General features: G+C 37.9%; 55 protein-coding genes (2 of these 55 cut by a window edge). 27 read left to right on the forward strand and 28 right to left on the reverse strand.

Annotated elements, in window-relative coordinates; translation table 11 throughout:
- Nucleotides 1–1,714 carry the 5' portion of an AsmA family protein gene (locus AC1EU2_RS08800; protein WP_480298127.1) on the reverse strand. The gene continues 134 nt to the left of window position 1, outside the view, so 1,714 of the gene's 1,848 nt are visible here — the first part of the coding sequence; its start codon is at nucleotides 1,712–1,714; its stop codon lies off the left edge, out of view.
- A 506-nt stretch (nucleotides 1,715–2,220) separates the two neighbouring features.
- Here AC1EU2_RS08800 and AC1EU2_RS08805 point away from each other — a divergent pair.
- A complete protein-coding gene (locus AC1EU2_RS08805; RefSeq protein ID WP_480297857.1) occupies nucleotides 2,221–2,532 on the forward strand; it encodes a hypothetical protein in 312 nt (103 codons plus the stop codon).
- Here AC1EU2_RS08805 and AC1EU2_RS08810 read toward each other — a convergent pair.
- From AC1EU2_RS08810 to AC1EU2_RS08820, 3 genes are all read right to left on the reverse strand, one after another.
- A complete protein-coding gene (locus AC1EU2_RS08810) occupies nucleotides 2,519–3,319 on the reverse strand; it encodes a tRNA-uridine aminocarboxypropyltransferase (RefSeq protein ID WP_480297858.1) in 801 nt (266 codons plus the stop codon). The two genes, AC1EU2_RS08805 and AC1EU2_RS08810, sit on opposite strands and share 14 nt — an antisense overlap.
- A complete protein-coding gene (pssA, locus tag AC1EU2_RS08815) occupies nucleotides 3,316–4,626 on the reverse strand; it encodes a CDP-diacylglycerol--serine O-phosphatidyltransferase (RefSeq protein ID WP_480297860.1) in 1,311 nt (436 codons plus the stop codon). The genes AC1EU2_RS08810 and pssA overlap by 4 nt, the downstream gene beginning before the upstream one ends.
- A 168-nt stretch (nucleotides 4,627–4,794) precedes the next feature.
- The gene (locus tag AC1EU2_RS08820; RefSeq protein ID WP_480297862.1) at nucleotides 4,795–5,574 is read right to left on the reverse strand and encodes a helix-turn-helix domain-containing protein; all 780 of its coding nucleotides are present in this window, start codon (nucleotides 5,572–5,574) and stop codon (nucleotides 4,795–4,797) included.
- A 290-nt stretch (nucleotides 5,575–5,864) separates the two neighbouring features.
- Here AC1EU2_RS08820 and AC1EU2_RS08825 point away from each other — a divergent pair, with 290 nt between their 5' ends.
- From AC1EU2_RS08825 to AC1EU2_RS08835, 3 genes are all read left to right on the forward strand, one after another.
- Nucleotides 5,865–7,511: a sodium:solute symporter family protein gene (locus AC1EU2_RS08825; protein WP_480297864.1), complete on the forward strand. Its 1,647-nt coding sequence runs from the start codon at nucleotides 5,865–5,867 to the stop codon at nucleotides 7,509–7,511.
- Nucleotides 7,512–7,524: 13 nt separating this feature from the next.
- On the forward strand, nucleotides 7,525–9,804 hold the full coding sequence (locus AC1EU2_RS08830; protein WP_480297865.1) for an FAD-dependent oxidoreductase: 2,280 nt from the start codon (nucleotides 7,525–7,527) through the stop codon (nucleotides 9,802–9,804).
- Nucleotides 9,805–9,996: 192 nt separating this feature from the next.
- A complete protein-coding gene (locus AC1EU2_RS08835; RefSeq protein ID WP_480297866.1) occupies nucleotides 9,997–12,627 on the forward strand; it encodes a TonB-dependent receptor in 2,631 nt (876 codons plus the stop codon).
- Nucleotides 12,628–12,659: 32 nt separating this feature from the next.
- Here AC1EU2_RS08835 and AC1EU2_RS08840 read toward each other — a convergent pair whose 3' ends face one another.
- From AC1EU2_RS08840 to aroA, 11 genes are all read right to left on the reverse strand, one after another.
- Entirely contained in the window at nucleotides 12,660–13,232 is a 573-nt protein-coding gene (locus tag AC1EU2_RS08840) for a cytochrome P460 family protein (protein WP_480297867.1), read from the reverse strand.
- 120 nt (nucleotides 13,233–13,352) lie between these two features.
- Nucleotides 13,353–13,895 carry a DUF2058 domain-containing protein gene (locus tag AC1EU2_RS08845; protein WP_480297869.1) on the reverse strand — a complete coding sequence of 181 codons (543 nt, stop codon included), beginning with the start codon at nucleotides 13,893–13,895 and terminating at the stop codon, nucleotides 13,353–13,355.
- A gap of 27 nt (nucleotides 13,896–13,922) precedes the next feature.
- Nucleotides 13,923–14,741 (reverse strand): SDR family oxidoreductase, encoded by an 819-nt coding sequence (locus AC1EU2_RS08850; protein WP_480297871.1) that lies wholly within the window; start codon nucleotides 14,739–14,741, stop codon nucleotides 13,923–13,925.
- Nucleotides 14,742–14,755: 14 nt separating this feature from the next.
- Nucleotides 14,756–15,448 (reverse strand): orotidine-5'-phosphate decarboxylase, encoded by a 693-nt coding sequence (gene pyrF, locus AC1EU2_RS08855; protein ID WP_480297872.1) that lies wholly within the window; start codon nucleotides 15,446–15,448, stop codon nucleotides 14,756–14,758.
- A gap of 39 nt (nucleotides 15,449–15,487) precedes the next feature.
- Entirely contained in the window at nucleotides 15,488–16,648 is a 1,161-nt protein-coding gene (gene lapB / locus AC1EU2_RS08860; RefSeq protein WP_480297874.1) for a lipopolysaccharide assembly protein LapB, read from the reverse strand.
- Nucleotide 16,649: 1 nt separating this feature from the next.
- Entirely contained in the window at nucleotides 16,650–16,925 is a 276-nt protein-coding gene (locus AC1EU2_RS08865) for a LapA family protein (protein WP_480297875.1), read from the reverse strand.
- A gap of 291 nt (nucleotides 16,926–17,216) precedes the next feature.
- A complete protein-coding gene (gene ihfB / locus AC1EU2_RS08870; RefSeq protein WP_129947599.1) occupies nucleotides 17,217–17,504 on the reverse strand; it encodes an integration host factor subunit beta in 288 nt (95 codons plus the stop codon).
- A gap of 66 nt (nucleotides 17,505–17,570) precedes the next feature.
- Nucleotides 17,571–19,238 carry a 30S ribosomal protein S1 gene (gene rpsA, locus AC1EU2_RS08875; protein ID WP_480297876.1) on the reverse strand — a complete coding sequence of 556 codons (1,668 nt, stop codon included), beginning with the start codon at nucleotides 19,236–19,238 and terminating at the stop codon, nucleotides 17,571–17,573.
- A 108-nt stretch (nucleotides 19,239–19,346) separates the two neighbouring features.
- Entirely contained in the window at nucleotides 19,347–20,033 is a 687-nt protein-coding gene (gene cmk / locus AC1EU2_RS08880; protein WP_480297877.1) for a (d)CMP kinase, read from the reverse strand.
- Nucleotides 20,034–20,525: 492 nt separating this feature from the next.
- Nucleotides 20,526–21,413, reverse strand: a complete 888-nt coding sequence (locus tag AC1EU2_RS08885) for a hypothetical protein (protein WP_480297879.1) — start codon at nucleotides 21,411–21,413, stop codon at nucleotides 20,526–20,528.
- A gap of 78 nt (nucleotides 21,414–21,491) precedes the next feature.
- On the reverse strand, nucleotides 21,492–22,775 hold the full coding sequence (gene aroA / locus AC1EU2_RS08890) for a 3-phosphoshikimate 1-carboxyvinyltransferase (protein ID WP_480297881.1): 1,284 nt from the start codon (nucleotides 22,773–22,775) through the stop codon (nucleotides 21,492–21,494).
- Between the two features lie 216 nt (nucleotides 22,776–22,991).
- On the opposite strand from aroA, the gene AC1EU2_RS08895 reads away from it, so the two are divergent.
- From AC1EU2_RS08895 to AC1EU2_RS08920, 6 genes are all read left to right on the forward strand, one after another.
- On the forward strand, nucleotides 22,992–24,182 hold the full coding sequence (locus AC1EU2_RS08895) for an amino acid aminotransferase (RefSeq protein ID WP_480297883.1): 1,191 nt from the start codon (nucleotides 22,992–22,994) through the stop codon (nucleotides 24,180–24,182).
- 51 nt (nucleotides 24,183–24,233) lie between these two features.
- Nucleotides 24,234–24,929: a tRNA (5-methylaminomethyl-2-thiouridine)(34)-methyltransferase MnmC2 gene (mnmC2, locus tag AC1EU2_RS08900; protein ID WP_480297885.1), complete on the forward strand. Its 696-nt coding sequence runs from the start codon at nucleotides 24,234–24,236 to the stop codon at nucleotides 24,927–24,929.
- Nucleotides 24,930–25,028: 99 nt separating this feature from the next.
- Nucleotides 25,029–26,381 (forward strand): MATE family efflux transporter, encoded by a 1,353-nt coding sequence (locus AC1EU2_RS08905; RefSeq protein ID WP_480297886.1) that lies wholly within the window; start codon nucleotides 25,029–25,031, stop codon nucleotides 26,379–26,381.
- A gap of 32 nt (nucleotides 26,382–26,413) precedes the next feature.
- Entirely contained in the window at nucleotides 26,414–26,827 is a 414-nt protein-coding gene (gene speD, locus AC1EU2_RS08910) for an adenosylmethionine decarboxylase (protein ID WP_480297887.1), read from the forward strand.
- Entirely contained in the window at nucleotides 26,814–27,689 is an 876-nt protein-coding gene (locus AC1EU2_RS08915) for a spermine/spermidine synthase domain-containing protein (RefSeq protein ID WP_480297888.1), read from the forward strand. Before speD ends, AC1EU2_RS08915 begins: the two co-directional genes overlap by 14 nt.
- A gap of 7 nt (nucleotides 27,690–27,696) precedes the next feature.
- Nucleotides 27,697–28,572, forward strand: coding sequence for a spermine/spermidine synthase domain-containing protein (locus AC1EU2_RS08920; protein WP_480297890.1), 876 nt, complete (start codon nucleotides 27,697–27,699; stop codon nucleotides 28,570–28,572).
- 55 nt (nucleotides 28,573–28,627) lie between these two features.
- Here AC1EU2_RS08920 and AC1EU2_RS08925 read toward each other — a convergent pair whose 3' ends face one another.
- From AC1EU2_RS08925 to gyrA, 3 genes are all read right to left on the reverse strand, one after another.
- Complete coding sequence (locus tag AC1EU2_RS08925; RefSeq protein ID WP_480297891.1) at nucleotides 28,628–29,539, reverse strand: hypothetical protein; 912 nt, start codon at nucleotides 29,537–29,539, stop codon at nucleotides 28,628–28,630.
- A gap of 59 nt (nucleotides 29,540–29,598) precedes the next feature.
- The gene (gene serC / locus AC1EU2_RS08930; RefSeq protein WP_480297893.1) at nucleotides 29,599–30,675 is read right to left on the reverse strand and encodes a 3-phosphoserine/phosphohydroxythreonine transaminase; all 1,077 of its coding nucleotides are present in this window, start codon (nucleotides 30,673–30,675) and stop codon (nucleotides 29,599–29,601) included.
- A 72-nt stretch (nucleotides 30,676–30,747) separates the two neighbouring features.
- Entirely contained in the window at nucleotides 30,748–33,429 is a 2,682-nt protein-coding gene (gene gyrA / locus AC1EU2_RS08935) for a DNA topoisomerase (ATP-hydrolyzing) subunit A (protein WP_480297894.1), read from the reverse strand.
- 346 nt (nucleotides 33,430–33,775) lie between these two features.
- Between gyrA and ubiG the strand changes: the two genes are divergently transcribed.
- The 16 genes from ubiG (at nucleotide 33,776) to AC1EU2_RS09015 (ending at nucleotide 45,263) form a co-directional block, all read left to right on the forward strand.
- A complete protein-coding gene (gene ubiG, locus AC1EU2_RS08940; RefSeq protein ID WP_480297895.1) occupies nucleotides 33,776–34,486 on the forward strand; it encodes a bifunctional 2-polyprenyl-6-hydroxyphenol methylase/3-demethylubiquinol 3-O-methyltransferase UbiG in 711 nt (236 codons plus the stop codon).
- On the forward strand, nucleotides 34,483–35,148 hold the full coding sequence (locus AC1EU2_RS08945) for an HAD family hydrolase (RefSeq protein ID WP_480297896.1): 666 nt from the start codon (nucleotides 34,483–34,485) through the stop codon (nucleotides 35,146–35,148). Before ubiG ends, AC1EU2_RS08945 begins: the two co-directional genes overlap by 4 nt.
- 382 nt (nucleotides 35,149–35,530) lie before the next feature.
- A complete protein-coding gene (gene nrdA / locus AC1EU2_RS08950; protein WP_480297897.1) occupies nucleotides 35,531–37,819 on the forward strand; it encodes a class 1a ribonucleoside-diphosphate reductase subunit alpha in 2,289 nt (762 codons plus the stop codon).
- A 92-nt stretch (nucleotides 37,820–37,911) separates the two neighbouring features.
- Nucleotides 37,912–39,042, forward strand: coding sequence for a class Ia ribonucleoside-diphosphate reductase subunit beta (gene nrdB / locus AC1EU2_RS08955; RefSeq protein WP_480297899.1), 1,131 nt, complete (start codon nucleotides 37,912–37,914; stop codon nucleotides 39,040–39,042).
- Nucleotides 39,011–39,334, forward strand: a complete 324-nt coding sequence (yfaE, locus tag AC1EU2_RS08960; protein WP_480297900.1) for a class I ribonucleotide reductase maintenance protein YfaE — start codon at nucleotides 39,011–39,013, stop codon at nucleotides 39,332–39,334. Before nrdB ends, yfaE begins: the two co-directional genes overlap by 32 nt.
- Before the next feature lie 160 nt (nucleotides 39,335–39,494).
- Nucleotides 39,495–40,307: a hypothetical protein gene (locus tag AC1EU2_RS08965; protein WP_480297901.1), complete on the forward strand. Its 813-nt coding sequence runs from the start codon at nucleotides 39,495–39,497 to the stop codon at nucleotides 40,305–40,307.
- A gap of 48 nt (nucleotides 40,308–40,355) precedes the next feature.
- Nucleotides 40,356–41,045: a hypothetical protein gene (locus AC1EU2_RS08970; RefSeq protein ID WP_480297902.1), complete on the forward strand. Its 690-nt coding sequence runs from the start codon at nucleotides 40,356–40,358 to the stop codon at nucleotides 41,043–41,045.
- 67 nt (nucleotides 41,046–41,112) lie between these two features.
- Nucleotides 41,113–41,508, forward strand: coding sequence for a hypothetical protein (locus tag AC1EU2_RS08975; RefSeq protein ID WP_480297903.1), 396 nt, complete (start codon nucleotides 41,113–41,115; stop codon nucleotides 41,506–41,508).
- A gap of 564 nt (nucleotides 41,509–42,072) precedes the next feature.
- Nucleotides 42,073–42,474 carry a hypothetical protein gene (locus tag AC1EU2_RS08980; RefSeq protein WP_480297905.1) on the forward strand — a complete coding sequence of 134 codons (402 nt, stop codon included), beginning with the start codon at nucleotides 42,073–42,075 and terminating at the stop codon, nucleotides 42,472–42,474.
- Between the two features lie 66 nt (nucleotides 42,475–42,540).
- Nucleotides 42,541–42,987 carry an NADAR family protein gene (locus AC1EU2_RS08985; protein WP_480297907.1) on the forward strand — a complete coding sequence of 149 codons (447 nt, stop codon included), beginning with the start codon at nucleotides 42,541–42,543 and terminating at the stop codon, nucleotides 42,985–42,987.
- 139 nt (nucleotides 42,988–43,126) lie between these two features.
- Nucleotides 43,127–43,387: a hypothetical protein gene (locus AC1EU2_RS08990; RefSeq protein WP_480297908.1), complete on the forward strand. Its 261-nt coding sequence runs from the start codon at nucleotides 43,127–43,129 to the stop codon at nucleotides 43,385–43,387.
- Nucleotides 43,388–43,500: 113 nt separating this feature from the next.
- Entirely contained in the window at nucleotides 43,501–43,866 is a 366-nt protein-coding gene (locus tag AC1EU2_RS08995) for a hypothetical protein (RefSeq protein WP_480297909.1), read from the forward strand.
- A gap of 54 nt (nucleotides 43,867–43,920) precedes the next feature.
- Nucleotides 43,921–44,097, forward strand: a complete 177-nt coding sequence (locus AC1EU2_RS09000; RefSeq protein WP_480297910.1) for a hypothetical protein — start codon at nucleotides 43,921–43,923, stop codon at nucleotides 44,095–44,097.
- 107 nt (nucleotides 44,098–44,204) lie between these two features.
- Nucleotides 44,205–44,486: a hypothetical protein gene (locus AC1EU2_RS09005; protein WP_480297911.1), complete on the forward strand. Its 282-nt coding sequence runs from the start codon at nucleotides 44,205–44,207 to the stop codon at nucleotides 44,484–44,486.
- A gap of 115 nt (nucleotides 44,487–44,601) precedes the next feature.
- Nucleotides 44,602–44,970: a hypothetical protein gene (locus tag AC1EU2_RS09010; protein ID WP_480297912.1), complete on the forward strand. Its 369-nt coding sequence runs from the start codon at nucleotides 44,602–44,604 to the stop codon at nucleotides 44,968–44,970.
- A gap of 62 nt (nucleotides 44,971–45,032) precedes the next feature.
- A complete protein-coding gene (locus AC1EU2_RS09015) occupies nucleotides 45,033–45,263 on the forward strand; it encodes a DUF6429 family protein (RefSeq protein WP_480297914.1) in 231 nt (76 codons plus the stop codon).
- 126 nt (nucleotides 45,264–45,389) lie between these two features.
- On the opposite strand, the gene AC1EU2_RS09020 is transcribed toward AC1EU2_RS09015, so the two are convergent.
- From AC1EU2_RS09020 to lpxM, 9 genes are all read right to left on the reverse strand, one after another.
- Nucleotides 45,390–48,287 carry an ExeM/NucH family extracellular endonuclease gene (locus AC1EU2_RS09020; protein WP_480297915.1) on the reverse strand — a complete coding sequence of 966 codons (2,898 nt, stop codon included), beginning with the start codon at nucleotides 48,285–48,287 and terminating at the stop codon, nucleotides 45,390–45,392.
- A gap of 234 nt (nucleotides 48,288–48,521) precedes the next feature.
- On the reverse strand, nucleotides 48,522–49,292 hold the full coding sequence (locus tag AC1EU2_RS09025; RefSeq protein WP_480297916.1) for a class I SAM-dependent methyltransferase: 771 nt from the start codon (nucleotides 49,290–49,292) through the stop codon (nucleotides 48,522–48,524).
- 128 nt (nucleotides 49,293–49,420) lie between these two features.
- Nucleotides 49,421–50,515, reverse strand: coding sequence for a WD40/YVTN/BNR-like repeat-containing protein (locus tag AC1EU2_RS09030; RefSeq protein ID WP_480297918.1), 1,095 nt, complete (start codon nucleotides 50,513–50,515; stop codon nucleotides 49,421–49,423).
- Between the two features lie 216 nt (nucleotides 50,516–50,731).
- Complete coding sequence (locus AC1EU2_RS09035) at nucleotides 50,732–51,718, reverse strand: carbon-nitrogen hydrolase family protein (protein WP_480297920.1); 987 nt, start codon at nucleotides 51,716–51,718, stop codon at nucleotides 50,732–50,734.
- 9 nt (nucleotides 51,719–51,727) lie between these two features.
- Nucleotides 51,728–52,783 (reverse strand): metallophosphoesterase, encoded by a 1,056-nt coding sequence (locus AC1EU2_RS09040; protein WP_480297921.1) that lies wholly within the window; start codon nucleotides 52,781–52,783, stop codon nucleotides 51,728–51,730.
- A 9-nt stretch (nucleotides 52,784–52,792) separates the two neighbouring features.
- Nucleotides 52,793–53,341: a hypothetical protein gene (locus tag AC1EU2_RS09045; RefSeq protein ID WP_480297923.1), complete on the reverse strand. Its 549-nt coding sequence runs from the start codon at nucleotides 53,339–53,341 to the stop codon at nucleotides 52,793–52,795.
- Between the two features lie 242 nt (nucleotides 53,342–53,583).
- Nucleotides 53,584–54,276, reverse strand: coding sequence for an SDR family oxidoreductase (locus tag AC1EU2_RS09050; protein ID WP_480297924.1), 693 nt, complete (start codon nucleotides 54,274–54,276; stop codon nucleotides 53,584–53,586).
- Between the two features lie 28 nt (nucleotides 54,277–54,304).
- Nucleotides 54,305–55,081 carry a CLCA_X family protein gene (locus AC1EU2_RS09055; RefSeq protein WP_480297926.1) on the reverse strand — a complete coding sequence of 259 codons (777 nt, stop codon included), beginning with the start codon at nucleotides 55,079–55,081 and terminating at the stop codon, nucleotides 54,305–54,307.
- Between the two features lie 83 nt (nucleotides 55,082–55,164).
- Nucleotides 55,165–56,121 carry a lauroyl-Kdo(2)-lipid IV(A) myristoyltransferase gene (lpxM, locus tag AC1EU2_RS09060; RefSeq protein WP_480297927.1) on the reverse strand — a complete coding sequence of 319 codons (957 nt, stop codon included), beginning with the start codon at nucleotides 56,119–56,121 and terminating at the stop codon, nucleotides 55,165–55,167.
- Between the two features lie 254 nt (nucleotides 56,122–56,375).
- Between lpxM and AC1EU2_RS09065 the strand changes: the two genes are divergently transcribed.
- Complete coding sequence (locus tag AC1EU2_RS09065) at nucleotides 56,376–57,503, forward strand: ribosomal protein uL16 3-hydroxylase (protein ID WP_480297929.1); 1,128 nt, start codon at nucleotides 56,376–56,378, stop codon at nucleotides 57,501–57,503.
- Nucleotides 57,504–57,563: 60 nt separating this feature from the next.
- On the opposite strand, the gene AC1EU2_RS09070 is transcribed toward AC1EU2_RS09065, so the two are convergent.
- Nucleotides 57,564–57,671: the final stretch of a DUF4826 family protein gene (locus AC1EU2_RS09070; protein WP_480297930.1), read on the reverse strand. 372 nt of this gene lie beyond the right edge of the window; the window shows 108 of its 480 coding nt (coding positions 373–480); its start codon lies beyond the right edge, outside the window; it ends in the stop codon at nucleotides 57,564–57,566.

Consider the following 57,671-nt stretch of genomic DNA (forward strand, 5'->3'; position numbering starts at 1 on the left):
GTAATGGTATTTTAATACCACTTAAATCGTCTTTTTTAGATTTTTGACCTTTTAATGAAGCCACAATCTCTGTTTGCAGTAAGTAATCAACTGATTTTTTGACTAAGTTAACATCACCCTCACCTTTCAATCTCAATAACGGTGATGCCATTTCAGTTTCGTTAAGTTTAACAACGCCTTTAACTATTTTGAAATTGGTACCTAGACGAGTAAAGTCCGTTTTCTTTTGTTTGACTTCTTCAGTTGCTTCGCCTTTAAATTTTGCTTTGGCATTTCGAATCATGAGAGGGATATTCACCCCATAAACCGCACCATCAGTAAACTCTGCATTTCCTTGTGCAACAAGATTTTCAAGAATTTTATCAGGATTTAAACTGGTTCCACGACCTGATAAATTGAATAACGTAGTACCTGCAAGAACCTCAGAACTCACTGCATCTTTTAAAAGTGGCTGAACTTGAACCCCTGATAACTTAGTTTTGAATTGATAGTTAGGCTTTCCACTTTTAGCCAGTAGACTCGCTGAAGAAGCCAATTTGCCTTTATATAAATGACCAGAAAAGTCCTTAACGGTAAATACCCCACCCTTTAAACTACTTTCAAAATTCCAATCATTGGTTTTGATCTTTTTAAATTGAATAGCTTTAACTTTTAGTGAGATGTCCGCATTTACTGTGTTTAATGCACTTAAATCTGGTTCTGTGCCGGGTGCTTTTCTCACTTCTGAAGGAGTAGGTGCTTCAGGCTGTTTAGACGTGTCTTTACTTTCTTCAGGAAGATAAGGCGTTAAATTAACATCACCAACATTCAATGAAGCATTAATATAAGGGACTTTTTTACCGAAGTTGACTTGTGCCTTTCCAGAAGATTTAATCGCATCAATATCAAATGTGTCTAACTTCATGCTCGCTGTTTTGGCTTTTGTATCGACTTGTGCATCGAGTTGAACTCGGCTTTCAAATTTCCCATTAAGAATCGAAGCACCATTAATATTAGTTTCGACTTTTAGAGATTTAAGAGCAAAAGTTGAAAGTGACTGATTAATATTGATCACACCAGAGCCAGACGATGCTATTTGGTTTTTATTCACATCCGCTTGGAGTTCGAAAGCGAGTTTTGAGTCCTTGTCTAAATCAAAGTCATCTAATGTCAAGCTTTTGATATTAAATTGATTAGCAACTTGAGTGTTGTCATCACGCATATTTACAATGACATTAGTAATAGAGATGCCGTTGATGTGTAAAGCATTGAGCAATTGACCTGGAGCTTCATCCGTAGGTTTGCCTTCAACTTTGTTCTTATTTGCAGTCTTCTTTTCGGAACCATTACCACTCAAACCATCTAAGCTCGACTTACCGTCTTTTTTAGTGATCAAGTTAAATGTTATACCATCAAAATTTAAACGACTGATTTCCACTTGCTTAGAAAGCAATGGCAGAAATTTAACCTCAGCTACCGCTTTATTAACGGACAACATTTGCTGTTTAAAACCTTCTGGTGCAGACAAGCTGAGTTTTTCGATCTCAATCCCTAAGCTCGGATAAACCGTCCATTTTAAGTCTTTTTCAATCTTTAACTCTCTACCTGTTTTTTCTTTAACCAAAGAAACCAGTTCAGGCTTGTAGTCATTGAGATCAAATAGAAAAGTTAGATATAGGGCTAAGCAAACAATAAGAGCTAAAAGGGTTACTAAACCCCACTTAATGACTTTCATCACGCAATCTCCAGAACGAAAAATAAGTTATTTGCATCCATGCTCGTGTTGTCAATAAGTCCAGAGAAATTCAATCTCTTGAACTCCACAATGCAAGAAGGTTTTATTCTACAACTGATTAGTTCACATTCTCAAATAACAATTTAGATTTAGTGTATGCAAAATTCGATTTTTTACTTAATGAATGCTAAGCAAATCTTCAAATGGTTAAAACCTAAACTTATTGAATACAGTAACAGTATTGTTTCAACTTTGATTTATTACTGTTAAAGAGTGATAAATACTAAATATTTATAAGACGTACTTCTATAAGTAAATCACGTTTCATTGGTTTTATTCACCAATAAAAGATGTAAATACTGCAAATGAATATTGTTAATTTGCCGATTATCCGTATAATTCACGCTCAATTGTTGAAGGTTTGTTCAACTGAATAGACAACCAATAACAATGATATTTATTCAACAATTTCGGATACTTTCCTGACTTCAACGACAGACATCAAGATGACAAACAATTTGGATTTAGAAAAAGCGTTATCAGCATTAGACGATTATGGTTTTGAACAAAAACAGTCAGCTAGCCTCGAAGCAGCGCGTAATAAAAGTCAAATGCAAAAGTATTTAAAAACGCTCAATTACAGTTTAAAACGGTTAGAGGTATTGCAGGAAGCTGTTACTGAACTGGTTAATAAAGAAAAAGAGCAACAGAAGAAAAAAGAGTTAATTCAAACCTATAAAACAAAGGTTTTTAACTTATCAAGAGAATATAACCTTAGTTACGATGACGTTATAGAAATTATGGCTAATCAAGCTTAGCCATAATTGCATTCTCATGAGCAATTTCAAATTGCTCAATATACTCAGAAAATGGCGTTAGTGTGGATATCGGACGTTTATTCCGGCCAAGTAACGCTGATTCTTTAAAGACATTCGACCATTGCTTTAATGCTTCAGAGTTTGCCTTCTCACCAAAACATTCTAAAGCCATCGCTGCAACTTCTGCCGTTCCGAGCTGAAAATCTCTTTGCCCTTTTCTAATGGCATATTCAGAAACAAATTCAGGGCTAAATGACAACATTGGAATGCCCCTTAGATATTCAGATTTCCTGAACATCTTAATTGCTTCTCGCCACGTTCCATCGAGTAAAATAAATAGCGTTTTCTTACCCGAAAATTCAAGAGAGCTATTTTCAGAAAAAACGATTTCATTCTCAGCATATTCATCAGGAAAGATTAAGACCGGCTGATACTCGGGATTTTGAATCCAATCTAACAGCTTTTGTTCAATTTCAACTCTAGACCATAAGAAAGCATAAGTTTCGGGGATCAAATCAGCAATCAACCTGCCAGTGTTAGAAGGTTTTAAGACCTCATCGTCGTACATCAATAATAAGAATGATGCATTCGAAGCTAACTGTCTTCTGTGATCACAAATACACCACTTAACGTTCTGTAAACAAAGTTTACATCGACTGACGTTTTTTCCTCTCGCGTTAAACGTTTTAGTAGAAAGAGATTTGCGATGAGTATATAAATCGTGGATACGATGTTTTATTGGTTTCATAGGAATGTCGGACACCATGCGGTGCCCTGATTTGATCATAAAATTCTACGAAGAAAAAAGTCTGCTCGTAATCGTTTAATACGAGTGAGAATCTTTTTTACTGCTACAGGATAATCTTTCAACGATTCAATTTGACTATAGTGATACAACTGAGTTGTATGTTGAATAATGTGCTCTCTTTCTTGAGAAAATTGCTCCTGCCATACATGTTCTGGATCTTGTATTAGTAAGCCATTTTCAAGATCAAGTGACCAAGCTCTAGGATTCAAATTTGAACCTGTAATGAGATAATTTTGGTTATCTGCACTGATACCCTTAAGGTGAAAACTGTTGTTTTCATGTTTCCATAAATGAATACGAAGTAACCCTTTATCTATCGCCCATTGCTGACGTTTCACAAACTTTCTTAATGATTGCTCATAGATATATGGAACAGCACCAATGGTAGTGAAATCTTTTTCATCAGGAATAAAAAAATCATTGGCCGTTTTATCGCCAACCACAATGTCGACTTGCTTGCCTTGACGTAAATGTTTAATCAGCGCTCGGCTCAAAGCGTAAGGCGGATTAAAATATGGCGTGCAAATGAATAGTGACTCTGAAGACTCTTTAACTATATCAATAACCGCTTTATTTAATACGTTTTTCTTTCTTCCAAGACCAACCAATGGCGTAATTCTAGTACCATTTTTGGTACCTGAATATTCATACTTAGCCTGAGATAGCTTAACTTTGAAGTTTCTTATCTGTTGTTTTGAAGGAACTTTGTCATTATCTTTATCGCCAAGCGCAACAACGGCCTCATCTTCAGCGAGTTCGTGACGCATATAATTTCGCATTGAAGCAGCGAGCTCGGGAGATTCAATGACATGATATCGATCAAACCGATATCGCTCACCGACATGTAAGTAGATATTATTCAGGCTTGAACCGCTGAAAATAACAGCATCATCAATGACAAAACCTTTTAGATGAAGTACACCTAAAAATTCTTTCGTTTTAATTGGTGTGCCTAATATCTCGATAGGATAATCAGCTTCGGCATTTTTAGTGCGATACATAAAATAATTACCGCTGTCACCTTTCTGGCCAATTAAGCCTCTGCGTGCTCGATGAAAATCAACAAACACTTTTATATCTATTTCAGGATTGTTCGATTTAGCCGCTAAAAGAGCATCAAAAATCTCTCTACCTGCTTCATCGTCCTCTAAATATAATGCAGATAAGTAGATGTTATTTTTAGCATTCTGAATTCTAGATAATAGCTCATGTCTGAAACGCTCTGGTGTCAGTAACCAAGAAATAGAATCTTTTGAAACTGGAATGCCACTCAACTGGCTAAGCAAAGCCTTCTCCTTATTATCAGGCTTCTGATTTTGTTGTTTATATAGTCAGAAGCATGCACACGATAAAATGAATATAGAAATTACCGATTTGCGAATGATTCGGCAACCTTTTTAAGCCAAAAGACCCGTTATGATTGTGAGGTTGCTCTAAAAACGCTCATTAAGATGTCATTTGATAGCCGATACGATCTCATTTGCTTTTTGATTTAAGATTTCAACTAACTCATCAGTCGAACCTTCAGGTATCCATCCTGATAATGCAATTGAGCTGTATACTGGAGTACCAACATTTACGGCAATAGTATAAGTTTTACTATTTTTAAGCTTCTTATTAGTGGTCTCTACACGTGTGAATTTATTGAGTCTAATTTCGTTGATTTTATCCATTAATGACATAAAACAGTCATCAAAGCCTTCAATAGTCTTACCCTCATAAAGATGAACAATTTCATCATCAGATAACTGAGAAAGTAATGATAATCCAACACCACTTAATGTCGCAGGGTAATAACTCATTCGCCCTATTGCATCCATTGAATCCATTCCAGGTAGAGCATGATATAAATAGGTTACTTTATTCTGCCAAAGGACACCCATAGCAACAATAAGTCCAAAATCTTTTAATGATTCTAGTGGTTTAATCGCATTTTGAATGAAGCCTGCGCCATACAAGCTTTGTGCCGCAAGAACATGCATGCCTGGTCCAGATGTATATTTTCTATCGCTGGTTTGTCTGACTAAGCCAAGATAGGCAAGAGTTCGGAGCATACGGTTTACTTTAGTAATATCTAATTCGAGTAACCGCGAAAGTTCTCGACCTGCAATAGGTTCATTACTCGACGCTACACCTTGTAAAACTTCGATACCATGTATCAAGCTTTGATTAAGCTGACTACCAAAGCGGCTCAGTTTTTCATTATTAATGATTGATGGTGTTGTTTGCGTCAAAACTTTACGGCCTTAAATACAATTAAAGAAATTAATGATATCACTACAATCCCTAGATGAGTCAATAACCTCGCTAAAATATATCCATATAATCCTGTTTTAATAGCATTTAATTTTTTTATTAAAGTAAAAATCAATACAATAAGTTTTAAGCCACAAATATTAAATATCTATAATAGACACATTAATGCGTATGTGTAATACTCATCCTAAAATAGGCCTACAAGTAACTATCGTATAAAGATAATTAGGCTACTACCTCAACTCTATACTTAAAATAAGAGGTCAAAGTGAACAATTTCGACTACATAATAGCTGCGATTTTCGTAGTGTTCGTTATTTCATTAGGAATGGCACTTTCAAGAAACGGCAAGAATATGAAAGACTTTTTTGCTGGTGGCGGAAATGTACCATGGTGGATAAGCGGCCTCTCTCTCTTTATGAGTTTCTTTTCTGTAGGAACTTTTGTCGTTTGGGGGGCTATTGCCTACTCAGACGGTTTTGTTTCAATTTCTATTCAAGCAACAATGGCATTATCTGGCGCTTTCGTTGCTTTTTTAATTGGCCCAGCATGGAATAAAACCGGTTGCCTTACCGTTGCTGAATATTTGCAAAAACGCCTCAATGTCAGAGCTCAAAAGATATATTCTTTTATTTTTATCCTTGTCAGCTTATTTACTACAGGCGCTTTTCTCTACCCTGTAGGAAAAATCATTGAAATCTCTACTGGGCTACCGCTAGAAACTGCGATTTTGATACTAGGACTACTGATTATCGCCTATACCGCCGTTGGTGGTCTGTGGGCTGTGTTAGTTACAGATGTTTTGCAATTCGTTGTACTAACAGCGGCAGTCTTATTAGTCATCCCTCTGTCATTCGAATACATTGGTGGTGTCGCTCAGTTTTTTGATAAACTTCCACAAGGCTTTACAGAGTTACATAACGAAAGATACGATTTACTCTTTCTCTTTGGTTTCTTTATTTATAACACTGTTTTCATAGGCGGTAACTGGGCTTACGTTCAACGTTACACTAGTGTTCGCTCGCCTTCTTCAGCTAAAAAAGTCGGCTTGACCTTCTGCTCATTATATTTAATTGCGCCAATAATTTGGATGCTACCTCCTATGATTTACAGAATCGTAAATCCTGACATCGCAGGTACAAATCCAGAAGATGCCTACTTGTTAATGAGTAAAGAAGTATTACCTAATGGTTTACTTGGACTTATTTTAGGTGCAATGGTATTCGCAACCGCAAGCTCTGTTAATACCACAATAAATATTGTCGCTGGCGTACTGACTAATGATATTTTTAAAAGTTTTAGACCAAATACCTCCCAAAAGAGTCTGGTGAAAATTGCTCGACTTTCAACAGTGTTATTCGGTCTTGTGTCAATTATTGTCGCACTTTCAATTAAAAGTTTTGGCGGAATCGTTGAAACGGTTCTTAGTGTTGCAGCGTTAACCGGTGTCCCGATCTATTTACCACCTATTTGGTCATTGTTTTCTAAACGCCAAAACGCATTTTCAATCTTGTTCACCACCTTTGCGAGCCTTGGAATCAACATATTCCTCAAATTTATTGCGCCTTCATTCTTTGACTTTTCACTCAGTCGAGGAGAGGAAATGATCATTGGAGTATTGATTCCTATCTTATTCTTAGTTTTCTTTGAGTTCATTTTGAAGAAAGAACACAAATTGGTCGAAAAAGAATCTACTGAAGAAGAAATCAAAATAGAAACACAGTCGACTTACGGTAAGAAAGTTATCTTTATCGGCGTGCTGGGAATTGGCCTATTACTTACAGGGTTGGGTCTGGTAGGCGAAAAAGCTACTGGTTTAACAATCGGCACTGGCGGTTTTATCGCACTCATTGCCATTTCAGGACTTCTGAAACTGATCAATGAAGATAAAAAATTAAAAACAAAACAAGTTTAGTAGGAAAATAGAAATGTTAAGAGTCGAACATGAACCGCTCGTTCGCAGTAATAATCACGTCCAACTACAAAATGATGTCGTCGTGATTGGTGGCGGTATGGCCGGTGTTTGTGCTGCAATCAGTGCTGCACGTCAAGGTAAAAAAGTTACCTTAGTTCAAGATCGTCCTGTATTAGGTGGAAATGCATCCAGTGAAGTACGAGTTTGGATTCTAGGTGCAACAAGCCATTTGGGTAATAATAACCGTTGGTCTCGTGAAGGCGGAATCATCGATGAGCTTTTGATTGAAAACTTATTTCGTAACCGTGAAGGTAATGCTCATATCTTCGACTCCATTTTACTTGATAAAGTCTTAGCCGAAAAAAACATTACACTGCTTCTAAATACTGCCGTTTATGACATTGAAAAAGCCTCTTCGTCGACAATATCAGCGGTAAAAGCTTTCTGCTCACAGAACAGCACTGATTACACGATTAAAGGAAAAATATTCACAGATGCATCGGGAGACGGCATCGTAGCATTCAAAGCTGGCGCACCATTTGTAATTGGCGAAGAAGCCCAACGTGAATTTGGTGAAAAACTGGCGCCCATTGAATCGAAAACAGATTTACTGGGGCACACCCTATTCTTTTATAGCAAAGATGCAGGTAAACCCGTTGAATATACGTTACCCGATTTCGCCAAAAACACGCAGATATCCCAGGAACGATTAAACCGAGTTCAAAAAGGTGAAGACGGCGTAAAACTTTGGTGGATTGAACATGGCGGTTTAAAAGATACTATTCATGAAACTGAAGAAATCAAATACGGTTTATGGTCAATTGTTTACACCATCTGGGATCATATCAAAAACAGTGGCAAATTTGAGGACGTTGAAAACCTAACGCTTGAATGGGTTGGTACCATCCCAGGTAAACGTGAGAGTAGACGCTTTATTGGCCATTATATGGTGACTCAGCAAGATGTTGTTGACCAAAACCAATTCGAAGATGCAATTTCTTTCGGTGGTTGGTCCATCGATCATCATCCAAGTGCAGGTGTATTTACTGATGCAGCACCTTGTCGTCAATTCCACTCCAAAGGTATATTCCAGATCCCATTACGCTGTTTCATACCACAGAAAATGGATAACCTGTTGCTTGCAGGCCGAATTATCAGTGCATCTCATATTGCTTATGGCTCTACTCGGGTGATGGCAACAACAGCGCATGGTGGTCAAGCTATTGGTGTCGCTGCATCGTATTGTATTGATAACAACTTATCGATAAATGACTTATTAGATACACCACACTATTCAGCCATACAACAAATGCTATTAAAAGATGGACACTTTCTTCCTCACTTGCCTTATAAAGAAAGTAATAACCTAATATCATCAGCTGAAATCCTATCGTCTTCCCAGTTAACATTGAAACAATTGAGTTTCGATAACGATTATCAACGACTCAATACTTCTGCAGCTCAGATTTTGCCACTTGAAGCAAATACTAAATATCGATTTTCTATACCTATAAATGTTATTTCATCAACAACACTTCAAGTAGAGTTGAGAGTGAGTGATAAACACTTTAACTTCACTCCAAATAAAACAATTGAAAGACAATCCTTTGAGTTGTCTCCAGGTAAACAGGTTCTGGATATTCTATTTGGAAACACAATAGATACAAATCAATATGGATTTATATGTTTCATGCAGAATGCCAATGTTGAACTTGGTTACAGTCAAGAGCGCATAACAGGCATTGTCACTGCTTTTAATGGCACCAATGAGGCTGTTTCAAATAATGGTCGCCAAGAAGTAGTTCAAGACATAGGTATTGATAGTTTTGAATTCTGGTGCCCTGCTCGTCGACCTGAAGGTCAGAATTTTGCATTTACCATTTCTCCTGCTCTTGAATTAAGCAATCATCACAATATCTATAATGGATACAATAGACCGTTTTTAGGTACTAACGCTTGGATTTCTTCACAATGTGATCACACACCAACACTAGAAGTTAAATGGCCAGAAGAACAAGAGATAACCGAGATCATTCTTCATTTTGATAATGATTTTGATCACCCGCTTGAATCTACATTAATGACCCATCCCGAGAAGAAAATGCCTTTTTGTATTGAAAAATACAAAGTTTTTGATGGTAGAAACAATCAGTTAAAAACTGTTACAAATAACTATCAAACAGTGAATAAGCTGATATTTCCCACTAAGATTAGGACAACATCATTACGATTTGAATTCGAAAAACCTTTAGATACAGTGCCTGCAGCACTTTTCGAACTTATTATTAAATAATACCTATAAGAGCTCCAAATTGGAGCTCTTTTTATTTGAAGCACCCCACTGTTATTACGTTGTAAAGAATAAGTAAATTACCCGTTGACTAATATCTATATTAGATATAACTTAGATTTGTTTGGCAGTAATAATAATTAACCCTACAAAAGGAAATTTGCATGCAGACCGAAAGGAATGCAGGAGAATAATATGGCAAACGGACATCTTCCAAAAATAAATAAACTTACTCGCACCCTTCTTAAATTAGGTCTTGTTTCTGTTGTATCAGTAACAACACTTGCTCCAGCTATTGCAGCTGAAGACAATAAAAAAGAAGAGAGTGTCGAATCTATCCAGGTAACTGGTATTCGTTCACAGCTCACAAAAGCTGTTGCAACTAAAAAAGAAAGCAATCAATTCGTTGATGCCATTTCTGCTGATGAATTAGGTAAACTACCTGATGCAAACGTTGCAGAATCACTTCAACGTGTTTCAGGCGTTCAGCTAGAACGTGGTATCGGTGAAGGCAGCACGATCTCTATCCGTGGTTTAACTCAAAATGTTATTTTAATTAATGGCAGACAAGTGGTTACCGCTGGAGGACGAGGTGATAAGGGCCCTGATACTCTAGAATCTTCAAGCTACAGTCTTCTATCATTAATTCCATCAAGTTTGGTTTCTAGCCTTGAAGTATCTAAACTCTCAAGCGCAAGTGAAATTGAAGGTGCTCTTGGTGGTGTAGTAAATATTAAAACTCGTAAGCCTCTTGATAACTCCGGTCAAAAGTTCATCAGCAGTATTACTGGTGCTCATGGTGAATTATCTGGTGATACAGGTTATGAGTGGTCTGGTTATTACTCTAATACCTTTGCTGATGATACATTAGGTTTCCAAGTTGCCGCATCAACCTCAAGCCGTGAATTCCAAGAAGATGGTTTAAATACATTTTCTGGCTATCAATTTGATAATGTCGACACAACCAGTGATGACAAAGAAACGTTAGTTAACCGTGACATGCGTTTTTGGCAAATTAATGACGACCGTAAAAAGGTTGGCTTAAACGCCATGCTTCAATGGGCACCAAATGAAGACACTGAATTTTATGTTGATTCGTTTTATTCAAAAGTAGATTCAGATCGTGAACGTTATTGGACAGGTTTTTGGAACTGTTGTGGATATGAGAACGCAACAATCTCTCCAAACGGTGTACTTACAAAAGCCACTGTTAATCGGCCTGTACAAACGAATACTGAATTTGCTGATGCCTATTCTGAATTTTTAAGCACAGCAATTGGTGGTAAGTGGTATCTTGATGATTGGACTGTCTCCGCTGAGTTTTCGACTACGTCATCAGACTCCCGTTCGATTCAAGACTTTATTCGCTTTCAAACTGCTGAAAAAGTTAACGTTACTTATGATTTAACCGCAGGTAATGACGTTCCTTACTTAGACTTCGGTACTGCAAATTTAAATAATATTGACGAGCTAAACTTAGCAATATTATTTGATAATACGGTAGAAAAAGATACCACGGATTCTGCGTTCAGATTTGATGTTCGTCGTAAATTGGATGGTGACTTCCTAAGGGCTGTTGAATTTGGTGCAAGAGCAAATTCAACTGAAACAGAAAATCGCTCAATTAACCGTGATATTCGTCCAGGTTTTGCTCTAAACTCACTTCCGGCCATTAGCTCAACTTACAGCAATGGCAGCTTCTTCTCAGGTGACGGCCCAAGCTTTAATAATCAATACCTCGTAGCTGACAAATCTATTTGGACGGGTTGTGAGACTTTAATGTCTGTTTACAATGAAGACCAAAAAGCAGAATGTATGCAAGGCTTCGACCCTAGTCGTTCTTCTTATATTCAGGAAGATATAACTGCATTATATGTTCAAGCAGATTATGAAACAGAAATCGGTGAGAAATATCTCTCTGGTAATTTTGGTCTCCGTTATGTGAAACGTGATATCCAATCAGATGGCTTTATCTTCAACGAAGCAACAAATGCGCTGACACCAATTACTACGAAAGATTCTAACTCAGAAGTTTTACCTTCTGCTGTGGCTAAACTAGAATGGAATGACGAACTAGTTTATCGTTTCGGTTATGCTCGAGTGTTGAGTTTCCCGAATACTGGTGACTTATCAAACGGTATATTATTGCGTAATAACAATACTGCAACTGGTGGTAACGCTAAGCTAAATCCATTTTTAATTAATCAAATCGATTTCTCAGCTGAATGGTACTTTGATGAATCATCAATTCTATCAGCAGGTCTTTTCTATAAAGACGTTGAATCATTTATCGTTGATACAAATAAACCCGTTGATATTGGTGGTGAATCTTACAGCTTAGCTCAAAAGATTAATGGCGATGGTGGTAAAATAAAAGGTGTCGAACTTTTATACCAACAACCATTTACGTTCTTACCTAGCTTCCTAGAAGATACGGGTATTATGGCGACCTATTCATATATTGATAGTACGACGCCATTTGAAGATAACAATGGTAACGGTTTACCAATCCCTGGACTGTCTGAAAATAATATTAACTTAGTTTATTACTATGAAATTGATGATTTCGGTATGCGCTTAGCTTATAACTGGCGTGATGAATACCTTGCTGGTTTAGCTGACCAAAACTCTGGTGTTTATTTCAAAGGTTATTCAGATTTGGCTGCTACAGCTAACTGGAAGATCTCTGACAATATGAGCATGAATTTTGAAGCCATCAACTTACTTGATACTCGTCAAAAGCAATACAACAGTTTCTCTGAAGCTATACAACGTAATGTTGAGTTCGGACGAAGCTATAAGGTTACATTCTCTGTGAACTTTTAATTTTGTTTAAGGGTGCGTAAAGCACCCTTTTTTTATTTACCTAAGTTTGCTTGTTGATCACCTTGCGTATATACCCAATCATTATCTTTAACTGGCAAATGACATCCGTAGCAATTATTAAAACCGCTTCCTTTCCAATTTATTGTCGTTGATTTCTTTGGGCTTTCATTTGTAAATAATGCCCACCCCCAGCCTTCTCCCCAAGCTTTATTATTTTTAAAGGTATTTTTAGAATCTTTAACCATAACAAAAGTTACTTTAGGATTAGTTGCGAAATACCCTTTGCCCGTGGTAAATGATTTACTTGTCGTACCAAAAACTCTTTTGACTAAAACTGTTCCGTCTTTAAACTTCCCAGTCTTACGGAAGAAATCAAGAAATTGTTTTTGGATGTAGACTTGGTGTGTATCGAAAGCTTGATGGTCTTTCGCATCTTGGACAAAGTAGGCACCAAGATGACTCCATGTATCTTCAACATTTCTTGGATTAGAAATATTACCATGAGCATCCACATAAGGACTTAATTCTTTGGCAGCTAGATTCGTCGAGAATAGTAGTAATGCGGAACTAACGAGAAGATGTGAAAATGCAATCTGTTTAAACATGGCTTTTCCTTAACGAAAGTAAATAGTATTCACTTGAAAATCGTAATACGAAAAGTAAAGTTATGAAAAACAAATCTTGGATTAAAAAGAGCTACCTTATGTAGCTCTCTCAGTAGACTATTACCACATTAAATCATCAGGAATGACATAATCTGCATATAAATCATCTTCTTCAGCAATCTCTACATCTTCATTCTTAGTCGCTAAATACCCACACCATTCTGGAACTAATAAATTGACTCGTTCTGCTAGCTTAAACGGTACGATAAATGTTTTGTCTTCGTGACGAACAATACCAAGCTTTGCATTAAGCAATTGCTTTTGTAGTTCTTCGTTAATATAAACAGAATGTACTTTGTTCGCTAATGTATAGTTAAACTTAATTTCAGCGTCATTAGATACGGAAAGAGCTCGCCTGTTAAACTCCGTAATCAGTGAGCGAACTTGACCTTTCTCTGTCGCTTCAGCAAAGCGCTTTTCATTAAGAGCTCTATCTTTCTCGACCTGTTGAAGACGCTTTTGCTCGATTTCACGCTTTAAATCTGCTGAGCCGTCATCAACTTTTTGTTTACGTTCGCGACGCTTTTTAGTTTTAACATCGCGAACTTTCTGTTTACTTGCTAAACCAGCTTTTAAAAGCTGTTCTTGTAATGCATTTGCCATTGCTTCTTTCTCTTTAACTTTAACGCTCTAACTTGGCATTAATTTACTTAATTCTGCTAGTGCTACATTTGCCCCACCAAGAGACCAACCACCATCGACAGGGATGACTGTACCAGTAACATAAGACGAATATTCAGAGGCTAAAAAGAGTGCACAATTTGCGATATCATCTTTTTGACCATTCCGACCTAAAGGTACACTTTTTGCCACATGCTTCTGAATTTGTTCACTTGGTGCTAAACGGTTAAAACCTTCAGTACCTTCAATTGGACCTGGAACAATTGAGTTAATTCGAATACCTTCTCTACCCCATTCTAATGCTAATGTGCGAGTTAACATATCAACACCTGCTTTCGCAGCACAAACGTGTGATTGCATTGGCATTGCAAGATAAGCTTGAGGAGCAGAGATTTGAATAATACTGCCATGACCGCGATGCATTATTGGATAAGCTTGCTTCAACACATGAAAACTACCAAGCAAATCAATATCCATAACCGACTTAAAGCCATTCTCACTGAGATCTTTAGCAAAAGCAGGGAAATTTCCTGCAGCGCCGCTGACGAGTATATCGATTGTTTTTAACTTATCAGAGATGATGCTAAACCCTGCTTGGACTGCAGCTAAGTCTCTGACATCAAAACTCACTCCAAAGTGAGCCCCTGATGAGTTCACTTTTTCAAGTTGAGCAACAGCTGCATCAATTTTTTCTTGACTTCTACTTGCGACAACAACATTTGCACCAGCTTTTGCAAAGCTCTGTGCGATACCTAAATTAATACCTGAAGTACCGCCAACTACTACAACATTTTTATTCTCGAAATTGAACATTGTTGCCTCCATCATGATTCATCTTGATACTAATTAATTGAATGATAAATATCTTCAAGTGCTTTAAGTGGATTTTCTGCTTTAGTTATTGGACGACCAATGACTAAATGATCTGCACCAGCAGCGATGGCCTTTTGTGGAGTCATAATTCTGTGTTGATCACCAGAATCCGTGCCAGCAGGTCTAATACCTGGAGTGACTAATTTAAAATCATTACCTAATTGAGCTTTTAGCGCTTCAGCTTCTTGTGCAGAACATACTACACCATCTAGCCCTGCTATCTTTGCTAGATTCGCTAAATTAATTACTTGTTCATCCGCTGTTTTGTTTACGCCAATTAGAGGCAATTCATCATCAGACATCGAAGTAAGTACCGTAACAGCAATAAGTAAAGGAGCTTCACTACCATAAGGCGCCAACGCCGCTTTTGCAGCTTCCATCATAGCTTTACCACCAGATGCGTGAACATTGACCATCCATACACCTAACTCGGCCGCAGCTCGAACCGCTTTAGCTACTGTATTTGGAATATCATGGAATTTTAAATCTAAAAATAGATCGAAACCCTGAGCTTGAATTTCTTTTACTAAATCTGGACCAAATAGAGTAAACATCTCTTTGCCGACTTTCAAACGACACATTTCAGGGTTTAATTGGCAAACTAACGCTAACGCATCAGCTTTATTATCATAATCTAAGGCAACTACAACTTTGTTGATCATTATTATTCTCTTAGTAATCTATTTGTAGGGGTGTATTTTTTATTCACCATCCAATCCACGGATTCGTTTAATTTTCCCCCAACACTTACATGATGGGCAATGCCAATACAGTGTATGTGAAGGAAAGCCACATTGTTGGCAACGATAACTTGGACGGTAACGTATTTGCTGCTCAACTAGCTTTTCTAACATAGTTAAACTTTGCTTAGCATTACCTTCTTCAGCCTGCTGCACATGAATGTGCATTAATTGCTTAAAGCCTTTCATTGTTGGGTGAGTATAAAGGGAGTCGAGTAATAACTGCTCAGCTTCAGTCAGCTTTTCTTGTTCTAGAAGCAAAGTTACCAATGCAATTGTTACAGAGGCACCAGCACCTTTAGAGAGCGCTTCTTGTAAAAATATCTTATACGCTTTTAAATCATTATTTTGTTTAAATGTTTCGAGTGCAACATCGAGTGAATCTGCGACCAGCTCGATATCAGCATCCCATAAAACATATAAAAACTTTTTAAAACTGGTGTAATCGCCACTATCGCTAGATATTTTAATTAATTCTAATACGGCACGCCCACAATGATGATCGTACTTTAAAGCTTGTTTCAATAATTTTACGCAAGTTGCTGGTTCTTTCGATTCAAGGCTGAGTTGACAGTAATAATGTGCTAAAACAGAAAGTTGAGCTTTCCTTTTCTCCTTGGCCATGCCTTTGATAACATCGATGGCCTTTCGCCACTCTTTAGTTGTCTGATACAAACTAGTGAGTAAAGTTTCTGCTTCATCAGTATCTTCTGCTTGTTCTATTAAACTCACAAGAATATCTTCTGCTCGGTCATAAAATCCCGCCGCCAGATAATCTTTAGCAAGTGCAAGCATCGCAAGTTCGAGTAAGTCGGAACTTAAGCTTGATCGCTCGATGAGCCCTTGGTGAATTTTAATCGCACGATCAACTTCACCTCTGGTTCTAAAAAGTGCGCCAAGTGAAAGATGAGTATCAATATTACTGCTATCTTCATCCAAAGAATTAACTAATAAATCAACAGCTTTATCGGACTCATTAGAGAGAATAAAGTTTAAACCTGTAAAGTAATCTTTATTTATTGTTTTTTGTTTTTTTTGCTGCTGATGACGCATACTCCTTCTTCCCATATACCAACCATAACTGGCAGCAATGGGCAGCAGCAAGAACAAAACTTCTAACATATTATGTTTCGTCTTTTATTGAAGATACTTCTTCGAGTGAAGCTAATTTTTTGTTAGCACGGCGTAAAGTGACTTTTAGTTTTAAAATTTGGTATCCAGCAAATAGCCAACTGATGATGAAACCTAATAAAAAGACAATCGCCAGTACCATTGGTAACTTGTATTCGCCTTTAGCGATAAAATAACTGATTGTGACAGTTTGTTCATTTTGAGCACCAAAAATCAATGCTAAAATAAAGCTCAATGCAACAACAACTGTTATAAAAAATGATTTCACCTGTATCTCCATGTTAGAAGTAGCTGACTTTAGGTTTACTTCACTTTCTGGCGTCAATACTCATTACTCTACTTCGTCCTATCTTCAACTACATAGCTCTGACTGTGCGTCTTATGCTTTGCCTTGAATAGTTCGATATTGGAACACCTAATGATTAAAACTTATCGACAGCAATTTACTGTGATCAACCTTAATATAAGATTATCTTTGAAAATACAAAATCATGCTAGTCAAAAGCCTGTTTTTAGACATAAAAAAACCTCCAACTGGAGGCTTTTTAATTAAAACGTTTTATATGTTGACTGCATCAACACGTTCGCGCAGCTCTTTGCCAGGCTTGAAATGTGGCACATACTTGCCATCCAGTTCAACTGAAGTACCAGTTTTTGGGTTACGACCAGTACGAGGCGCACGAAAGTGAAGTGAAAAACTGCCAAATCCACGGATCTCAATACGATCTCCGCCTTCTAATGTATCAGCCATCTGCTCTAACATTTCTTTGACGGCATTTTCAACTTCTTTCGCCGAAAGCAGAGACTGCCTGCTGGCGAGTTTAATGATTAGTTCGGATTTTGTCATCCTAGCTATCCTCTTTTATCAAGCCAAACAACGTTAAGGGGAGCATTACTACTCCCCTTAAGCAATTTACTTACGAGCAGCTTTAAACGCTTCTGCCATTGCGTTACTGATAACAGCATCATCTTGCTTGTTAACAGACGCTAGTGCTTCTTTCTCTTCAGCTTCATCTTTCGCTTTGATAGATAGGCTGATAGAGCGGTTCTTACGATCAACGCCCATGAACTTAGATTCAACAGCATCGCCTACTGAGAATTCAGTTGATGCGTCTTCAATACGGTCACGAGAGATGTCAGAAACACGGATGTAGCCTTCAACAGACTCAGCCAATTCAACTGTAACACCTTTAGCGTCAACTGCAGATACAGTACCATTAACAATAGTACCTTTCTTCTTGTCAGCCAAGTATGCATTGAATGGATCGTCTTCAGTTTGCTTAACGCCTAAGCTGATACGCTCACGCTCTGGGTCAACTGAAAGTACAACTGCATTGATTTCGTCACCTTTCTTGTATTCAGATACAGCTTCTTCGCCAGTACCAGTCCAAGAAATGTCAGATAAGTGAACAAGACCGTCAATGCCACCGTCAAGACCAATGAAGATACCGAAGTCAGTGATAGATTTGATCTTACCGCTAACTTTGTCACCTTTTTGGTATTTAGAAGCGAAGTCATCCCATGGGTTAGTCTTACATTGCTTAAGACCAAGAGAGATACGACGACGTTCTTCATCGATGTCAAGTACAAGAACTTCAACTTCATCACCCAAGTTAACAACTTTAGATGGGTGAATGTTCTTGTTAGTCCAATCCATTTCAGAAACGTGAACAAGACCTTCAACGCCTTCTTCAATTTCAACGAAACAACCGTAGTCAGTTAGGTTAGTTACGCGACCAGTTAAACGAGTATTCTCAGGGTAACGGTTGCTGATTTCTAACCATGGATCTTCGCCAAGTTGCTTAAGACCAAGTGATACACGAGTACGCTCGCGGTCATACTTAAGAACTTTAACGTTGATTTCGTCACCAACATTAACGATTTCTGATGGATGTTTAACACGCTTCCAAGCCATGTCCGTGATGTGTAATAGACCATCAACACCACCAAGATCAACGAATGCACCGTAATCAGTAAGGTTCTTAACGATACCTTTAACAGCTTGACCTTCTTGAAGGTTCTCAAGAAGAGCATCACGCTCTGCACTGCTTTCAGATTCGATAACAGCACGACGAGAAACAACAACGTTGTTGCGCTTCTGATCTAGCTTGATAACTTTGAATTCTAGTTCTTTGTTTTCTAGGTGAGCAGTGTCACGAACTGGACGAACGTCAACTAGAGAACCAGGTAAGAATGCACGGATACCGTTTAATTCAACAGTGAAACCGCCTTTAACTTTACCATTGATAACACCGATAACAGTTTCAGCGTCTTCGTATGCTTTTTCAAGAACAATCCATGCTTCATGACGCTTAGCTTTTTCACGAGACAATTGAGTCTCACCAAAGCCGTCTTCAACAGAGTCAAGAGCAACATCTACGTCATCACCAACTGCGATTTCAAGTTCGCCTGCAGCGTTCTTGAATTGTTCAGCTGGGATTGGAGATTCAGATTTCAAACCTGCGTCAACAAGAACCATACCGTTTTCGATAGCTACTACAGTACCACGTACGATAGAGCCAGGGCGGAATTCAAGTTGTTCTAGGGATTGTTCAAACAGATCAGCAAAAGATTCAGTCATTTTAAATTTACTTTTAAGTAATAAACCATGCTAGTCCTTAACATGGAGTCAGTTAATATCATTCACATCATCCTTGATATGAAGTCTTACCAAAATAAACAGAATTACCTATTTTGATAAATGCTTTTCAATGTGCTGTGAAACAATTTCAAGCACGTTATCTATATTAATACCTGTTGTATCAACAACTAAGGCATCATCAGCTGGTTTAAGTGGAGCAACGGTACGATTCATATCTCGATCGTCACGCTCTTTTATCTCAGCCAAAAGACGGTCGATTTTAACATCGAAGCCTTTGTCCCGCAACTGATTATAGCGGCGTTCGGCTCTTTCTTCAGCTGATGCCGTTAAGAAAATTTTAACCGGCGCTTCAGGGAATACAACGGTACCCATATCTCGACCATCTGCAATCAAACCAGGTTCAGTTTGAAATGCACGTTGTCTTCGTAAAAGTGCTTCACGCACTCTTGGGAATGCCGCAATCTTTGAAGCGGCATTCGAACATTCTTGTGTTCTTATGTCGTTGGTAACAATTTCACCTTCCAACACTACTTTAATCGCTTCACCATCATTGCCCGCTAAGAACTGCACATCAAGATGAGCAGCTAATAAGCTGATAGCTTCTTCGTTTTCTAGCTCTACGTTATGATGAAGCGCCGCCAATGCTAGAACTCGATAAATGGCACCACTATCCAACAATTGCCAACCTAGCTTTTTCGCTAATAAATGACAAATCGTACCTTTACCTGCCCCACTTGGCCCGTCGATCGTAACTACAGGAGTCCGTTCAGACATAAATCCTCCAAAAGAATACATCATTCATGATAATAGATTCTTGACCTAGAACTAGATTTCGAAAATTTAGTTTAGTTCAAAAACGAGGGTGTGTTTACCTTTCGAGCTTGGTTTTGCAGCTGTAAATTTGAAGTTTATACAAGGCAGTACTTGTGATGTTTAGTAAACTAAATGAATCAAGTACTAACGAAGTAGAAACGAACAATTTACGCTGTCTCTGATGTTTTTGAGTGCTATTAGTTCATTCGCTCAGAAACAGCTTATCCTGATAGATTAATAGCATTACTTACAGCTCAATAAACTAAGCACTCAAAAACACAAAATTTAAGCATGAAAGGTAAACACACCCTTCTACACGAAATTAAGCGCAGGTATTTTACATGAACATTCAGAGAAAATCCGAAGATTTTATTAAAACAGCGTGTTATGTGGTTTTTTAAGTTTTACGCAGTCAATACATTCAATCTTAACTAGCAAAACAAAAGCCGCTGACTACTTATTTTCGGGAAGTGGCTTGAAAGGCTCAAAGCTGATTTCAGGAATATCGCCTTTAATAAAGTATTCAGGAATATAGTCACATTTAAAACCAAGCTCATAACCAAATTGTCGATAGGCTATACGTGCAAGCGCACTCAGTGGTAATGAAATATCGCCATAACTCATACCTTGTAATCTTTTTAGATTCCAAAAGTCAAAATGGCGCATTGCCGCTCGATGAATAGTTTGCTGGTATTCTTCTTTACTCGCGCCACCAAATATTTTAAGCATTACATCAATGGTAGGAAACATGATGTTTGTGGAAAAGTCGAGACTTTCTACCGTGTTATCCAACTCTGTGAAATCAACTAATGACTGAATCGTTTTTAAAACGTCCACACCTTTATATTTAAAAAAGCCCAAAATGATATCGTAATATATTCTGGTATCTTCACCATTCCAGTAATACAGTTCACTATCTAGAGTTTCTACAAAGAACTCTGTATCTTCTTTTGTTCCTAAAAGAATTGAGTTCCAAAAATAATGATGCCAATCTGCGCTCGGCTCAGATACTTCAATAGCTTCTAAAGTCAGTTTGTCTTTATAAAGACTAACTTCTATAGTTTCACCTTCCTTTAATAACCCTCTTCTAAACCCTTGTACTCCGAAGTAATTAAAGTAATTGAAGTGCATTAATGCCCTTAATGAGTCTTCGGAGCTATGTAATGCTTTAGAAGCTAAAAACAGCTCAGAGTACGATGAAGATATTAAATTTTTGTCATAAAACAAATTTAAAGAACGATCAAAGCTATCTTGATGAGTTGATTTAAGCTCTTGATTATATAGCCAAATGCGATTTTTTGTTCTTTCTAAATGAAACGGCACTTTTTCTAATTGCGACATATAACTCCCTTATGTGCAAAGCGACTCAGGAATAAGCAAGAATATATTCTTTAATAGGCTTATCCTGAGTTAAAACAATTACTTTTCTACTAATGCATTCAATTCAGAAAAATAGGTTGGAAATGTTTTCGCAGTACAATCTGGGTCATTAATGGTTACACCCGCTTTATCAAATGCCACTAAGGAGAAACACATAGCAATACGGTGATCGTTATAAGTATCGATCGCAGCATGGTTAATTACTTTAGGTGCTGTAACTTCAATAAAGTCATGACCTTCAACTACATCAGCCCCAACTTTTTTAAGTTCAGTTGCCATTGCTGCTAGTCGGTCAGTCTCTTTGATTCTCCAGTTATAGATATTGCGGATTTTTGTAGTGCCTTCAGCAAATAATGCCGCCGTTGCAATTGTCATTGCAGCATCAGGGATATGGTTAGCATCAAAGTCAACGGCTTTAAGCTTGCCTTTCGAGGCCTTAATGTAATCACTGCCCCACTCTATCTTTGCGCCCATATCTTCAAGTACGTGTGCAAATCCAGTATCTCCTTGAATGCTGTCTTTACCGACGCCAGTAACTTTAATCGTGCCACCTTGAATTGCACCAGCAGCTAGAAAGTAAGACGCTGAGGACGCATCGCCTTCAACTAAAAACTCACCAGGTGATTGATAGGTTTGACCGCCTTTGATAATGAACCGCTGATAATTTTGGTTTTCAACCTCGATTCCAAAACGAGCCATTAACGCTAAGGTGATATCGATATAAGGTTTAGAAACTAATTCATCAATCACATTAATGGTAATGTCAGATTTAGCCATCGGTGCAGCCATCAACAAAGCCGTAAGGAATTGACTTGATAAAGAGCCAGAAATATTTACTTCACCACCGTTTAATCCATCAGCTTTAATTTTTAGTGGTGGATAGCCCTCATTTTTCAAATACTCAACTTGCGCCCCTAGTGGCAACAAAGCATCAACCAAGTCTTTGATTGGACGCTCTTCCATTCTTGGCTCGCCGGTTAACACAAATTCGCCTTTACCCAACGTCAAAGCTGCACAAAGTGGTCGCATTGCTGTACCAGCGTTTCCTAGGAATAGCTCTTGTGATTGTGTTGCATTGAGACTATTACCTAAGCCTTCAACTTCACAAACCGTGTTGTTATTACTCAAGCGATAACGCACACCCAATTGCTTGAGTGCTTGCAGCATATATCGAATATCATCTGAATCTAATAAATTTGTAAGTTTAGTTGTGCCTTCAGCTAAAGCGGCCAGAAGAAGCGCACGGTTAGAAATACTTTTAGAGCCAGGGATGTTGATCTCACCATTTACTTTGGTGATGTGATCTAACTTTAGTTGTTTCATATTCGATAGTGTTTTGATGGGTTATAAATTAAGAAGAACTAAGAATCTACTATGTATTAAGCGGGTGCAAGTGGTTTGTAAACAATAAAGCACAATCTTTAGCCAGTCAGTTGTAATAATTATTGATTAGGCATTAAACCACTCTCTATTAGCGGTTGAAGGTATATGTTAGTCTTAAGCTAAATATGCACAATAAAAATATAGGTGACATTAAAGATGTTTGAAAACCTTAGCCCTTTACCTGCAGATTCCATCCTTGGATTACTCAATCAATACCGACAAGATCCTAACCCTTCTAAAGTCGATTTAGGTGTTGGTGTTTACAAAGATCCACATGGTCATACCCCCATCCTTGAGTGTGTTAAAACCGCTGAAGCACATCGCCTAAAAACTGAAGATACCAAAGTTTATATCGGCCCCACTGGCTCTCAAGATTTTAACCGTCTTATTACTGAGCTGAACTTTGGTGCAGATCATCAAATCATCGGCACCAATAGAGTTCGTACTGTCTCTACACCTGGCGGTACTGGTGCGTTAAGAGTTGCAGCAGACTTTATCACTCGCTGTAAAAAAAATGCAGTTATTTGGGTCAGTGACCCTACATGGGCAAACCACACCGGTTTGTTCGAAACAGCAGGTTTAACCGTTAAAGTGTACCCATATTATGATTTTGATAATAAGACACTTAAATTTGATGAAATGATTGAGTGTTTAAAGCAAGTTAGCAAAGATGATTTTGTTCTATTGCACGCTTGTTGTCATAATCCAAGTGGCATGGATCTTACTAAAGAACAATGGGATCAAGTTGTTGAACTGACCACTGATGTTGGCTTTACACCGCTTATCGACATGGCGTACCAAGGCTTCGGTATTGATGAAATTGAAGATGCCTACGGTGTACGTAAAATGGCTGCTGCTGTTGAAAATATGATTTTATGCAGCTCATGTTCTAAAAACTTCGGTTTGTATCGTGAACGTATTGGCTCATGTTCTATTATTAGTAAAAATACTGCACAGGCTGATATTGCGTTTTCTGTTTTACTCTATGTTGTACGTTGCTTATATTCAATGCCACCTGCGCACGGAGCGGCTATTGTAGAAACAATTCTTGGTTCGTCTGAACTTAACCAACAATGGTTAGACGAATTAAAAGTTATGCGTGATCGAATCAACGGTAATCGTAAAATTTTAGTTGATGCATTGCATGCTAAGCAAAGTGACCGTGATTTTAGCTTTATTGCGAATCAAAAAGGTATGTTCTCTTTCTTGGGAGTAAATCAAGCTCAAGTTACTCAGTTAAAGGATGAGTTTAGTATTTATATGGTCGATTCAAGTCGTATCAGTATTGCTGGCATAACTGAAGATAATGTCAGTTACATCGCAGATTCAGTAGCAAAAGTTTTATAATTCCATTCATGAGGGGCTTCGGCCTCTCAATTAAATTAAATCCAGTTTTCCATGTCAAAAGTTGAAGTACTACTTACTAAAGATGGTTCACATACGGTTTATAATCATGAACTCGATGAATCATACCATGCTTATAACGGTGCACTGACAGAGTCAGAATACGTTTATATTGAAAATGGCCTTCGCTATTTTTTAGCCTCTCAGAATACTCAATCACATTCCCCAGTTAGAATATTAGAGTTCGGTTTTGGCACGGGCCTCAATACAATCCTTACACTAATAGAATCCATTAAGTCACAAATTAATATAGATTATGTTACCTCTGAACCTTTTCCTCTCCCATTGTCAATAATTGACACACTGAACCACGGTAAAATTTTAGACAATAAATCTAATGTATTTTTTACTAAGATTCATCAAGCTGGATGGAATAAAAAAGAGCAGATCGCATCCAATTTTCGACTGCATAAAATTGAGTCGAAGTTAGAAGATTTACCTGAAACAGCCTCACATTTTGATATTATTTTTTATGATGCTTTTGCCCCGAGTAAACAACCAGATGCATGGCATATCAGTGTATTACGCAAATGTAGATCCTTGTTGAAAGATGACGGACTGATTGTGACTTATTGTGCCAATGGTCAATTTAAGAGAGACCTCAAATCTCTTGGGTTTAAACTTGACCAAATTGAGGGCCCAATGGGTCGAAAAGAAATGACGAGAGCATGGAGACAAAAACCTCTTTAGGAATAGAAAATAATCTAAAAGCAACTAATCTGAATTTAGGCAATCATTTTAGCATTTAGATTTTTTCCTATTAATTGATTTATAAAAGAGTCGTTCTTCATGGATGAAAGCGTTTCACCGTCAGAAAAAAGTGATCTTCTAACTTTACCAATCAACAGCTTATTGTGGCGTTACTGCCTGCCAACAACAATATCAATGCTTGTCATTGGTGCCTATTTCTTCATAGATGGCATTTTCATCGGTCACTATGTCGGTGAAGTGGGTTTAGAGGATGCTGTTTTATCATTCCCTATGCTCGGTTTGTTATATGCAACAGGCATACTTTTAGGAATGGGTTCATCTGCACTTGTCTCAATCAAGATGGGACAAAAACAGCATTCTGACATAGCTAAGATAATACAGACTGTTTCTATCCTTATTGTCGCTTTCTCACTGTTCTATGTCACTTTTGGGACACTGTTTACTGAAAAAGTCTTACTCGCCATTGGCGTTTCAGAACAAACCGTTGAAATGTCACATTCTTATATTTATTGGCATTTTGCTTTAGCGTTTTGTCCAATAGCCTCTTGGACTTATACAACTTTATTACGAAATGATAATAAGCCAGCGTTAGTTACTGTAATTCTTGTTACTGGCGGTGTTCTTAATGTTATTTTTGATTGGTTATTTTTAGGTGTACTTGAACTAGGATTAACAGGTGCGGCACTTGCATCTATGTTAGCGCAACTGATTACCGCAATTTGGGCAATATTCGCTCTTTCTCAAACTAATTCTCCGTTAAAGTTTTCTCTAACTAAGTTGGGTTTTGACTTTAAAGTAGCGATACAAATAATCATCAACGGAATTCCAAGTTTTTTAATGGAATTGTATTTATCCTTTATTATTGCAATCCATAATGCAGCTCTTTTATGGGTGGGAACTGCGATTCATATCACGGCTTATAGCATCATTACCTATATAGAGGACTTTTCGTATTTACTATTCTCAGGTATTGCTCTCGGAACGCAACCAATATTAAGTTTCAATATTGGAGCCAAACAATATCAACGTGTAAAAGAAACATTCTATAAATCTGTCATTACGACCAGCATTTTGGCAGCAATAATTTTGGTGCCAATTTATGTATTTCCCCAAACCATCATTCAGGCATTTTCTGGTAATGCTACTGACTTACTTAATGTTGGTGTTATCAGCTTACATTACTATTTCTGGGCGCTGCCATTAGAGGCTACCTTACTTATTGCAACCGCTTTTTTTCAAGCGATTGGACAATCAACAAAATCAACATTAGTCACCGTATACAAGCTCATTACTCTGAGTTTATTTATGACGATATTCTCATGGTCATTTGGTGTTCAAGGTGTTTGGTTTGTACTAGGAACAAGCAGTATGTTCGTCCTTATATGGGTATTCTGGCAATTTAATCGATTTATGCAAAGCACTACTGTTTAAGTACATATATTTGATAGGGAAAGTCAGTATTTATGGCAAAAGCAAAAGAACATGTGACCGAAGATTTTTTGATCACCAGTGAAACTTGTACTTATGCTGGAAACCATCTTCTTTTAGATGTTTGGGGTGCTAAGTTTCTAGACAATCATGATCAACTTTTATCAATTCTCACAAAAGCCGCATTAGAATCAAATGCGACCGTATTAGGGAATAATTTCCATTCATTTCCTGACAATGGCGTTACTGGAGTTATCACTCTTGCTGAGAGTCATATCTCAATCCATACATGGCCAAAAGCTGATCTTGCAACTATTGATATTTTTATGTGTGGCAACTGCTCACCTTACCTTGCAGTAGACTATATTTTAAAGCACTTACAACCGAGTCGCTCTGAATTAGTTACAGTAAAAAGAGCTTTAACGGAGGTTCGTAATGAGAGTGCATGAGTATTATGTAAAAGGCTACGGTCGCTATTTTGATAATGAAAAAGTGCTGTATTCTGAAAATTCACAATTCCAATCGATTAAAGTTCTACAGAACCCCTACTTCGGTAAAGTTTTGATGCTAGATAACATAGTGCAGCTCACTGAAAAAGATCACTTTGCTTACCATGAAATGATCACTGTTGTACCTTATGTGCTGCATGGCAATGTGAAAAGCGTATTAGTCATTGGCGGCGGAGATGGTGGTGTTGCCGCTGAGTTATCTAAACTTGACGTACCAGATATAACTCTGGTCGATATCGATTCTAGTGTTTATAAAACCGTCACTCGTTTTATGCCTGACGTGATAGAAGATATAAATTTATCGAATGTTAAAATGTTGAATTGTTGTGGTGCCTCGTTTATAAGTAATACGACAAAAAAATATGATTTAATTATCATCGACTCTACTGATTCTACCCAATTCACAAAACTTAGCGCCCCGCTTTTTGATTATGCTTTTTATAAAAACATACAAGCTTCACTGACAGCTAATGGCATTGTTGTAGCTCAAGGAAATACCTGCGAACTGAATGATTCTGTTCCCAAAAGGTTTGAACAAGCTAGACAGGTATTCGACGATAGCATTACCTATTATCGAACATATGTTCCTTCCTACGGTGGAGAAATGCTTTTTGCTTTGATGTTTAATGATAAATCAAACTATACGAGAAGCCTGAGTAAAGATTACGTTGAAGAGACGCTGAAAAGCTTTGATGTTGATTATAAATATCTGAATGTGGATGTATTTACTTCCTCTTTTAGTCATCCCAAAATCGTTATAGAAGCTTTTGGTGAAAGTTACCATCAAATAAAATTTAGTTGAGGCGCCGATGAGAATTCATGAAGATTACGTACAAGGCTATGGTATATATTTCGATAATGAACGTTGCTTGTATAGAACAGAAAGTCAATTTCAGACAATCGAAATGTATGACAACGTATATTTTGGAAAAATTCTTGTTTTAGACGGTGTCATTCAATTAACAGAAAAAGATCATTTTACTTACCATGAAATGATTACTGTAGCCCCTTATCTTTTACATGACAGCATTGAGAGTGTTCTCATCATTGGTGGAGGAGATTGCGGTACTTTAGCTGAGTTAGCGAAACTCAACATCCAAGATGTAACACTCGTCGATATTGATGAAAAAGTATATGAAACCATTTCCAGTTACTTTCCTGAACTTAAGAAAGGGATTAACTTTGATAAGGTAAACATGCATACAGCATGCGGTGCAGAGTTTATCCAAAATACTATCAAGAAATTCGATCTTATTATTATTGACTCGACGGATCCAACCGAAAACAATAAGCTGAGTGCCCCATTATTTGATCGAAGTTTTTATCAGAATATAAGAGCACATCTTAATAAAGATGGCATTCTTGTCGCTCAAGGTGGAATGTGTGAGCTCAATGATATTGTTGCGAAGCGATTTCAAGAAGCAAGTTTAACGTTTGACAATAAAATAACTTATTACCACACCTGTGTTCCTTCCTATGGAGGAAAAATGTTTTTTGCTATGTTGTTTAATAACTCTGATAAATACAGCCATACTTTCTCTAAATCTAATCTAATCGCTAAATTCAATAACCTCAATAATCAATATCAGTACGTCAACCCTGAGACTCTCTTCTCCAGCTTTTGTCATCCTCAAATTACCATTGATACTTTTGGCAATAGTTATCAACAATTACATTTTGTGTAATGACAAAAACTAAACAAGATGTAAGTATGGGTGTATATTGTCAGCTCAAGCACCGTTATTGATCAAAAACTTTATTGATTTCAACTGCGTACTCTTCAACTAAGGCACTATTTTGAAAGTCATCGTAAAGCCACATGAAGCCACCCTTCACAGTATTTGGGCAGTTCTCCTTCCAGTTTTTTAATTGTTCAGCAACTTCTTCGGGGCTTTTCGTTGACGAAGACAAGCCAGGATATACTGGAACACCAAAGTCCCATGAGCATGGGTCATTTCCAGTCCCACCCGCATATGCTTGTAAGTAAACCCTATCAACTGTGCCTGATTTATATTTGTTTAGCCCAACAACTAAGTTTTTCCAGAAGTCTTTAAATGTATAAGGAACGATCGTCGTTTTAATTCCGAGATCAGCGAGCATTTTATGAAATGCTAAAGAAGACTCAAGATCATACTCAGATTCATCATCATTGTTGAGTGCTACCAATGAGGGAAATTTATCTTTTAGTACTTTAAAATTTTTATAAAGTGTACTTCCTTTTCCAGTACCGCAATGAACACCAGAACAATTCACCAAAGCTTTGATATTGGCGTAAGTAGGAGAGCTTGCTGCACTTAATCCAAACTCTAGCCGTACAATGCTGGAATCAAACTCATTTAGTTTGTTGATATTACTGGAATAGTTAGGGTAAGTTTGATTTCCTATATAAGCACCACCCGAAATAATGGGAAACTCTTCATTGAAATTTAAGTCACCATTTTCATGAACATGAATAGTCCAGTTTATGAGTGTACCAAATCCTGATCTTTTGAGCTCAGGTAAAGAGGCTGAAGGTGTTTTGTAGATTGGGCCGCCACCAAAAACTGCTGATGGTTCTTCCTCTTTTTTTAAGAAGACATGATTAGTATCGCATGCCGTTATAGCAATACATACGCATAAGGGTAGCAAAAACAACTTAACTATAGTTTTCATAATCAATCCTATAAGAAAATCATATAAAAACTATAGCTAATTATTGAAACCTTTTTGAATTAGAATGCTTTTAAAAATAAAGCCAGTTTTTCGACACCTTCTTTCGGCATCGCATTATAGATACTTGCACGCATACCACCCACAAACCGGTGACCTTTAAGCGCAACTAAATTTTCTGCTTCAGACTTTTTAATGAATTCATCATTTCGGCTGTCATCGCTAAGTTTAAAAGTCACATTCATTAATGAACGGTTATTTGCATGCACATCGTTATAGAAGCCATCAACAGAATCAATCGCACCGTAGAGTATTCCGGCTTTATCACGATTATGTTTTTCAATCGCTTGAACGCCACCAATTGATTTTAACCATTTAAAAACTTCCGCAGCTAAATACCAAGCGAACGTTGGAGGTGTATTATACATAGACTCATCTTTTACCTGAGCTCGATAATCGTAGATAGTCGCCTGAGGTAATGATGGCAGTTTCAACATATCATCTCGGACAATTGCAATCGATAAACCTGATGGTCCAATGTTCTTTTGCGCACCGGCATAGATAACAGCAAACTTTGAAACATCGATTTCACGAGATAGGATATTCGATGACATATCAGCGACAACAGGCCATGGACAATCAATGTCATCAAAAATTTCGATACCATCCACTGTTTCATTAGGGCAGTAATGTAAATATCGGTAATCGCCCTCTATAGTATCGAAATCAGGCAGTTCAACCTGACTGCAGTCAGCATGTTTGTTGACGATATCAATCGAATCAATTTGAGCTTCTGACGTTAATCGTTTAGCTTCATCTTCTGCAATTCTTGACCAAATTCCTGAGTTTAAATACAGAGCTTTACCATTATTGCCAAGAAAATTATTCACAACAGCAGCAAATTGAGCCCTGCCACCACCATGCATAAATAACACATGATAATTATCAGGGATATTCATCAACTCACGCAAATCAGCTTCTGCTTGATTAGCCATAGCCTTAAATGGCCCGCCACGATGGCTCACTTCCATTACTGACGTGCCAAGCGCATTCCAATCTAATAATTCTGACTGAGCTTTTTTTAATACTGGTTCAGGGATCATTGCAGGACCTGCACAGAAATTGAAAACCTTAGTCATTCCTTTACCTCTTTTGTTCTATTTCAGATAAAAAAAGAGCGCCAAACAAGGCGCTCTTTAATTGTAGATTACTTATTCTTCTGCGGTAGTTTCTGTTGAATCACCTTCAGTTGATGCTTCAGCGCTTTCTTCTACGCCTTCTTCACCTTCTAGCTCTTCATCATCAGTTTGTATTTCATCAATACGTTGTAAACCAACGACACTCTCGCCTTCAGCAGTTCGAATTATGGTCACACCTTGCGTATTACGGCCAATGGTAGAAACACCTTCAGCTGGAGTTCTAACAAGGGTTCCTTTATCACTGATCAACATGATTTCATCATGACCTGTAACTTGAACAGCGCCAACAACGTCACCGTTACGTTCGCTAACCTTGATAGAAACTACGCCTTTCGTCGCACGGCTCTTAGCAGGATACTCACTTAATACAGTTCTCTTACCGTAACCATTTTCCGTTACTGTTAAGATATCACCATCATCTTTAGGAACAATCAATGAAACAACTTTCTGGCCATCTTCGAGTTTAATACCACGAACACCAGTCGCTGTACGTCCCATAGGGCGTAGTGATAGTACTTCGTCGCCTGTTTCAGGATCACGCTTCACTTCACCTGTTTCATTGTCACGAACTTTTTCACCGAAACGAACAACTTTACCAGCATTAGAGAACAACATAATTTCATCGTCGCCCTCAGTAATATCAACACCAATCAATTGGTCATCATCACGAAGGTTAACAGCAATAATACCGTTTGAACGAGGGTTGCTGTAAGCCGTTAATGCTGTTTTCTTAATCGTACCGTGAGCCGTTGCCATCACAATATATTTGTCTTCAGAGTATTCACGTACTGGCAAAATTGCCGTAATACGTTCACCATCTTGAAGAGGCAATAAGTTAACAATTGGGCGTCCACGAGCAGTACGGCTCGCTAATGGTAATTGATAAACTTTTAACCAGTACATCTTGCCGAAGTCAGAGAAACACAAAATTGTATCGTGAGTATTTGCAACTAACAGCTTCTCAACGAAATCTTCGTCTTTCACTTTTGTAGCTGCTTTACCCTTACCACCACGACGTTGAGCTTGATAATCAGTCAATGGTTGATACTTGGCATAACCCATGTGCGAAAGCGTAACCACTACGTCTTCTTCATTAATTAAGTCTTCAAGACTCATATCAACTTCATTTTGGTTAATTTCAGTGCGACGCTCATCGCCAAACTCAGCAATCACTTGCTCAAGCTCTTCTTTAATCACTTCCATCAAACGCTCTGGACTGCGAAGGATATGCAATAAACCAGCGATAAGTTCTAGAAGCTCTTCATATTCACCAATAATCTTGTCATGCTCAAGACCAGTAAGGCGATGTAAACGAAGTTCAAGAATAGCTTGTGCTTGCTGTTCAGTTAAATAGTACTGACCATCACGTATACCATACTCTGGGTCTAACCATTCTGGACGAGCGGCATCGTCACCTGCTTTTTCAAGCATACCTTGGACATTGCCAAGCTCCCAACCTTGTGCAATAAGCTTTTCTTTAGCTTCAGCAGGCGTTGGCGAGTCTTTAATCAACTGAATAACAGGATCAATGTTTGCCAGCGCCACAGCAAGTGCTTCAAGGATATGAGCACGATCACGCGCTTTACGTAGTTCGTAAACGGTTCTACGAGTAACGACTTCACGGCGGTGAAGAACAAACGCTTCAATCATTTCTTTCAGGTTGAACAACTTAGGCTGGCCGTTTGCAAGCGCAACCATGTTGATACCGAAAGAACTTTGCATTTGTGTTTGTGCGTATAAGTTATTTAAAACAACTTCACCCACTTCACCACGTTTAATTTCAATAACGATACGCATACCGTCTTTATCAGACTCATCGCGTAGGCCACTGATCCCTTCAATTTTCTTATCTTTAACCAGTTCAGCAATCTTTTCGATTAAACGAGCTTTGTTAACTTGATAAGGGATCTCGGTAACAATAATGGTTTCTTTACCGTTATCCGCAGTCTCTACGGTGGCAAGTGAACGCATTACTGCACGGCCACGGCCTGTTTTATAAGCATCAATGATGCCTTTACGACCATTAATTATCGCTGCCGTTGGAAAGTCAGGGCCTGGAATGTATTCCATCAATTCATCGATGGTAATTTCAGGATTTTCAATAAGTGCTAAACACCCATGCACAACTTCATTTAAGTTATGTGGTGGGATGTTGGTAGCCATACCAACAGCAATACCTGAAGAACCATTAATAAGTAGGTTAGGTACACGAGTAGGTAAAACGGCTGGAATTTGTTCCGTACCATCATAGTTTGGTACGTAATCGACAGTTTCTTTATCTAAATCTGCTAATAAAGAATGCGATAACTTTTTCATTCTAATTTCGGTATAACGCATTGCAGCTGCTGCATCGCCATCGACCGAACCAAAGTTACCTTGACCATCTACTAAGGTGTAGCGCATTGAGAATGGTTGTGCTAAACGAACGATTGTGTCATAAACTGCTGAATCACCATGAGGGTGATATTTACCGATCACATCACCAACGACACGTGCTGACTTTTTATATGGTTTATTAAAGTCGTTCTTTAATTCGTTCATTGCGAATAGAACACGACGATGCACAGGCTTTAAGCCATCACGTACATCAGGTAATGCCCTACCTACAATTACACTCATCGCATAATCGAGATATGAAGTTTTTAATTCATCTTCAATGTTAATTGGCGAAATAGATGATGCCAGATCAGTCATAAACCGCTCGCTCTCCTGATATTTTGCTGACGACACTTGCTTCCGTGTCACTGTCGAGCCCAAAAATTAATTTATAATCGTACTTTGCTAATTAGCGTACTTATTAACAGTACAAGAGACTCATTCTAACACAGTTATTTAAAGCTGCTAGACCTGAAAGTATTACAAAAGACCAGATATTGACCGAATTACCTCCAAGCCTCATAAACTCTTGCTTTAACGTTATAAACTCTTTGAACGACTGCTTATATTTCGCACTATTAAGTCACGAGTTACTTTCAATAAATTCCATATATAGGTATATAATGTGTCTTTCTATTTAGCATCGCTTAAAACAGGCTTGAACATGCAAAACAATCAAAATGTAGATCAGGAAGAAATCGCCAAGTTCGAAAGTATGGCGGCAACATGGTGGGATCCAAACGGTGAGTTCAAGCCACTGCATTTATTAAACCCACTTCGTCTGAATTATATCGACGAAAAAGCTCAAGGTATTTTCGGTAAGCACGTGCTTGATGTCGGTTGTGGTGGCGGTATTCTTTCAGAATCAATGGCAAAAATTGGTGCAAAAGTTCAAGGTCTTGATATGGGTACTGAACCATTAGAGGTTGCCCGTCTCCACGCACTTGAAAGCCAAGTAGATATTGATTATTTACAAATCACCGCAGAAGAGCATCGTGAAAACCATCGTGAACATTATGATGTCATTACTTGCATGGAAATGCTTGAGCATGTTCCAGATCCACTCTCCGTTATTCAGGCGTGTTGCGATATGGTAAAGCCTGGTGGTTTCGTATTTTTCTCGACCATAAATCGTAATATAAAATCTTACATTCAAGCAATTGTTGGTGCTGAATACGTATTAAAAATGCTTCCTGTTGGCACTCATGATCATTCAAAGTTCATTAAACCTTCAGAGTTAATCAAATTAGCAGAACACACAGAGTTAAGCTGTTTTGATGCCCTAGGTGTTAAATACAACCCTATCACTGAAATCTTCAGCTATACCAATAGCCTAGACGTTAACTACATGATTGCTTGTCAAAAAGCCATATGAATACCAACACTAAAATAACCGGAGTATTGTTTGACTTAGACGGTACTCTCGTTGATACCGCACTTGATTTAGTTCATGCGTTAAACCTGAGCCTACAGGATCATGGCTTTTCTCATTGTGATGAGAGTAAGGTAAGGCTTGCAGCTTCTCATGGCAGTCTAGTCATGGTACAAACAGCTTTACCCGACCAAACTGAAGATGTTCATTCTGGTGTTCGTTTAAGCATGCTCAGTCATTATCAACAGGTTAATGGTGATAAGGGCAAACTATTCAAAAATTTGGATAAGTTTTTAGATTTTCTCTCATCTATTCATATCCCTTTTGGAATTGTAACGAACAAGCCCGCAAGATTTACCCGCCCGCTTACTAACAAGCTCAATTTGACTGATAAACTGAAATGTATTGTATCTGGTGACAGTACAAAAGTTCAGAAGCCTGAGCTTGCCCCTATGCTTTTAGCTGCACAACAACTTGAATGTAAACCCGAAAATATTTTATACCTCGGTGATGCTCAAAGAGACATTGATGCGGCGAATAATTCGGGTATGATCTCAGTGCTTGTTGAATGGGGATATATCGGCGAAAAAGACAACCCTGAAGGTTGGAATGCCGATCTTTCAATCAAAGATCCTCTTGATCTTTTACCATTGTTTAAAAACTAAAACTTTGTGTTTAACAAATATTTAACTTATTAAAAAATCAATTTTTTTAGCATAAATTATCAACGATAGTATTGCAGCGTTTTACAGGAAAAAGGTCTGGGGTTAGCCGTCACTAACTGTAAGAATTACACTCAAGTTATCCACAAGATAACCCCAACATATACTACTTGCAAAATGAGTCAAACCTCACTATCTTGTATCTAAAGAAAACATAAACACTATATCTTGTGTAGTAGACTTAATCGAGCACCTAGAGTTGTGGTTGTAAAAAACGCCAAATCCCGCATATTGCCTTGACTCGCCGATGGTATTGCAGCTTGAAAGATTTACATGGGCACCCAGCATTTTTGCTGATAGATATATGAACCAAGGCACATCTTAAATGAACAGCAATTTAACAGTAACTAAACGAAGTGGTGAGAGAGAAAGGATCGATCTCGATAAGATCCACCGCGTAATTACGTGGGCAGCCGAAGGGTTGAACAATGTATCAGTTTCTGAAGTAGAACTTCGTTCTCATCTCCAGTTTTTTGATGGTATTCCTACAGAAGCAATTCATGAAACTATCATCAAGGCAGCAGCAGATTTAATTTCTCCGCAAACGCCTGATTACCAATTTTTAGCTGCTCGTTTAGCAATTTTCCATTTGCGTAAAAAAGCATTTGGTCAATTTGAGCCACCAAAACTATATGACCAAATTACTCGCCTAGTAGACTTAGGTAAGTACGATAAACACATCTTAGAAGACTATACTCGTGAAGAGATAGATGAGATGGACAGCTATATCGACCATTGGCGTGATATGAACTTCTCTTATGCAGCAGTTAAGCAGTTAGAAGGTAAGTATTTAGTTCAAAACCGTGTATCAAACGAAATTTACGAGAGTGCTCAATTCCTATACATACTTGTAGCGGCTTGCCTATTCTCACGCTATCCAAAAGATACTCGTCTTGATTTCATCAAGCGTTTCTATGATGCGGCATCGCAATTTAAAATTTCATTACCTACACCAATCATGGCCGGTGTACGTACGCCTACTCGTCAATTCAGTTCATGTGTACTAATCGAATGTGATGATAGCCTAGACTCAATCAATGCGACTTCGTCTGCAATCGTAAAATACGTAAGTCAACGTGCTGGTATTGGCATTAATGCAGGTCGTATTCGTGCGCTTGGTAGTCCAATCCGTGGTGGTGAAGCATTCCATACAGGTTGTATTCCATTCTACAAGCATTTCCAAACTGCTGTTAAGTCTTGTTCTCAAGGTGGGGTTCGTGGTGGTGCAGCTACCCTATTCTACCCAATCTGGCACTTAGAAGTTGAATCATTGCTTGTTCTCAAGAACAACCGTGGTGTTGAAGACAACCGTATTCGTCACCTAGATTACGGTGTTCAAATCAACAAAACCATGTACTCTCGTCTGATTAAAAAGCAAAACATTTCATTGTTTAGCCCTTCTGACGTGCCTGGTCTATACGATGCGTTTTTTGAAGATCAAGATGAGTTTGAACGTCTTTATAATCAGTATGAAGCCGATACAAGCATTCGTCGTCAAACGATCAAGGCATCTGAGCTCTTCTCGCTTCTAATGCAAGAGCGTGCGTCAACAGGCCGTATTTACATCCAAAACGTCGATCACTGTAATACACACAGCCCGTTTGATTCTAAAGTCGCTCCGGTACGTCAATCCAACTTATGTCTTGAGATTGCACTACCAACTAAGCCTTTAAGCAATATTGATGATCCAAATGGTGAAATTGCACTTTGTACGCTTTCTGCACTTAACTTAGGTGCAATTGACGATTTATCTGAAATTGAAGAGTTATCTGACTTAGCAGTACGTGCGCTTGATAACCTACTTGATTATCAAGATTACCCAATTAAGTCAGCAGAATTGGCTTCAATGAACCGACGTACATTAGGTATTGGTGTTATTAACTTTGCAAATTATCTTGCAAAGAACAACATGAAGTACTCTGACGGCAGTGCAAATAACCTTACGCATAAGACATTTGAAGCAATTCAATTCTACCTATTAAAAGCGTCAATGAACTTGGCAAAAGAATACGGTGCTTGTCCATTATTTAATGAGACAACCTATTCTCAAGGTATTCTTCCAATTGACACTTATAAGCGTGATTTAGACAAGGTTTGTTCTGAAGAGCTGCATCTAGATTGGGAAACTTTACGTACTGAGATTCAAACACACGGTTTACGTAACTCAACGCTTTCGGCGCTAATGCCTTCAGAGACTTCATCACAAATCTCTAATGCAACAAATGGTATCGAGCCTCCACGTGGTTTGATCAGTGTAAAAGCCAGTAAAGATGGTCAGTTAAAGCAAGTAGTACCTGATTTTGATGAACTAAAAGACAAGTATGAATTGTTGTGGCAAATGCCTAGCAATGAAGGTTACTTACAGCTTGTTGGCATTATGCAAAAGTTTGTAGACCAAGCAATTTCTTCAAACACCAATTATGATCCGGCCAAATTTCCAGATCGTAAAGTACCAATGCAAGCGTTATTAAAGGATTTATTGACCGCATACAAGTTAGGTGTAAAAACGTTGTATTATCATAACACCCGAGATGGAGCATCGGATCAGCTTGATGATATTACCAGCGTAGAAGAAGAGGATGACGGCTGCGCTGGCGGTGCATGTAAGATCTAATTCTTATATTGGATTACCCAAGTAGTTTGGGTAATCCCTAATTTACCAAATTAGTTTAAAAATCGGGCTTGTCCCGCTTGGAAGCAGAACTCATGACCTATAGTACTTTTTGTCAAACACCTAACGACGCAACAAAAGAACCTATGTTCTTTGGACAACCTGTAAACGTTGCCCGTTACGACCAACAAAAATATGAAGTTTTTGAAAAGCTAATTGAAAAGCAGTTATCTTTTTTCTGGCGTCCTGAAGAAGTTGACGTAAGTAAAGACAAAATTGATTACACAGCTCTGCCTGATCATGAAAAGCACATTTTTATTTCAAATCTAAAGTATCAGACTCTACTTGATTCTATCCAAGGCCGTTCACCAAACGTGGCGTTTTTGCCTCTTGTTTCGATTCCTGAGTTAGAAACTTGGATTGAAACATGGTCTTTCTCAGAAACCATTCACAGTCGCTCGTATACACATATTATTCGTAATATTGTGAATGATCCTTCGTTAGTTTTTGACGACATTGTTGTTAACAAAGAAATACTAAAACGTGCGACTGATATTTCAGCCTACTACGACCATTTAATTAAACTGACTCAAGTTTATGAATTATTTGGAGAAGGTACGCACCGTATTGACGGTGAAGATGTTTCAGTCAGCTTACGCCAGTTAAAGAAAGCACTTTACCTTTGCATGATGTCAGTAAATGCACTGGAAGCTATCCGTTTCTACGTGAGCTTTGCTTGTTCATTTGCGTTTGCTGAACGTAAACTCATGGAAGGTAATGCGAAAATTATCCGTCTAATTGCACGTGATGAAGCCCTGCACCTTAACAGCACACAACACATTCTAACTATTATGCAATCTGAGAAAGAAGACCCAGAAATGGCTGAGATTGCAAAAGAATGTGAACAAGAAGCTTACGATTTATTTTTCAAAGCTGCTGAGCAAGAAAAAGAATGGGCTGAATACCTATTTAAAGATGGTTCAATGATTGGTATGAACAAAGAGATTCTTTGCCAATACGTCGAATACATCACTAACCAGCGTATGAAAGCGGTTAATCTAGCACAACCTTATGAGCAAACGTCTAACCCACTTCCTTGGATGAAAAACTGGTTAGAAAGTGATGCGGTTCAAGTAGCACCACAAGAAGTAGAAGTATCTTCTTATCTAGTTGGTCAAATTGACTCATCTATTGATGAAAGTGAGTTCGAAGACTTTGATTTATAAGAAAGCGCCTATTGTCAGTTTACAAGGTCAACCTGTTCTCCTTTTCAACGAGCAGACGACCTTGTTAAATGCGCTTGAATCAAAAGCAGTAGATGTGTTTTCTGAGTGCCGCAGTGGATTTTGCGGCGCTTGTAAAACCAAGGTAAACAGCGGTGAGGTTTCCTATATTCATGAACCTCTCGCCAGTTTAGAGGAAGGCGAATGCCTCCCCTGCTGCTGCAAACCTGAATCTGATTTAGATTTAGACATTCCTCACCGTCATGTTGAAAAATCCAGTAACGAACCAAAATAGAATTATGAGGGAAGTCTATCTGCTTCCTTTTTTATTTTCCTTCATACCACTTCACACCTTTTATACAGCGCACTGATTTCTTCTTTATTGTTTTCGCTTATTATCATTGATACCCTAACCTCAACATAATTTAGAGTTTTTATACCATTACGGAGTAGAGATGAAACTGACATGGACTTTGTCGGCATTTATGGCTTGTATGCTATCAGGCTGCAGTGAGGGTACTAATAATACGACTAACAACAATGCCCGCCCGAATGAGCAATGCTCAGATGAACACATGTATCGTGATGATAATGAACGTCTACGTGATCACAACGGTATTTACAAAGGCATCGGCTCAGATTCAATTCTTACCGTAGACCCAAATGATGGCATTCGAGTCATTGACTTTGGTGAACGTTTTACTGCGGATATTGACCCCGTTATAGGTACCAATGTGGCTGGTCTTTTTGTCTGTGGCGGCAATACCTATCAATTCAGTAACGATGAGCACATACCTAAATCACTGATAGACGAACGTTCTGTCGTTGATGTCCGCTTTCAAAATGATGAAGCAACCATATCAGGCACACTTCGAGATCCAATTGAAGATCTTACTCAATCATTAAATCATCGTTTTAAAAGACAAAATTATTTCATCGAACTGAATGAATTAGCAGGTACTTACAATGAGAATGATGCGACCTTAACCATATCGTCGGATGGCCGAATCACGGGGTCTGGTTTTGATGATGTTTTTGAAGGCTGTGTTTTACGGGGTAAATTGAGCCTTGAAGACATCGACTATGGGTTTTATCGCGGAGCCATCGAGTTTATGAACTGTAAACATGCTGTGCACGATGCACCATTGGTTTATGTGGAAGGCCAAGGTACATCTGTCTTTGTTTTTGGGTACCGCACTGATTCTGGACTTAAAACGGTTATTAGTTTATCCACTGACAGAGGGTATTTGTTTCAGAAGCGGTTTTGACCTCTTAAACCAATTGAATTTCACACCAATTAGACAGTACGGATACTCATGAAAGTAATAATACCAGTATTGATGATCGCTTTATTGAGTGCTTGCTCAAACTCTAATATTCACCTTTATTCTAAGTATTTATCTAAAGCTGAGGCTCGAAAAGTCAGCAATATGTTAGAAAATGAAAACTATAACGTGATCGTCAATACCTATGACTTCCCTGAAGCTATCAATAAATCAACGATCCTCTACTCGCCAACTTCGTATCAATCTGGTGCTATTGCAAATGTCACTGCCGCACTATCAAAATTAGGATGGTCATCGATAAATGTTGAATCTAAGGTAACAAGCCTTCATATGTTTACCGATGGCAACATTGGCCTTTATCTCGTACCTAAAGCAGGTATAAAAAAATTGACGATTGCGGGTTTATCCAATACCTACATTAGCAGTGATTGCGATTCACAAGTGTCTATCCAACTCAATAAAAACAATAACTATAAGATTACTTACAAGAATACAAATCACTCATTAAGTAAATCTGATTATATGAAAGGGAAATGGAACATCGACAACCTTCCATACCTTGAAATGGTCTCGAAAAATGGCGGATGGCGGTTTTATTTCAAGCTTTCTGAACACATTCATACCGATAAGGTAAGCAATGTTGAGACTATAAAACTCACACCAATGGATGACTACCACGTCTTCCCACACTGTAACTTTATTTACGGAATAATAACTTAGCTCAGAGCTAAACGCTCTCTTAAATTGAATCATTAATAGTGAGCAGACATAAAGCTAAGGATTACAGATGAAAACATATGACAGAATATTATGGATTGATGGAATTGCAGCTTTAATCGCAGGTAGTATTGTACTGTTCGCACATAAGTGGATAAGCAGCTTATATGGCTTACCTCTTGAGATTGTGCTTCTCATTATTACAGGTAATTTAGCTTACTCAATCTACTCACTCTCATTGGCCAGAAACACATCAAGGACGCGCAAAGCTGTTATCGTTCTTGCTTTTGGTAATCTTTGCTGGGCTATTTGCTGTATGTTTATTCTTACGATGTATCTTGCAAATATAACCATTATCGGCGCTATTGTTGTAACTTTTGAAGCCATTTTTGTATGTGGTTTAGCATGTTTGGAATGGCGCTGGCGTCATCAGTTATCGAATTTAAGCCACCAAACTTCACTTTAATAACTAAAAATCTCAGATCCTAACTGGGTATCTATTTAAGTACCTGTCTATAAATTCTTTGAAAATTATTATGTTCAGGGGATAAATCAGACGGATGTTTTGTGTGATGAAATTAAATGCACCGTTTAATCCAATACTAATATGATTTTTCAGCTCTTATATTGTAATTCCATAATCGAATTTCATCTCTTATAGATTGTAAAAAAGAACTTTTATTAGACATAGCACAATTCCATTTGATTAACTGTATTTTTATACAGTATGATTTGCTGAATATAAAAATCAAGCATGTTTTTACAACTAAAGAATCTCATTTATACAGATGACGATATTGTAACCGTATGAAATAAAAGTAATAAGTATTTTTATATGATGGAATAACGAGAATGCTGAACAGGATAAATGCGCACTCTCATTTTGCCAGCATGTTAAAAATAAGATAGGATAAGTTTTTTAATAAAAACATGACATTGCGTGAAATTTATTATTCAGCTATTTCTGGATAAATGCGAATGCGCAGTATTAAAATGTTAGCTGTAAACACTATCATTCAAGGATTACATGATGATAAAAGTTCAATTTAAAGCTCCTGCATTTGTCATTGAAGGGGAATCACAAGTCACTGACCAAATAAAAATCAAGTCCCTTGATGGCTTAAAGTATGATGACGAAGATTCTATCTTCTCAGATTACTTATTCGATGGTGGTGAAACACAATTAGAAAGTGCTGGTATTTCTGGTGGCGTATTATATTTTAAGTTTGATCCTAAGTCGGAATCATTATATGGCTTTGTTGAATACAATCTAGCTAGAAAATTAAGCCCTAGTGAACTTGAAGAACTTCAAGAATATACAGTTGAGCAACTTACAGATGGAATTGGCTCAAACTTCGAACAAGAAAGATCGCTAAATGAACAACTACTTCCAATCATAAACCATGATGAGTTTGTAGCAGAATACAGCTAACAAGCAGTTCAACAGGACAATATAAACAGCGCAGCCGCTTAATGTAGCGTTAGGCTCTAGGAAGGTATGGCTAAAGTAATCTATTTCTTCAACAGAGAAGATAAGTATTATCAGTTATCAAATTTTGCTGGTTTTGGCTTCACGCTAGATGGAAACAAATGGCGGACTATGGAACATTATTTCCAAGCTATGAAATTTGAAGGTACAGAGCAATTTGATAAGATTTTAAATTGTGGCTCGCCTAAACAGGCAAAGGACTTAGGCCAGTCTCGTGCCATACCAATTCGTCAAGATTGGGACTCAGTCAAAGAAGAGGTTATGCTCAGAGGCTTGAGACAAAAGTTTAAATCTCCAGAGTTGAAAGAGATATTGCTAAGTACTGGGAAGAAAGGTTTAGTTGAAAACTCCCCATATGATAAGTATTGGGGAATTGGCCCAAATGGGAAAGGTAAAAACAGACTGGGTGTACTTCTTGTGGAACTAAGAGCGGAACTTAAGCGTGAAAAAGCCTAACAAAAGCATCATGATCGCATCCTGCGACTGCTGGGACGGCTTACACTTCGTTCGTTCCTCACTACGTATAATCCGTCACATATGCGAGCGTTATGTGCTATTAAAAATTTAAGCATCAATTGAAATAGAAAGGATTTCGATGAAAAAAATTATAACTTTAGCTGTAATCATTGGCTTCAGCTTTCTTGTGTATACAAAGTTTGTAGAAGCAGCTTATGCGCTTGGTTTTGTAAAATACTACAAGGTAACTGTACTTGAAGGTTCATTAAAAGATACAGTAAAATGTAACACTTGGGCTTTTGGAATTATTGATGAAACAGGTTTGGAAGAGAAATATCAAAGCTGTATCACTAATTATCAAAAACAAGGTTATGAAGTTATTAACCAGCAAGGCACATAATAAGAAAAATCAACAAGGACAAATACTGGTTGGTTCCTACGCTGCGCTTCGGATTTTAGCCAACCAGTATTTGCCTGTTAAATGGGCGTTATGTGAGTAATGGAGAATTATAGGTGTTCAAAAATTTAACGGATTTTTCTTTTCATCGTAGTCCAGTTCAAGCGCTAGGCTTTTATATTGCTTATTTTATATTAGCTCTCCTATTAGGCGGTCTTTCTGGCGGAATTTTCGCAGCAGTTAGTGGTGATAATTCATTTGAAACTGGTGTTCAAGTAGGCTCTGTTGTAGGAATTACTTATTGCCTTGTGATTAGTGTTCTAGTTGCAATCAAAAAGCAAAGTTTAAACTCGTTTAAAAGCATTTTGCTTATTGTGGTTAGCGGTACTTTAGCGGCCTTAATCGGTGCAATATGCGGGCTAATTCCAGCAGCATATATGAGTACTCAGGTAAACTCACATGACAAGACAGTTAATAAATAAGGATAGGCGTAGCGCAATCTGATTTAGGCGTTATATGAAAAGGAATTCAGAAATATGTATATAGCCTTAACTATTTTTCTTATCTGGGTAATCTTTTTTGGTGGAGCTGATAGAATCGAAAATACCTTTCTTGGTTATCTAGGCTTTGGTGCTGATGGTGACAAAGCAGCTTTAATTAAAGCACTTGCATGGTTAGGCCTTATTGGTAGTATCACTATGTTAATTTTTTAGTTATTTTGTAAACTTTAACTATTCACTTAGCGAACATGCAGTTCAACAGGACAAATACTGTTTGGCTGCTATTGTGGCTTAATATATAACGAAGGAATACTGAAAAGGTGGCAACTTTTTCAATAGTAATCGGTTTTGTCATACTTGCTATTTCAGCTATCAGTTATGGCACTATGTTGTATTTTACAGGTTCAAGTGATTCGTTTGGTTTTGGGCTAGCCGCTCAATTCGTACTGATTTTAATGGCAAGTTTGTTAATTATGCCATCTTGTATATTTCAAACATTTAAAGTTGTTAAAAGTAGTAACATTATGTCAAATGGTGAAATTACTATTTGGCTTTTAAGTGTTCTATTCAGCTGTTTTATAGTAAGTTTATTCTTTTTATAGTAGGCAAATCAACGAGAGCTAAAACTGGTTGGCTTTAGTCACTACGTTCCTAAATTCTAGCCAAACATTTGCAGCCCGTTAATTGGGCATAGGTACGCTAAAGGAGTGGCAACCCATGAGTATAGAAGAAAAGGTAGATCTAGTTTTGGTTTTAGTTAGTATTCTGACCTTTATATTTACTATAAATGCCTTAATCAATATAAAAGCAAACCTTTTTACAGGTCTTATCCGTAATGGTATTGAACGGTTAGATAAACTTGATAGCCTAGGACAATACGATTTAATGCTGGAAAAAGTAGAGCATTACATTAATCGTTATCCAAATGAATTAGGTTTTAAATGGCGAAAAGCCAGAGCTTTATATAAAGTAGAGAAACTTGAACTTGCAAAAGAAGCTTTTTTGTCGATTGCTGATTCAGAGCCAAGTTGTAAAGAAGATGCAGAACAATACATAGAAAATATCAATAGTAAATTAAACACATAACAAGACTATGGTAGAACATTCTTTTGAAATTTAATCATAATCATTTGATAAGGTGGAATAAAATGGAAATAGATAATGATAAAATTGATGATGCTGCAATGGCTCTATTATATCTAACGCTTCATGAGCATCGAAGAGCTTGGAAACAGATAGATTGGGAGGTGACTAATCGTCTGTTTGATAAAGGTTATATTGCTGATCCAACGGGAAAGGTTAAGTCTGTAGTATTCACTGATGATGGCTTAAAAAAAGCTGAGCAACTTTTCAAAAAAAAGTTCACAAAAAAACCTTAAAGCCAACGTAATTGATAACTTTATTCATTAGCATTTTTAATGCTAGTAGTTTTTGTGCTTATGAATTATTGTCACATGTATGTCCAAAAAAGTCCTTCCCACAAAGTAGGAAGGACTGCAAACAACTTACTTGCCTCTTACAATTCGACGATAATCATCTCTTGAAAGCACAGTAAAGCTACCTTTGCCAATATCAGCACGTAGCGTTTCATCACCATCTGTTAACTTACTACCATTCGGGTTTACTAATAGCTCAGCAGTAACGTTATACTCACCTAGGTTATCAACACCGTTAAGCTTTACTTTAACCACACCACTTTCGGCATAACGCTTAGCAATGCGTTGCTCAAGCACAATAGCTGTTCCACCCGCTTTTGGTGTTACTACAAGCTTGATAATGTCACCCCAAACAACGGTATCAGGTACTGTAACCAGTAAGTTTGCAGGGCCACGACGAGGGATCATCGTGTACTCTTCATATGCATCATTACGCTCAACATAATTCAGCTTGATAAGCACTGGATCATGATCAGACGCTGAGAACGCATTATCATACTTCGGTAAATTGCCAGTGAATCGGCTGCTGTACTCAAGCATATTACTTTCAGTTGAGTTAATGTGCCAATCAACAACTTCTTCCACTTTAGAAAGTACAGAAGTATTACCCAAAGCGTGGTCTAAATTACCAAACTCTCCTTCATACGTGTACGAGAAAGTATAATTTCCGTGCTTAAACGTATTTAAATTTGTGAAACCAGCACCTTTAGTAATGGTTGCAGCTTCAATTTGATCGGCTGTTCCGTCGTTGTCAAAATCTAGGTATGTGGCGGTTTTAACTTCTGGACGACCATAATTGTTAGTTTCAGCATCATAGTCGCCTAAAGCTAGTAATGGATCTTCCATGCCGTAAGCATTTAAGTCACCCAGAATTAGAACATCACCGTCTAACTGATTTAAGAAGTCACCCGCCACTTTTGCAGCTGCAACACGGAAACCGTTACAGTGACCTTGTAAATCAGCAGCGTCATCATCCTCTTCAAACTTAACCCAATCTTCTAAGCAAGCAGAGCCTTTTGATTTGAAGTGATTAACAGCAACAAAAAGCGGTTCGTCTTGACCTGGAACGCTAAAGCCTTGTACAAGCATTTTACGCATGTACTTGTCGTATGCAGGGCTAGATTCATTATCTGAACCACGAGTTGCAGCACCCTCTGGTGCGTGTTGCTCTGGCATGTTAACAACCATTGCATCACCTGCAAGCGACACTTTACCCTCACGGTAGATTAAACCCACCATGATGGCATCAGTGCCTAAATGCTTACGACCATTCTTTAACGACGCATCTTGATCACTAATTCGAACAAACTGATACTTAGCAGCTTCTGACGATAAACCAGCGTTTAATGTTGCAACAAGATCATGAATCGCACTGTCAGATTCGAAACCATTGTTTTCAATTTCCATTAAACCAAGAATATCCGCATCCATTTTTTGGATTGCGTTTACAATCTTCGTTTTTTGAAGCTCATATTCTGCAGGATTATCAGTACCACGGTTTTGACCTGAATACGATGCCGCACCACCAATTGAATCATTGAATAGATTCAATACGTTGAAGCTTGCAACACGTACGCCACCTTCAGAAATAGCAGGAGCATCTTGACGTTGATATTTGTCACCAGCCTCAAAGTTAACTGCACTAACGGTATTAGTAGGAACTAAACGGAATGCACCATAGCTATAACCTAATACACCTTCTAAGCCGTTAACTAGTGAGCCTGTGCGAATGTATTCTGATTCAGTTTGTCCAAATTGAGGATAATATGGCAATTCACCATTTGCTGGTTTTGCATCTGTATCAATGAATAGACGGTTTTCAATATTTAAATCAGCAAGTGCTTTAGCTTCAGCCGTTTCAGGAGCAAAAATTTGCGTTGGCTTGAATGCAGCGCCACCGCGAGAAAGCACCATATTGTTACGGAAGCTGTTAAAGTCAAAGCTGTAATTACGCGTCACATGCATTTCACTTTCTGAAGTTAATGCTACATGCATTCCTTCAAAACGCTCTAATGCATCTGGTGTAGTTTCACCATTCAAGTAATTTATTGATTCAGCAACAGGTACGCCCGGTAGGTTACCTGTAACCCCTAAATTATTGCCTGATACAACAATACGTGTTTGTCCAAAAAATTCTTTAACAATACCGTTTACGCAGACCTCTGCACCGGGTTCAATGTCGTTACCTGGTGCTGAAGCAGTCTCAATAAAGATACCGTCAGAAGTTAATGGGTTATCATCCGAGTTCGTTTGCATAAAGAAGCCAGTGTATAAACCTGTCATTCTTTTCGTCACGACACCGCGAACATTAAAGGTCTCTGATGTTTCAAAGCCTGATTCAATCAGTGGACTGCGGCTACCCTCACCTTGGATAACTTGAATACTGGTGTAATCGTCAGAGGAAATGGCTTCACAGCTAAACTCAACAGGAGCAGGACCATTAGCTACAGAACCTAAACCATCTGTGTAGTTTCTTGGAAATGCCGTCCACTCACTTTCGTTATAAACTGATGTTGCTTCAGTTACATTTGAGTTTCTTTGCAAGGTTACATCTTTACCCCAACCACTTGGCGTAGGTACAACGCCCACTGTATCAACAATAATATTATGATTATCGATGAGTGCTACGGCATCACCACCATTATGGAACAAAGCAACGGTCGTCGGTACAACGCCTTCTGGTAAAAGAGTTGTATCAAATCGACTGTGAGCATATACATGAACACCACCTGGAGCGATTTCACCTGACGGTCTAGCCATGTTAGAGAAAGACGTTGAACCATCTTTGTATCTCACAATTCTATAGCCAGTTAAATCTACAGGTTGATCACCAGTGTTATGCAATTCAATCGCTTTGTTATTGCTAGAACCTTCTACATATTCTGAAATGATGATGTCTGCGAACGCAGACTGCGACAACAACGAACTGACTGCGAGCGCAGCAGCAGATATTGTAAATTTTTTCATTTTTATCGACCTTAATAATTTTTATTTGTCCGCCCTTTGATGCCTCAGTGAAATACTGCGACATACCACCCTCGGGCAATGAGATTTTGCCATAGGCGAACGATTATTGATCGATATAATTTGATTAAATGTGACAGTTGTTACTTATTTGAGCAAATGTAAAATAACTGTCACATTTATGGTTATAAAAAAAGCTGATTAAATAACATTATCGTCTTACGATAGAGTTAATAACTACGCTTTAACACCTTTAATAGAATATATGAGTGGAACAAGTTGGTCCTTGTGACGCATTATATATTTGCCTTCTTCGGCTTTTTCAAGACCATCAAAGCAATCATACGGGCTATACGGGAACTCATTAAACTGTTCAATTTTTATGCCTACTTTAATCAACGCATTCAATACTTCGCTGATCGGATGGGGCCATAAAACGACTGTAGAGGTTTCCTCTCCTGCATTTTCTGAGTAAGTTGCTTCTTCTTCAATATCTGGCTCATTTTTAGCAAAATATGAGTAGCCTTCAACAATATCGTAGATAGGGTGAAACTCCGCCATATAGAAAGTGCCACCGGTATTTAGTTTACTCGCAATCAATTGTGCCCATTTATCCAAATCAGGCAACCAGCAAATAACCCCATAACTGGTATAGACAATATCAAATTTTTCATCTGACTTTTCAGCAAATGAATAAACATCACTGCAAACAAACTGACTATCGAGTTCAACGGTATTTGCAAGCTCTTGCGCTTTTACGATGGCAGATGAAGATAAATCGACACCCGTTACTTTCGCACCTCTTCGTGCCCAGCTTAATGTATCTAAACCAAAATGACATTGGAGATGAAGCAGCGATTTTCCTCTGACATCACCTAATTCACCTAATTCGATATCATTTAAAGTACAGTCACCTTTTATAAATCCATCGACATTATAAAAATCAGACTTTACATGTATTTCGGTACGCTTATCCCACGTTTCCTTGTTTACTTTTAAGTAATCCATACTTCTACTCATCCCAATTAAAGTTGTATTCTTTTTCTATTTTAGTAATGCTTACTTTTTAAGCAGAAAACCATTTTCTTTGCCAAATTTTAGACTCAGTGATAGATAAAGTCTGTCCTTCATAGTTTCTAGTTAAGAGTGGCTATATAAGTACGTTGCTTTCTTAAGGAGTAATCTTTACCGTACCGATAAGTTTCACTAATAATCGCATGCTTATTATCCACTGTTGGTGCACTAATCTCCCATAGTGTGTAAGGCTCTTTTGGCTCTTCACCTTCCATTGAAACATTTTGAACTTTTAAATCTGTCATATCAGTAGAAATCATGGAAAAATGATCGAGGCGATTAGAAAATAATAAACTTTTTCCATTATTAACAACCAGAACTGGAGAGGAAGTATTATAAACACCTTGATAACTATTTTTGCCCCATGTGACGCCTCCATCTCGACTGTACCAAATCTCAGAACCGCCGTAGGCATAAATGTAATTTACATTTTGAGGATCAAACGCAAAGCCTATAATAGATTTCGCTGCCAACGATGCATCACTTTTAAAATTAACTGTTTGCCATGTTTTTCCATGATCAACAGAACGTTTTATTTGAGATGCAGAAATTGCAAAAATAATCCCACCTTCTGGGGAGCTTGATAAGTACCATGCTCCATCACCAAGGTTACTTTCTTCACAGTTTCTTCCCATATCAGAAGAAACAAGCGTTCTATCTTTGTCGATGCTAGAACTGGTCATAGTTAAGTATAAGAGACTGTTATCACCTTCAGTAAACGCTACAGAGTTAATATAATGACTTCTAAGCTTTTTATTACAGTATGAAGATGGATCATATTGCCAAGTAGTTAAGTCATCAGAGACGTAAAATTTATCACTATCTATCGCTACCGCAGCCTCATTGTTATAACTTCGTGGAAAGAAAGCTAAACGATCAAAACCATATTTATTTGACTTTAATGGAGTCCAATTTTGACCATTATCATATGAGCTCCACTCTCCCCCTTTTTGATAGGCAAGAAGAACACCATCATCTGATCGTGCAAAACCTACAAAACCACCAGCAGAATAATCTTTACCAATAGAGAAAGGTTTTAGTTGAATATTAAAATCTTCAGCTGCACAAGAAAAACTAGAGGTAACATAAAAAGTAGACATAATATAGAAACTTAAAGTATAGAAGCTTAAAGTAGCCTTACGCATGTGCTTACCCATTCTACACACCGACAGTAATTGATTTCTTACCCCTTATAAATCTATATGTCAAACTGAAGTTTTAACATATGAAATTAATGCGTTTTGAACGCAAACGGATAATAAACCTCATAACATCAAAAGCTCATTGAGATTTCTTAACGTTTATTTCCATTATGAGTTTCAAAATTGTAATTAACAGAGTATTTTCAGACAAAATTAATATTAAAAAGATAGTTAATCTTCAAAATAAGCGATTTTTTGCCTTTTCCTGTCCACTGTTAATTTAGTGACATCCGGTCTTGAATAATGCCCAGTTGGATCAAAGTTTTGCCTTTCTTCTCGCACTACTGAATGCTCAACTGAAGCAACAATCAACGCTTCTTCGTTCAATACAGGTTCCACTAGCCAACTTCCATCTGGGGCAGCAATACAAGAAGCACCGTTAGAAATAATCCCTTCATGTCCTTTTAGAATATCATCACGATACAGAAGACCTTCAGGCATATCTTGTGAACGCATTAAGCCTGAGACAGAAAGGACATAACTACGGCTTTCTTTTGCGATAAATCGAGTAATATCTTGTGTATTCTGTAATCCGCCCGGCCATACTGCGACATGCAAATCTTCACCTTGCGAGTACAGTGCGGTTCTTGGCAGCGGCATCCAGTTTTCCCAACAATTGAGCCCTCCAACAGTAAAAGGACCCAGTTCATGAACTCGTAAACCATTACCATCACCTGGAGACCATACCAACCGCTCTTCATAGGTTGGTTGCAACTTCCGATGAACGGATTGTATTTCACCCTTTTGATCAATATAGACAAGAGAGCAATACAAACTGTGCCCACTTCTATCTTGAGCCCTTTCGATAACTCCAAGATAAACAGAGGTCTGATGCTTTTCAGCAGCCGCACAAACTGAATCTAAGTGCCCTGCTTCTATTACTATCGCTTGTTTAGAGTATTCAGCAAAGAATGCCTTTTGAACTGGATCATCAAAGTTAGCACCGGATGTTCTTTCAACCCAATACGGATACCCGGGAACTAAGGCTTCTCCGAAGCTGACAAGTTGGCAGTCTTGTTGACCCGCTAACTCAATCGCTTCAACAACTTTTTTCAAAGTTGCATCACGATTTAGAAATACTGGAGCCAGTTGAGCAAGTGCTACCTTTATTGATTCATTTGAAGCATCACAGTTGCTGGGGGCGGTAATAACGTTCATCAGAGCTCCTTAAAGTTCTTCTTGCTCACCGTTAAACGTTCCTCTGAACGCTTTTCCTTGTACGAGAAACAATATTTGTCCAGATTCACCACGTTTAATATTGGTATCAACCGCAAATATTTGACCATTATTCAGCTTTTTAATTTCATCCTGAGATGTATGACCCACCACAATCCTATTAACACTATATTGCTTCAATATTCCATCTATCTGCTCAGCCGAAAGGTCGTCGTTAAAATAACCTCTATACCAAATTGGGCTATCTGAATTATGATATTTTGAATAGTCATCAGAGGCCTTAATGTCAATTTTTGTCATATCAATGGTCTTTCTATAATCAGAATTTACATTTTTAAGCAGCTTATTATGCTTGGAAAATGACATTGATATACCACCATGCATATATAAGGTATCGTCAACCTTAATGACGGTAGCCTTGCTTCGTAACCAGCGACCCATCACCGTATCTTTTGCAAACAGATCTTTATAAGGTTTATTAAGCAATTCAGATGTTTTTAAGTACTTCTCGTGTAAATAGCGTTCGTCACCTTGAAGCACCATATATTCATGATTGCCTAATAAGTAATGCACTTTACCACCAGCGTCATTAGCTTGCTGTTCAAGCTTTTGGATCAACCATAATGTCTCAACTACATTTGGCCCTCTATCAAAAATATCGCCAGTAATCACAAAGTGACCATTACCAAATGACCAGTCTTCGTTTTCATCAATAATATTATTATTTTTAATCAGAGTGACAAACACATCATGCTGGCCATGAATATCACTCAGTACCGCGACCTTACCGTTACTCTTATACTCAGAAAGTGCATCAATAAATTGTGTAGGTAAGGATTCAAGCGCTAATTCAGAGTAAGCAACCGTACCATGATTCACTCGAACCGAAACTAGCTTTTCAGACTCAATAAACACATACGGACCATCGCTATAACTATTAACGTCAGGTGCTGATAAATGAGTTTTTGCGGTGTATGCATCGAATAACTGATACCCGAAAAAACCTGTAACAACCAATAACACAGATAAGTAGATATTCCTTTTCATTAAGAATCCTTATTGTCTGAACATATCATTGTCACTAGGCATATGGCATTGTTCTACTTTGACCGTATTATTTCCACGAGTTACAATCCAACAGTCATCATAAATAGAACAATAACATAGAGTTATTGCAGTGTCCTTATCGTGTTGATTGTGCTTACGTATATTGTTGCTGGTCACTAAAATGGGTTTGTAGGATTGATTTGATGGCAATACTCGATTGCCCATATGAGACTGTGAAAAGCTCTCAACGTTGTCTAACTCAGGAATTTGATCCCACGTTTCTATCGGCTTTCCTTTATATTTAACAACTGCATACTTAATGATAGCTGGGCCATTACCATTATTTTCTAAAATATATCCAAATTGCTTGCCATTGTATGTTTTTGAAAGCTCTAATCTCGGCCAAACTGACGCTTTAGCGTAAGACCTATCAATATATGTTGAATAAATTGAGGTGATTGTCGTGACGACACTGATCAATAATGCTGATAATGCGATGATCATTTCAGGCTTTGCGAACCAAGCCTTTTCTGTAGAGATCTGTTCTTGTTCTTCCATGTTCTTATTTTTATTCTTCAATTGTTGAGAAAGGCTTGTATTTAAAGTACCTGATGATAAGTGCTTTGAAAATTATCGTGTTCAAATTTAGCGTAATACAAGGCGCAATGATAAGGCATAGCCATAGCTATGACGCAGAATTGCAACGCCGTAGAGTGCTGAATATGGGCACTATAAAATCTTAAGAAACTTATGATCAGGTACTTATACTCCATGACAAGCCGTTTAATTACTGAATCATCTTACCAAGCTAAATTACGCCCTTTACAATCATAAAAGCCACCATTATTTTCATCACTCAAATTATCCAGTAATGTTTTTAAACCATTTGCAGATTCAGCTGTGCCAATCAATGCATTAGGTCCGCCCATGTCTGTCTGAACCCAGCCGGGGTGCAACGCAACAGCTTTGATGCCGTCTTCCCTTCCATCCATAGCAATGGATTTTGTGATGGCATTTAATGCTGATTTGGATGAGCGATAGATATAGGCCCCACCACTTGTATTCTCTCCCATAGACCCCATTGCTGATGACATATTAGCAATGGTTCCCTTGCCCGCTTTTACGTTCGAATGAAAAGCTTCGGATATTTTCATTGGCGCAATCGTATTAATTTCTAGCACTTTTCGCCATTCATCTACATCAGTATCACCAAACGCAACACCTTTCGGGCCGTAATAGCCAGCATTGTTAATTAACAAGTGAATGGGAGTACCGTTAAGTTGTTGAGCAAGCTCGGTCACATTGTCGTAATTGGTAACATCAAGCTCATGAGTGCTTAACGAATCAAATTGTTCATTTAGCTCCTCTAAATGAGACGCTACAAGTGGATTTCGACAACACGCAATGACATTCCAATTATCTTTTAAATAAGCCTCAACAAGTGCTAGACCAATTCCTCTGTTTGCTCCTGTGATTAAAACGGTTTGCTTCATATAAACCTCATATATTAATAAATTCTGGCTATTTGGAGAGAGCCATGCCTAACGGATTAAAATAATTAAGCATTGACTGCATTATTACTTGTCTGTGTTCTTTAGTCGGAAAAACACCTAGTGAAAGTGACTTTGAATCTAGACTCCCCGAAACTAAGTAATTATTTTTTATATCAGTCTCGGTCTCGATGCAAGCTTCAAACGCTCTCGCCATTATTTCAGTTGGTTGTGAGTAATAATTAATTTGGTTATTTTTATCAATTTGCATTCCCTTTTTTACAAATTCATGGGGATGATTACCACAATCCGAAAGCAATACGTTTTTAAAAACTTCATTCAATCTATCATTGAGTGGATGTGGCTTCATTGGTTGATCCAGTAACCACAAATCACTCGCAAACTTTTTTCTAACATCAGAATATACAAAGACTTTATCTGCGATGTAGTGATCAAAAGCATGCCAAAACTCATGCGCTAAAGCACCTGCACCTGCATTTTTTGCCAAAGCCAGCTGCCTTGCATTGACGTCATAGTGCGCTTGAACATCCTTACGTCCACCATGCCCAAACGCCAAACTTAAACTTTCTCGTAATCCTATTGCATGAGGCGGTAAATTAAGAATAAAAGCGAGATCTGCTAAAGAATCAAAAATCAAGTTTGCAGCTTTTAGCGACTCATCTTTAGTCACCCAACTGCCAACTCTAACATGATATAAATTGAAGGTTTGTTTTATGTCGAGAAAATCAACCTGTTCGCCAAAACGATAGTCTGGACCATCTCTGTAGTAAGAGTTTTTTGAAAGCAATTGAATTTAAAAATATGAGTATGATTTGGGTGTTATACCATACTCATAGTCTTAACGCGTAGGTTAGTAAGCGAATAACCAGTTTAAGCGGCTTTTTTGAATTTTGTATACACGGGCTTAAAACCTTCTGGTCGAGATTTAAGCACTTTTAAAAACCACATATATTGTTCAGGATAAGCACGGATACTGTCTTCAACCATTTTGTTGAGCGCTTCAGCCTCTGTATATTTACATTCCACACAAGATAAGTCGTACGCTTCCATAACACAGAGTTTAAAACAGTGTTCTTTGCGGTCATAACCAATTTTTACAGGTAGCACTTCAGCATTTCCAGCCTTTGCAAGACGCGATACCACTGGTAGCGTCGCTTTCATCGTTCCAAAGAATGGTGCAAAGACACTTTGTTTTGGTCCGAGATCTTCATCAGGTAAGTAAAAAAAACTGTTCCCTTTTTTTAGTTCACCAAGTAATGCTCGAATACCGGCTTCTCGTTTGTATACGTTACCACCCCGACTGCTTCTTATTTTTAAACTAAACCAATGAAATAATGGATTACGATGTGCCTTTGCCATTGCAACCATCGGCAACTCAAGGTTTAGACGTAAACCAGCATGCTCGACTCCCCAAACATGAGGAAGAATAAATATAATGGGTTTACCTTGCGATCTCGCTTTATGAATGTTCTCTAAACCCGACAACTTAACACGTTTTCTCAAGGTTTTTTCTGAGCAACAAAGAAGTTCAGCTTGAGCAACTAATGTCATCACGAACTGTTCAATATTTGTAGCTAAAAGTGTTTTAATTTCTTCCTCAGATTTTTCTGGAAAACATATTTCTAGATTTTGTTTAGCAACTCTAAGTTGTTTTTTGGCGAGTTTTTTTACTAGCCGTGAAATTGCACAAGCAAATGGTTGACGAATAGCTGCAGGAAGAAGCCCTAAAAGAAACAAAACCGAAATACCTATCCAAGTAGGCCAAAGTTTTGGATGACAAAGTCCATAATGAAATTTACAGCAAAAAGTTTTATTTTTTCCTGACAAAATGTATCACCTTATAACTCGAATATCCTAAGTTCCATTTTTTAAAATCGATCCTTAATATTCATATTTATTATTTTTATGTGTTCTACTTTTGTAAACCGTGTGTTTATAAAAATGGAACATCGTCAGTATAGCGATTTTGGCCTCAAGATACACTACAAAGTTCAGACTAAAGAACTAGGAAAATAATAAATTTGGTTAACAGCAAAATAAGATTAAAATAACCTTTCGATTTATAAATAGTTTTAGTCATCATGAACCAATTGAATTTTGATATTAATTTTTTTATAGATAATATCTGGCAAAAAAAGCCTATTGTTATCAAAAACGGAATAAAGGACTTTAACGATCCTATTTCTCCGGAAGAGTTAGCAGGTCTAGCTATGGAATCCGACGTTTCTTCAAGAGTTGTAGTTACAAAAGATGGCGATTGGGAAATAGTTCATGGCCCTTTTGAGGATTATGAGATATTTGGTGAGCAAGGTTGGCAGCTTTTAGTTCAGGCAGCTAATCATTGGCATGAAGCATCTACAGACTTTACAGAAGCCTTTCGATTTTTACCGGACTGGCGATTTGATGACTTAATGGTTTCTTTCGCAGCAGTGAATGGTGGTGTGGGTCCGCACATCGACAATTACGATGTCTTTATCATCCAAGGTTCAGGAAGACGACATTGGAAAGTTGGCAATAAGGGTGAACATAAACCAAGAAATAATGATCCTCTCTCTCCACTTGTTGAAGATTTCACTCCGGTAATCGATGAAACACTGGAACCTGGTGACATCCTGTACATTCCTCCAGGTTTTCCCCATTCAGGCACTACGCTGGAAAACTCGATGAGTTACTCTCTTGGTTATCGGGCACCTAGCCAACAAGAGCTATTTAACGATCTTGCAGACTTTTTGATGGATAATGATCTAGGTAAACAAAGATATGAGTCTACAAACAAAGCTGTAGGAAAAGGAACGGTAAATTGTTCGGAGCAAGTAGGTTTGATGAATCTCATTTCTGATTTTGTTAATAACCCAGAGGTTCATCAAACAGCTTTAGGATCGTTACTAAGTAAGAATCGATTTGAGTTAGATATCAGCCCAGACGAGTCCATTGAAGCTGAAGACGTAATTTCGTCTATCAATGATGGAAATGATTTTACTCGAATCGGTGGATTGAAAGTTCTTAGCCTTGAACAAGACAGTCAACGCAGGCTATTCGTTGATGGTGAAAGTTACACTTTCAATGAGACCTCAGAAGAAATTCTGACCCATTTATCTAATCATTTAGTGTTAGATAATGATTGGCTCAATGAGCAGATTAAAGATAAAGAGTTGATAGAGTTTCTAACTCAGATGTGCCAACTTGGTTATGTGTACTTCCAAGAGTAAATTTTAACAAACTCCTGTTAAAAAGAGGTTTATCACCTCTTTTTAATCAGTTGTAATAAACTAGCTTTCGCCCCACAATTTATCATCATCTTGCATCTGATATAGGCTCTGAGCACGTGAAATAAGTAAGTTAGCATACTTGGCTTGAGTTTCATCTCGTGTTGCACC

This window comes from Parashewanella sp. 2304DJ23-3, assembly GCF_056591695.1.

What these genes read in the sequence shown, in the direction of transcription:
- AC1EU2_RS09035 (WP_480297920.1), bottom strand. Translation starts at nt 51,718, where the DNA reads ATGAACGTTATTACCGCCCCCAGCAACTGTGATGCTTCAAATGAATCA.
- serC (WP_480297893.1), bottom strand. Translation starts at nt 30,675, where the DNA reads ATGACTAAGGTTTTCAATTTCTGTGCAGGTCCTGCAATGATCCCTGAA.
- lapB (WP_480297874.1), bottom strand. Translation starts at nt 16,648, where the DNA reads ATGTTAGAAGTTTTGTTCTTGCTGCTGCCCATTGCTGCCAGTTATGGT.
- AC1EU2_RS09000 (WP_480297910.1), top strand. Translation starts at nt 43,921, where the DNA reads ATGTATATAGCCTTAACTATTTTTCTTATCTGGGTAATCTTTTTTGGT.
- AC1EU2_RS09020 (WP_480297915.1), bottom strand. Translation starts at nt 48,287, where the DNA reads ATGAAAAAATTTACAATATCTGCTGCTGCGCTCGCAGTCAGTTCGTTG.
- AC1EU2_RS08970 (WP_480297902.1), top strand. Translation starts at nt 40,356, where the DNA reads ATGAAAGTAATAATACCAGTATTGATGATCGCTTTATTGAGTGCTTGC.
- AC1EU2_RS09015 (WP_480297914.1), top strand. Translation starts at nt 45,033, where the DNA reads ATGGAAATAGATAATGATAAAATTGATGATGCTGCAATGGCTCTATTA.
- AC1EU2_RS08830 (WP_480297865.1), top strand. Translation starts at nt 7,525, where the DNA reads ATGTTAAGAGTCGAACATGAACCGCTCGTTCGCAGTAATAATCACGTC.
- AC1EU2_RS08805 (WP_480297857.1), top strand. Translation starts at nt 2,221, where the DNA reads ATGACAAACAATTTGGATTTAGAAAAAGCGTTATCAGCATTAGACGAT.
- AC1EU2_RS08850 (WP_480297871.1), bottom strand. Translation starts at nt 14,741, where the DNA reads ATGATGGAGGCAACAATGTTCAATTTCGAGAATAAAAATGTTGTAGTA.
- AC1EU2_RS09025 (WP_480297916.1), bottom strand. Translation starts at nt 49,292, where the DNA reads ATGGATTACTTAAAAGTAAACAAGGAAACGTGGGATAAGCGTACCGAA.
- AC1EU2_RS08885 (WP_480297879.1), bottom strand. Translation starts at nt 21,413, where the DNA reads ATGTCGCAATTAGAAAAAGTGCCGTTTCATTTAGAAAGAACAAAAAAT.
- AC1EU2_RS09010 (WP_480297912.1), top strand. Translation starts at nt 44,602, where the DNA reads ATGAGTATAGAAGAAAAGGTAGATCTAGTTTTGGTTTTAGTTAGTATT.
- rpsA (WP_480297876.1), bottom strand. Translation starts at nt 19,238, where the DNA reads ATGACTGAATCTTTTGCTGATCTGTTTGAACAATCCCTAGAACAACTT.
- AC1EU2_RS09065 (WP_480297929.1), top strand. Translation starts at nt 56,376, where the DNA reads ATGAACCAATTGAATTTTGATATTAATTTTTTTATAGATAATATCTGG.
- AC1EU2_RS08965 (WP_480297901.1), top strand. Translation starts at nt 39,495, where the DNA reads ATGAAACTGACATGGACTTTGTCGGCATTTATGGCTTGTATGCTATCA.
- AC1EU2_RS08845 (WP_480297869.1), bottom strand. Translation starts at nt 13,895, where the DNA reads ATGGCAAATGCATTACAAGAACAGCTTTTAAAAGCTGGTTTAGCAAGT.
- mnmC2 (WP_480297885.1), top strand. Translation starts at nt 24,234, where the DNA reads ATGTCAAAAGTTGAAGTACTACTTACTAAAGATGGTTCACATACGGTT.
- yfaE (WP_480297900.1), top strand. Translation starts at nt 39,011, where the DNA reads ATGAAAGTGAGTTCGAAGACTTTGATTTATAAGAAAGCGCCTATTGTC.
- AC1EU2_RS08895 (WP_480297883.1), top strand. Translation starts at nt 22,992, where the DNA reads ATGTTTGAAAACCTTAGCCCTTTACCTGCAGATTCCATCCTTGGATTA.
- AC1EU2_RS09030 (WP_480297918.1), bottom strand. Translation starts at nt 50,515, where the DNA reads ATGGGTAAGCACATGCGTAAGGCTACTTTAAGCTTCTATACTTTAAGT.
- AC1EU2_RS08985 (WP_480297907.1), top strand. Translation starts at nt 42,541, where the DNA reads ATGGCTAAAGTAATCTATTTCTTCAACAGAGAAGATAAGTATTATCAG.
- cmk (WP_480297877.1), bottom strand. Translation starts at nt 20,033, where the DNA reads ATGTCTGAACGGACTCCTGTAGTTACGATCGACGGGCCAAGTGGGGCA.
- nrdA (WP_480297897.1), top strand. Translation starts at nt 35,531, where the DNA reads ATGAACAGCAATTTAACAGTAACTAAACGAAGTGGTGAGAGAGAAAGG.
- AC1EU2_RS08840 (WP_480297867.1), bottom strand. Translation starts at nt 13,232, where the DNA reads ATGTTTAAACAGATTGCATTTTCACATCTTCTCGTTAGTTCCGCATTA.
- AC1EU2_RS08920 (WP_480297890.1), top strand. Translation starts at nt 27,697, where the DNA reads ATGAGAATTCATGAAGATTACGTACAAGGCTATGGTATATATTTCGAT.
- AC1EU2_RS09045 (WP_480297923.1), bottom strand. Translation starts at nt 53,341, where the DNA reads ATGGAAGAACAAGAACAGATCTCTACAGAAAAGGCTTGGTTCGCAAAG.
- nrdB (WP_480297899.1), top strand. Translation starts at nt 37,912, where the DNA reads ATGACCTATAGTACTTTTTGTCAAACACCTAACGACGCAACAAAAGAA.
- ihfB (WP_129947599.1), bottom strand. Translation starts at nt 17,504, where the DNA reads ATGACAAAATCCGAACTAATCATTAAACTCGCCAGCAGGCAGTCTCTG.
- AC1EU2_RS08925 (WP_480297891.1), bottom strand. Translation starts at nt 29,539, where the DNA reads ATGAAAACTATAGTTAAGTTGTTTTTGCTACCCTTATGCGTATGTATT.
- aroA (WP_480297881.1), bottom strand. Translation starts at nt 22,775, where the DNA reads ATGAAACAACTAAAGTTAGATCACATCACCAAAGTAAATGGTGAGATC.
- AC1EU2_RS08835 (WP_480297866.1), top strand. Translation starts at nt 9,997, where the DNA reads ATGGCAAACGGACATCTTCCAAAAATAAATAAACTTACTCGCACCCTT.
- AC1EU2_RS08915 (WP_480297888.1), top strand. Translation starts at nt 26,814, where the DNA reads ATGAGAGTGCATGAGTATTATGTAAAAGGCTACGGTCGCTATTTTGAT.
- speD (WP_480297887.1), top strand. Translation starts at nt 26,414, where the DNA reads ATGGCAAAAGCAAAAGAACATGTGACCGAAGATTTTTTGATCACCAGT.
- AC1EU2_RS09050 (WP_480297924.1), bottom strand. Translation starts at nt 54,276, where the DNA reads ATGAAGCAAACCGTTTTAATCACAGGAGCAAACAGAGGAATTGGTCTA.
- AC1EU2_RS08980 (WP_480297905.1), top strand. Translation starts at nt 42,073, where the DNA reads ATGATAAAAGTTCAATTTAAAGCTCCTGCATTTGTCATTGAAGGGGAA.
- AC1EU2_RS08975 (WP_480297903.1), top strand. Translation starts at nt 41,113, where the DNA reads ATGAAAACATATGACAGAATATTATGGATTGATGGAATTGCAGCTTTA.
- AC1EU2_RS08810 (WP_480297858.1), bottom strand. Translation starts at nt 3,319, where the DNA reads ATGATCAAATCAGGGCACCGCATGGTGTCCGACATTCCTATGAAACCA.
- AC1EU2_RS08945 (WP_480297896.1), top strand. Translation starts at nt 34,483, where the DNA reads ATGAATACCAACACTAAAATAACCGGAGTATTGTTTGACTTAGACGGT.
- AC1EU2_RS09040 (WP_480297921.1), bottom strand. Translation starts at nt 52,783, where the DNA reads ATGAAAAGGAATATCTACTTATCTGTGTTATTGGTTGTTACAGGTTTT.
- AC1EU2_RS08905 (WP_480297886.1), top strand. Translation starts at nt 25,029, where the DNA reads ATGGATGAAAGCGTTTCACCGTCAGAAAAAAGTGATCTTCTAACTTTA.
- gyrA (WP_480297894.1), bottom strand. Translation starts at nt 33,429, where the DNA reads ATGACTGATCTGGCATCATCTATTTCGCCAATTAACATTGAAGATGAA.
- ubiG (WP_480297895.1), top strand. Translation starts at nt 33,776, where the DNA reads ATGCAAAACAATCAAAATGTAGATCAGGAAGAAATCGCCAAGTTCGAA.
- pyrF (WP_480297872.1), bottom strand. Translation starts at nt 15,448, where the DNA reads ATGATCAACAAAGTTGTAGTTGCCTTAGATTATGATAATAAAGCTGAT.
- AC1EU2_RS08990 (WP_480297908.1), top strand. Translation starts at nt 43,127, where the DNA reads ATGAAAAAAATTATAACTTTAGCTGTAATCATTGGCTTCAGCTTTCTT.